At 69.2% G+C, this 57,671-nt stretch carries 45 protein-coding genes, 1 pseudogene and 3 CRISPR repeat arrays (1 of these 49 running past the window's edge); of the genes and pseudogenes, 29 read left to right on the top strand and 17 right to left on the bottom strand.

The window, feature by feature from the left end:
* The 3 genes in view from ACFYW7_RS37115 to ACFYW7_RS37105 are tightly spaced (at most 7 nt apart) and all read right to left on the bottom strand, a layout consistent with a single transcriptional unit that may run on beyond the window.
* Nucleotides 1-705, bottom strand: partial view of a helix-turn-helix domain-containing protein gene (locus ACFYW7_RS37115; protein ID WP_389510764.1) — the 5' portion only. The gene continues 150 nt to the left of window position 1, outside the view; the window shows 705 of its 855 coding nt (coding positions 1-705); it begins with the start codon at nucleotides 703-705; the stop codon falls past the left edge of the window.
* Nucleotides 706-712: 7 nt separating this feature from the next.
* Nucleotides 713-1,237, bottom strand: coding sequence for a DUF6879 family protein (locus tag ACFYW7_RS37110; RefSeq protein ID WP_389510762.1), 525 nt, complete (start codon nucleotides 1,235-1,237; stop codon nucleotides 713-715).
* Nucleotides 1,215-1,616 carry a hypothetical protein gene (locus ACFYW7_RS37105; protein ID WP_389510760.1) on the bottom strand — a complete coding sequence of 134 codons (402 nt, stop codon included), beginning with the start codon at nucleotides 1,614-1,616 and terminating at the stop codon, nucleotides 1,215-1,217. Before ACFYW7_RS37105 ends, ACFYW7_RS37110 begins: the two co-directional genes overlap by 23 nt.
* Before the next feature lie 653 nt (nucleotides 1,617-2,269).
* Between ACFYW7_RS37105 and ACFYW7_RS37100 the strand changes: the two genes are divergently transcribed.
* The 4 genes and pseudogenes from ACFYW7_RS37100 to ACFYW7_RS37085 all read left to right on the top strand — a co-directional run bounded on the left by ACFYW7_RS37100 (nucleotide 2,270) and on the right by ACFYW7_RS37085 (nucleotide 5,580).
* On the top strand, nucleotides 2,270-2,689 hold the full coding sequence (locus ACFYW7_RS37100) for an ATP-binding protein (protein WP_389510758.1): 420 nt from the start codon (nucleotides 2,270-2,272) through the stop codon (nucleotides 2,687-2,689).
* Nucleotides 2,690-2,964: 275 nt separating this feature from the next.
* Nucleotides 2,965-3,633 carry a hypothetical protein gene (locus tag ACFYW7_RS37095; protein WP_389510756.1) on the top strand — a complete coding sequence of 223 codons (669 nt, stop codon included), beginning with the start codon at nucleotides 2,965-2,967 and terminating at the stop codon, nucleotides 3,631-3,633.
* A gap of 354 nt (nucleotides 3,634-3,987) precedes the next feature.
* Nucleotides 3,988-4,743 (top strand): annotated as a pseudogene (locus tag ACFYW7_RS37090) (transposase family protein).
* 138 nt (nucleotides 4,744-4,881) lie between these two features.
* Nucleotides 4,882-5,580, top strand: a complete 699-nt coding sequence (locus ACFYW7_RS37085; protein ID WP_389510754.1) for a hypothetical protein — start codon at nucleotides 4,882-4,884, stop codon at nucleotides 5,578-5,580.
* Nucleotides 5,581-6,470: 890 nt separating this feature from the next.
* On the opposite strand, the gene ACFYW7_RS37080 is transcribed toward ACFYW7_RS37085, so the two are convergent.
* The 6 genes from ACFYW7_RS37080 to ACFYW7_RS37055 all read right to left on the bottom strand — a co-directional run bounded on the left by ACFYW7_RS37080 (nucleotide 6,471) and on the right by ACFYW7_RS37055 (nucleotide 13,816).
* Nucleotides 6,471-6,905, bottom strand: a complete 435-nt coding sequence (locus ACFYW7_RS37080) for an NUDIX domain-containing protein (RefSeq protein ID WP_389510752.1) — start codon at nucleotides 6,903-6,905, stop codon at nucleotides 6,471-6,473.
* A 67-nt stretch (nucleotides 6,906-6,972) separates the two neighbouring features.
* Nucleotides 6,973-7,473: direct repeats of the CRISPR family, unit length 30 nt; unit sequence GGGACCATCCCCGCGCGTGCGGGGAGCAGA.
* Between the two features lie 1,299 nt (nucleotides 7,474-8,772).
* Nucleotides 8,773-9,492 carry a type I-E CRISPR-associated protein Cas6/Cse3/CasE gene (locus ACFYW7_RS37075; RefSeq protein WP_389510750.1) on the bottom strand — a complete coding sequence of 240 codons (720 nt, stop codon included), beginning with the start codon at nucleotides 9,490-9,492 and terminating at the stop codon, nucleotides 8,773-8,775.
* Nucleotides 9,489-10,337: a type I-E CRISPR-associated protein Cas5/CasD gene (gene cas5e / locus ACFYW7_RS37070; protein ID WP_389510748.1), complete on the bottom strand. Its 849-nt coding sequence runs from the start codon at nucleotides 10,335-10,337 to the stop codon at nucleotides 9,489-9,491. The genes ACFYW7_RS37075 and cas5e overlap by 4 nt, the downstream gene beginning before the upstream one ends.
* Nucleotides 10,334-11,665 carry a type I-E CRISPR-associated protein Cas7/Cse4/CasC gene (locus ACFYW7_RS37065; RefSeq protein ID WP_389510746.1) on the bottom strand — a complete coding sequence of 444 codons (1,332 nt, stop codon included), beginning with the start codon at nucleotides 11,663-11,665 and terminating at the stop codon, nucleotides 10,334-10,336. The genes cas5e and ACFYW7_RS37065 overlap by 4 nt, the downstream gene beginning before the upstream one ends.
* Before the next feature lies 1 nt (nucleotide 11,666).
* Entirely contained in the window at nucleotides 11,667-12,263 is a 597-nt protein-coding gene (gene casB / locus ACFYW7_RS37060) for a type I-E CRISPR-associated protein Cse2/CasB (RefSeq protein ID WP_389510744.1), read from the bottom strand.
* Nucleotides 12,260-13,816, bottom strand: coding sequence for a type I-E CRISPR-associated protein Cse1/CasA (locus ACFYW7_RS37055; RefSeq protein WP_389510742.1), 1,557 nt, complete (start codon nucleotides 13,814-13,816; stop codon nucleotides 12,260-12,262). The genes casB and ACFYW7_RS37055 overlap by 4 nt, the downstream gene beginning before the upstream one ends.
* Nucleotides 13,817-13,901: 85 nt before the next feature.
* Between ACFYW7_RS37055 and ACFYW7_RS37050 the strand changes: the two genes are divergently transcribed.
* Nucleotides 13,902-14,783 (top strand): HD domain-containing protein, encoded by an 882-nt coding sequence (locus ACFYW7_RS37050; protein WP_389510740.1) that lies wholly within the window; start codon nucleotides 13,902-13,904, stop codon nucleotides 14,781-14,783.
* 166 nt (nucleotides 14,784-14,949) lie between these two features.
* On the opposite strand, the gene ACFYW7_RS37045 is transcribed toward ACFYW7_RS37050, so the two are convergent.
* Nucleotides 14,950-19,356, bottom strand: coding sequence for an AAA family ATPase (locus ACFYW7_RS37045; RefSeq protein WP_389510738.1), 4,407 nt, complete (start codon nucleotides 19,354-19,356; stop codon nucleotides 14,950-14,952).
* 20 nt (nucleotides 19,357-19,376) lie between these two features.
* Complete coding sequence (locus ACFYW7_RS37040; RefSeq protein ID WP_389510736.1) at nucleotides 19,377-20,024, bottom strand: hypothetical protein; 648 nt, start codon at nucleotides 20,022-20,024, stop codon at nucleotides 19,377-19,379.
* 953 nt (nucleotides 20,025-20,977) lie between these two features.
* A CRISPR array of direct repeats spans nucleotides 20,978-21,250; the repeat unit is 29 nt; unit sequence GGGACCATCCCCGCGGGCGCGGGGAGCAG.
* 106 nt (nucleotides 21,251-21,356) lie between these two features.
* Between ACFYW7_RS37040 and ACFYW7_RS37035 the strand changes: the two genes are divergently transcribed.
* Nucleotides 21,357-22,721 (top strand): glycosyltransferase, encoded by a 1,365-nt coding sequence (locus ACFYW7_RS37035; RefSeq protein WP_389510733.1) that lies wholly within the window; start codon nucleotides 21,357-21,359, stop codon nucleotides 22,719-22,721.
* Between the two features lie 16 nt (nucleotides 22,722-22,737).
* Here the strand turns inward: ACFYW7_RS37035 and ACFYW7_RS37030 are convergent, their stop codons facing one another.
* Genes ACFYW7_RS37030 through rfbB form a run of 4 tightly spaced genes read right to left on the bottom strand, consistent with a single transcriptional unit; the run spans nucleotide 22,738 to nucleotide 26,321 of the window.
* Nucleotides 22,738-23,169: a low molecular weight phosphotyrosine protein phosphatase gene (locus ACFYW7_RS37030; protein ID WP_389510731.1), complete on the bottom strand. Its 432-nt coding sequence runs from the start codon at nucleotides 23,167-23,169 to the stop codon at nucleotides 22,738-22,740.
* On the bottom strand, nucleotides 23,166-24,296 hold the full coding sequence (locus tag ACFYW7_RS37025; protein WP_389510729.1) for a DegT/DnrJ/EryC1/StrS family aminotransferase: 1,131 nt from the start codon (nucleotides 24,294-24,296) through the stop codon (nucleotides 23,166-23,168). The genes ACFYW7_RS37030 and ACFYW7_RS37025 overlap by 4 nt, the downstream gene beginning before the upstream one ends.
* A complete protein-coding gene (locus ACFYW7_RS37020; RefSeq protein ID WP_389510726.1) occupies nucleotides 24,293-25,306 on the bottom strand; it encodes an ATP-grasp domain-containing protein in 1,014 nt (337 codons plus the stop codon). The genes ACFYW7_RS37025 and ACFYW7_RS37020 overlap by 4 nt, the downstream gene beginning before the upstream one ends.
* Nucleotides 25,296-26,321, bottom strand: a complete 1,026-nt coding sequence (rfbB, locus tag ACFYW7_RS37015) for a dTDP-glucose 4,6-dehydratase (protein ID WP_389510723.1) — start codon at nucleotides 26,319-26,321, stop codon at nucleotides 25,296-25,298. Before rfbB ends, ACFYW7_RS37020 begins: the two co-directional genes overlap by 11 nt.
* Nucleotides 26,322-26,702: 381 nt before the next feature.
* On the opposite strand from rfbB, the gene ACFYW7_RS37010 reads away from it, so the two are divergent.
* A complete protein-coding gene (locus tag ACFYW7_RS37010; RefSeq protein ID WP_389510721.1) occupies nucleotides 26,703-27,956 on the top strand; it encodes an XRE family transcriptional regulator in 1,254 nt (417 codons plus the stop codon).
* 105 nt (nucleotides 27,957-28,061) lie between these two features.
* A CRISPR array of direct repeats spans nucleotides 28,062-29,188; the repeat unit is 29 nt; unit sequence GGGACCATCCCCGCGGGTGCGGGGAGCAG.
* Nucleotides 29,189-29,500: 312 nt separating this feature from the next.
* Here the strand turns inward: ACFYW7_RS37010 and ACFYW7_RS37005 are convergent.
* Nucleotides 29,501-30,994, bottom strand: coding sequence for a hypothetical protein (locus ACFYW7_RS37005; protein WP_389510719.1), 1,494 nt, complete (start codon nucleotides 30,992-30,994; stop codon nucleotides 29,501-29,503).
* Nucleotides 30,991-32,457, bottom strand: a complete 1,467-nt coding sequence (locus tag ACFYW7_RS37000) for a hypothetical protein (RefSeq protein ID WP_389510717.1) — start codon at nucleotides 32,455-32,457, stop codon at nucleotides 30,991-30,993. The genes ACFYW7_RS37005 and ACFYW7_RS37000 overlap by 4 nt, the downstream gene beginning before the upstream one ends.
* A gap of 697 nt (nucleotides 32,458-33,154) precedes the next feature.
* Between ACFYW7_RS37000 and ACFYW7_RS36995 the strand changes: the two genes are divergently transcribed.
* The 22 genes from ACFYW7_RS36995 (at nucleotide 33,155) to ACFYW7_RS36890 (ending at nucleotide 57,506) form a co-directional block, all read left to right on the top strand.
* Nucleotides 33,155-34,081, top strand: a complete 927-nt coding sequence (locus ACFYW7_RS36995) for a conjugal transfer protein (RefSeq protein ID WP_389510715.1) — start codon at nucleotides 33,155-33,157, stop codon at nucleotides 34,079-34,081.
* Entirely contained in the window at nucleotides 34,078-34,419 is a 342-nt protein-coding gene (locus ACFYW7_RS36990) for a hypothetical protein (protein ID WP_389510713.1), read from the top strand. The genes ACFYW7_RS36995 and ACFYW7_RS36990 overlap by 4 nt, the downstream gene beginning before the upstream one ends.
* Entirely contained in the window at nucleotides 34,416-34,991 is a 576-nt protein-coding gene (locus tag ACFYW7_RS36985) for a hypothetical protein (RefSeq protein WP_389510712.1), read from the top strand. The genes ACFYW7_RS36990 and ACFYW7_RS36985 overlap by 4 nt, the downstream gene beginning before the upstream one ends.
* Entirely contained in the window at nucleotides 34,988-37,657 is a 2,670-nt protein-coding gene (locus ACFYW7_RS36980) for an ATP-binding protein (RefSeq protein ID WP_389510710.1), read from the top strand. Before ACFYW7_RS36985 ends, ACFYW7_RS36980 begins: the two co-directional genes overlap by 4 nt.
* A 200-nt stretch (nucleotides 37,658-37,857) precedes the next feature.
* Nucleotides 37,858-38,022, top strand: coding sequence for a hypothetical protein (locus ACFYW7_RS36975; protein ID WP_389510708.1), 165 nt, complete (start codon nucleotides 37,858-37,860; stop codon nucleotides 38,020-38,022).
* Between the two features lie 25 nt (nucleotides 38,023-38,047).
* Nucleotides 38,048-40,792: a hypothetical protein gene (locus ACFYW7_RS36970; protein WP_389510707.1), complete on the top strand. Its 2,745-nt coding sequence runs from the start codon at nucleotides 38,048-38,050 to the stop codon at nucleotides 40,790-40,792.
* A gap of 179 nt (nucleotides 40,793-40,971) precedes the next feature.
* On the top strand, nucleotides 40,972-41,940 hold the full coding sequence (locus ACFYW7_RS36965) for an NlpC/P60 family protein (protein WP_389510705.1): 969 nt from the start codon (nucleotides 40,972-40,974) through the stop codon (nucleotides 41,938-41,940).
* Nucleotides 41,937-42,581: a hypothetical protein gene (locus ACFYW7_RS36960; RefSeq protein WP_389510703.1), complete on the top strand. Its 645-nt coding sequence runs from the start codon at nucleotides 41,937-41,939 to the stop codon at nucleotides 42,579-42,581. The genes ACFYW7_RS36965 and ACFYW7_RS36960 overlap by 4 nt, the downstream gene beginning before the upstream one ends.
* Nucleotides 42,557-45,193, top strand: a complete 2,637-nt coding sequence (locus ACFYW7_RS36955) for an ATP/GTP-binding protein (RefSeq protein WP_389510701.1) — start codon at nucleotides 42,557-42,559, stop codon at nucleotides 45,191-45,193. The genes ACFYW7_RS36960 and ACFYW7_RS36955 overlap by 25 nt, the downstream gene beginning before the upstream one ends.
* Nucleotides 45,190-46,134, top strand: a complete 945-nt coding sequence (locus ACFYW7_RS36950) for a replication-relaxation family protein (protein ID WP_389510699.1) — start codon at nucleotides 45,190-45,192, stop codon at nucleotides 46,132-46,134. The genes ACFYW7_RS36955 and ACFYW7_RS36950 overlap by 4 nt, the downstream gene beginning before the upstream one ends.
* 125 nt (nucleotides 46,135-46,259) lie before the next feature.
* The gene (locus ACFYW7_RS36945; protein ID WP_389510698.1) at nucleotides 46,260-46,949 is read left to right on the top strand and encodes a hypothetical protein; all 690 of its coding nucleotides are present in this window, start codon (nucleotides 46,260-46,262) and stop codon (nucleotides 46,947-46,949) included.
* A 467-nt stretch (nucleotides 46,950-47,416) separates the two neighbouring features.
* A complete protein-coding gene (locus ACFYW7_RS36940; RefSeq protein ID WP_389510695.1) occupies nucleotides 47,417-47,773 on the top strand; it encodes an ATP/GTP-binding protein in 357 nt (118 codons plus the stop codon).
* Nucleotides 47,774-47,911: 138 nt separating this feature from the next.
* The gene (locus ACFYW7_RS36935) at nucleotides 47,912-48,502 is read left to right on the top strand and encodes an SAF domain-containing protein (protein WP_389510692.1); all 591 of its coding nucleotides are present in this window, start codon (nucleotides 47,912-47,914) and stop codon (nucleotides 48,500-48,502) included.
* Nucleotides 48,502-49,323: a hypothetical protein gene (locus ACFYW7_RS36930; protein ID WP_389510690.1), complete on the top strand. Its 822-nt coding sequence runs from the start codon at nucleotides 48,502-48,504 to the stop codon at nucleotides 49,321-49,323. The genes ACFYW7_RS36935 and ACFYW7_RS36930 overlap by 1 nt, the downstream gene beginning before the upstream one ends.
* Nucleotides 49,313-50,773 (top strand): CpaF family protein, encoded by a 1,461-nt coding sequence (locus tag ACFYW7_RS36925; RefSeq protein ID WP_389510802.1) that lies wholly within the window; start codon nucleotides 49,313-49,315, stop codon nucleotides 50,771-50,773. The genes ACFYW7_RS36930 and ACFYW7_RS36925 overlap by 11 nt, the downstream gene beginning before the upstream one ends.
* A complete protein-coding gene (locus ACFYW7_RS36920) occupies nucleotides 50,773-51,726 on the top strand; it encodes a type II secretion system F family protein (RefSeq protein WP_389510688.1) in 954 nt (317 codons plus the stop codon). Before ACFYW7_RS36925 ends, ACFYW7_RS36920 begins: the two co-directional genes overlap by 1 nt.
* Nucleotides 51,723-52,607: a type II secretion system F family protein gene (locus tag ACFYW7_RS36915; RefSeq protein WP_389510686.1), complete on the top strand. Its 885-nt coding sequence runs from the start codon at nucleotides 51,723-51,725 to the stop codon at nucleotides 52,605-52,607. Before ACFYW7_RS36920 ends, ACFYW7_RS36915 begins: the two co-directional genes overlap by 4 nt.
* A 50-nt stretch (nucleotides 52,608-52,657) precedes the next feature.
* Nucleotides 52,658-52,873 carry a hypothetical protein gene (locus ACFYW7_RS36910; RefSeq protein WP_389510684.1) on the top strand — a complete coding sequence of 72 codons (216 nt, stop codon included), beginning with the start codon at nucleotides 52,658-52,660 and terminating at the stop codon, nucleotides 52,871-52,873.
* Nucleotides 52,873-53,301 (top strand): TadE family protein, encoded by a 429-nt coding sequence (locus tag ACFYW7_RS36905; RefSeq protein ID WP_389510682.1) that lies wholly within the window; start codon nucleotides 52,873-52,875, stop codon nucleotides 53,299-53,301. The genes ACFYW7_RS36910 and ACFYW7_RS36905 overlap by 1 nt, the downstream gene beginning before the upstream one ends.
* 1 nt (nucleotide 53,302) lies before the next feature.
* Nucleotides 53,303-53,749, top strand: a complete 447-nt coding sequence (locus ACFYW7_RS36900; protein WP_389510680.1) for a TadE/TadG family type IV pilus assembly protein — start codon at nucleotides 53,303-53,305, stop codon at nucleotides 53,747-53,749.
* Nucleotides 53,749-54,195 carry a TadE/TadG family type IV pilus assembly protein gene (locus ACFYW7_RS36895; RefSeq protein ID WP_389510678.1) on the top strand — a complete coding sequence of 149 codons (447 nt, stop codon included), beginning with the start codon at nucleotides 53,749-53,751 and terminating at the stop codon, nucleotides 54,193-54,195. The genes ACFYW7_RS36900 and ACFYW7_RS36895 overlap by 1 nt, the downstream gene beginning before the upstream one ends.
* A complete protein-coding gene (locus ACFYW7_RS36890; protein WP_389510676.1) occupies nucleotides 54,195-57,506 on the top strand; it encodes a LysM peptidoglycan-binding domain-containing protein in 3,312 nt (1,103 codons plus the stop codon). The genes ACFYW7_RS36895 and ACFYW7_RS36890 overlap by 1 nt, the downstream gene beginning before the upstream one ends.
* Nucleotides 57,507-57,671 lie beyond the last annotated feature (165 nt).

Here is a 57,671-nt window from a genome sequence, read left to right as displayed (position 1 = left end):
GTAGGTCTCCACGAGGACGAGTTTGTCGTCGAACATCGAAAACGAGTTGCCGGGCCAGATTGCGGCCGGTGCGGAGCGGGGCACGATGCCGAGACTGAGTCGGGGTAGCCGCATCACCGCCAGGAGTCGGTCGAGCTGTCCCTTCATCGTGTCGGGGCCACCGAAGTTGGTGTAGAGAGCCTGTTCTCCGAGTAGTACGTTGAAGATCCGCTCGCCCTGGTAGAGGTATTGCTGGCGTTGAAGGCGTTTGGCGACGGCGACCTCGGAGTCGTCGGGGATTTCGTAGTAGTTGACGACCTGTTCGAAGACATGGGCGGCGTAGTCGGTGGTCTGCAGGGTCCCCCAGACGACGGTGGGGTGCCAGATGCGGAACACTTTGGTCCTGGCATACACGGGGATGGCTTTGTGCTGCCGGCGTTCCGCTCCGGTCTGCAGCTGGCGGCGCCATTCGAGCCAGAGTTCATCGACGTGGCGGACGATCGCGATCAGGTCGCCCAGTTGGTCGGTTTGGCCGGTGATCTCGCACCAGGTGCGGATGTCGTCTTCGCTCGGGCGTTGTTTGCCGTGTTCGATGCGGGAGATCTTCGATTCGTGCCATGCAGTGGCATGCGCGAAGGCCCGGCCGCTGGTGAATCCGGCGTCCTTACGGAAGCCGCGCAGCCGGGCACCGAGCGCTTGCAGTGCCTCATCTACCTGTGTCGTCACGGATGGTTCAGGGTTTGTAGTTGATGTGAGGGATGGCGGCGGTCCAGAGCTGGTCCCGGAGGGCTGCGCACGCCATGGCTGTGTCCGGGTCCCCGATGAGCTGCGATCCGAGGACTCGGCCGTCCTCGTCGAAGTGGCCCACTGCGAGAAGTCGGTCGTCGAACAGCCACCAGTCCCTCCCGTCAAAAGGGAAGGCGACGGTCCGGGGCAGGAGGTGACGGGGAAGCCAGCGGATATCTTCGCCGGCCTCCTCGTTCAGCGGCGTGAGTGCATGCTCCCACTGGACATAGGAAGTCACCGGCTCGGTGACGACGCGGACCCGGCGGACCGTCATGCCCCGCCCGGTGCAGTGGCCCACGAGCTGCGTCCAGGAAGCGAGGTGGGAGTGGTCGATGTCGCGGCTGCTGAGCCAGTTGCGGAACGGCGCGTCTTCGCCGGGAACCGAATAGTCGTCCCGCAGCTCGAGGTGGAAGGCGTCGCGCTTGAAGCGCTCGAAGAGCAGATTGCGCTCAGCGCTGGAAATCAGTTGCACTCGGTTCCTCCGCCAGGGCGGCGATCTCCGCCTTTGTGACCTCGACACAGGTCTCGTAGTGCGGGATCGACATCTGCGACAGGGCTTCTGCGTCGGTCACCACTTTGCCCTGGACAACGCACGTGCCCTGCGGGGTGAGGATCATGACCGGGGCCTGGGGACACGTAATCGGGCTGGCCGGCAGTCCGTCCTCCTTCAGATGCTCGAACAGTTCGGTGGGCACCTCAACCGCGCTCTCGCCATCAAGGATGTCGAGCTGCATCAGCAGGTCGTTCGCGAACAGTTGCCAGCCCTGGACGATGTAGCTGTCCCGGTCGGTCGCATACAGCGTCGGGCAGTCTCCTCCTGTGGAGTTGCTGCCAAGGAAGCGTAGCTTCACGGTCTGTCTCCTGTCTTCATTCTTGCTCAGATTTGCTGGATACATCGATGGTCAGTGAGCCATACATACTCGTCAATCGGCATGCTGCAAACTCCTGCAAGTTCCTTGGGAGTTGAGCCACGGCAGTCCTACTGTCGTCCTCAGTCGCCATAGGCCCCCGGGCATCTGCACCGGAATCCAGGCCTGCCATCCGGCGACTTGGAGAGCCCCGGCCCTGTCTCCCCCTGGCAGGGCCGGGCGGCCCACGCCAAAGGGACGACCAACCATGACCGATCCACCCACGAACACTGCCGGCGCTGCTGCCCGTCTCCACGTCGGCGTTCCGGTCTCGCGCTACCGCTGCCGGCCCAAGCGCAGTCTCAGCCGCACCGCCTGCGTCGCGGTGCCCGCGCATCCGGGGCAAGACCGCCCTGGGCCGGCCGACACTCCGAGCGGTGCCACTCGTGTCAGTCAGCAGTCTGAAGAGTCAAGGCTGAACCCGGGGATCCATGCGAGCGCATATGCGCGCTGTCCCAGTGGAGTTGCCGATGCCCAGCTCTGACTCGCACGGACTGCGATACGCACCATGCCCGGAACCTTCTCGGGATCTCGTTTCAGGGTGCGGTTCTGCCGCAGGGTCCGTACCCAGTCGCCCGTCCCACGTCCAAGATCTAATGAGCGTGACGTTCAAGATCTCGTCCGGTGGCGCCGGCCGCGCTGTCTGCGACCGCGATGCCCAACGAGTGCAGGTGGCTCGCCGCCTGACGGCCGCCCGTCTGCAGTACTGCGCATTGGACGAACTGGTCGATGACGCAAGTCTCGTCGTCTCGGAACTGGTGACGAATGCCATCAAGCACAGCGGCGGAACCGAGATCACTTTCACGATGATCGTCGGGGACCGGCAGTTGCAACTTTTCGTCCACGACGAGATGCAGGGCTGCCCTCACCTGTGTACGAGCGGTGATGACGCCGAAAGCGGCCGTGGCCTCTTCCTGGTCGACTGCATCGCCCACGCCCGCGGCGGCCGGTGGGGGATCAGCGATGCGGGCGCAACGACATGGTGCTGGTTCTCGCTCACCAGGGCGCAGCCGTGACTGCGCTCGCCGCAGTTTCGTACAGGGTCAAACCCATCGCCGCGTGGGCTCCTTTGTTGGATCAGGCCACGTTGAAGCCGGTCCTGACCGAGGTTCGAGGGCGGGAGCCGTTCGATGGCGAGGCCCTGCTCGATGCTGTCGGCGCGGTGCTCAGCGACCGGACGGGCTGGATCGTCAATGAATTCTTCGAGCGCCCTGGGCTGTCTGAGGGAGGCTGCATGACCCGCTCATGCCTCGCCACGACCATCATCGCAAGCACGGAAGAAGGCAGCCGCGTGAGCACGCAGACCGGAGGGGACCTGATCCCCTTCATCATCCAGCGCCGCGGTGAGGAGGCCGCGCCGGCCGACTTCGTCTTCACGCGCTTCGGACCTGGTCGGTACCGGTTGCGCTACCTCGACGAGGACCCCCGCGACCGCGACCTGCACGGCGTGCTGTGGGGCCGCTGCTCCTTCAATCCTGTCGACGACGACGGCTGCCCTACGGGTAGACCCGAGTGGAAGATGATGCATCCCTTCCGCCAGCGCATCACCATGCAGTCCCTGCGCTGCCAGGTCTGCACCCGACCGGCCCGCACCCGTCTCGGCACCGTGTTCCTCGCCGGGATGCACGACCTCGACCCCGAGGCCGACACGGTGCTGACCAACCAGCCGCCCGTGTGCGCCCGCCACGTCCAAGCCTCCGCCCACCTCTGCCCTCACCTCGCAGACCAGCCACGGGTCTTCCTTGCCCGCAGTGCACCGCTGTACGGGGTCATCGGCGTCCTCTACGGCTACAGCCCCGAACACGGCGTCCACGTCGTCGCCCAGCCCGACATGCCCCTGCCCTACGGGCACCCCAACCTGACCACCTGCCTGGCCTCCCAACTCGTGCGCCGCCTGTCCTCGTTCACCGTCCTCACCGTGAACGAACTCATGGACGAACTCGACACGGCCGCCGCATAGAGACCCGCCTGGTGGCCCGGATGCTCCCCTCGGGCCCGCGGCCACCAGGCGGCACCAGCCCCCGGCGCGGGGAGACGTACCCGCCACTCCCCTGGGCGGCGTACACACCCCCGCTCCCCGCGCCGGGCTCCCGCCTACTTCTGGAGGCACCGTGCACACACTGATTGCCAGTCCGTTCCTGGGGCAGTACCTCGTCCTTCGGCCCGGTCACGCCCAAAGGGTGGGCATACCCGAGACACGGAGCCCTTTCCAACCTGATGGCGACATCGTTGAGTTGGACTGCTGTACGACGAGGTGAAGCTCCTGGTAGACGGGTTCTCGACCAAGATCACCCGTGTCTGTCAGGAGCTTCGCATGCTTGTCTATCCGTCGTCGATCGATCTGTCCAGCCACACCCTGCGGTACTTGACCGGGCAACTCCGCGCCCGGCAGCGTGAGATCGGGACGCGGTGGCGGCGGCTGCCCGTCGGCCGTCAGGCCCTACTCGCCCTGGCCCACCTGAGATGCGGCGACACCTATGCCCGGCTCGCGGCCGGGTTCCGCATCGGAGTCGCGACGGTCTACCGCTACATACGCGAGGCCATCGATGTCCTGGCTGTCCTGGCCCCGACCCTGGCCGAGGCGATGAAGACCATGCGGACGAAGGCGTACGTGGTCCTGGACGGCACCTTGCTGCCGATCGACCGGATCGCCGCCGACACTCCGTACTATTCCGGGAAGCACAAGCGCCACGGCATGAACGTCCAAGTCCTCACCGACCCGTTCGGACGTCTGCTGTGGGTCTCGCCCGCACTACCCGGCTCGACACACGACCTGACTGCCGCACGGACTCACGGCATCATCGATGCGCTCGCCGACGCGGACGTGAAGTGCTGGGCGGACAAGGCGTACCAGGGCGCCGGCCGACCGGTCCGGGTGCCCTTCCGTGGCCGTCGGCTCAAGCGATGGAAGCGACGGCACAACAGCACCCACGCCAAGATCCGCTGCCCCGGCGAGCGGGCTATGGCCACCCTGAAGGGCTGACGCCTCCTGCGGAAACTCCGCTGCAGCACCAACCGGATCACCGACATCGTGAAGGCCATCGTCGTCCTTCACCATGCCTCAACCTGAGGTTGGAAAAGGCTCAGTGGTACCGGAACTCCAACCTCAGCATTCGCTCAATTTTGCACACAGCATACTCGTTGATCCATAAGCTCATGATCGACGGTCTGACCAGCCGCTTTCATGTGTGGAAAACAAGGGGAGCAAGTGCGCCTACTCGCAGGCTCGATAATTTTCGCAAGTGCCATGGCCTTGGGGGCGTCGACCCCGGCGCTGGCTGCTGACCCAGCCGCCCCTCCCGCGACGGCCACAGCGGCACCTCAAGACGGCAATGACGACAGTGACGGCCTGCTCAACTCTGCGCCACCGGCCACTCCGACAGAGTCCCTGAGTGACGCCCCGACCGATCCCGCCCTTGATGATGATCCTGATATCCCCGGCGGCGCGTGTGAACCCGGGCACAAATGCCCCGCCGCTGGCGACTGCGACGAGAGACGGTGGTTCAAGCCCGCTTCTCTCAACGGCAAGTACCACAAAGGCGTAGGTCCAAGTCAGGCAAACTACAACGGCAGCCACGAAAAAGAAGACATGGTCTTCACCTCCGAGGTGTCTGGGACCGTCGGCGCTAGCTTCACAGGCCAGATCACGACGAAGGTCAGCAGTGTACTGGCCGAAGTCAGTACCCAATACAGCGTCACATTGCAGGCTTCGATGACCGCCAAACTCGGCAATGTTGTTCACGTCAAGGCCGTTCCTCCGCACAAGACTGTCTATGCTCAATACGGCGTGTGGCGCCGCAAGTTCACCGGAACTGCTTATTACCAGCATCACACTTGCTACCTGACGAAAACCCACGTGACGGGCTATGGACCCATGCATGTCGGGTGGTACACATGGGACGAATAGGGATAGTAATTCTGGCGGCCCTGCTCACGTTGACCGGGTGCACCAGTGCGGCGTCAACCGGGGGCCGATCCTCCGCGAGTGGGAAACCGGTTGACGCCGCGTCGTCCGAAGTCCCTTCCGTCACTCCTTCAGTCACCGCAGGCTCCCTCACTGCTCCTCGCCTTCCAGACGCACAGAAAACATTCATCGAAAGTGGTGGAAAGTCCGGGCCTCACTCGTTTCCTGAGATCCCTAAAGTTGGGCAGGGCACCCTGGAAGTCGCAGTAATCTGTTCGGGCTCCGGGGAGATCGACGTCAATGTTGGCTCTCTCGTGAGCTATACCGTCGTCTGCGCAAACGGTGACCCTGGACAATACAACGAAGTAGGCCTCAGCCGCAGCCACAAAAACATCGCCGTGTCGGTTACCAGCAGGACAAGCGGATCCTGGGGTCTATCGGTGGGATGGACCAAAACCATCGATTCTCCGAGATAGCTTCGGTCATTCGTGATGGCCCGTCGGATTTTCCGGCGGGCCGTTTCGGCTTGTTGGGCCGGTAGTGGGCAGAACGAGGGTCCACCTGGTGCGTCACGTTGATACCAGCCTTCCCGGCTCCAGTCAGAACGGGAGCTCGCCCGGCAACACCGCGTTCGATGGGCATGACCTGTTCGTGGAAGTCCCTTGTCAAGCAGGGCCTCGGCAAAGTGCGCGCCTGGGGCTGTAGGTGACGATGTGTCAGGTTGATGGATGTGGGTAGCGTACACGGAGAACGGTTCGCCCTTGAGATCAGGCTCCTGGACAACTCCAGCATCGGCACGCCCGGTAGTTGGATGTACCGAACTCACCCTGGCTACCGCGGGCCTTTCTGCCTGCCGCCGCGCCAATCTGCCCAGCAATCGCGAGAGCGGGTTGTCAGCCGTTCGAGGGGCGGTGATCTGCGAGGAGCAGTGCCAGCGGTCCGGCGGGGAGGAGGAACCGCCCGTCGTGCACGGCCTGAAGCGCATCAGCCATCGACCACCAGATCAGTTTGAAGTCCTTCCCTGTCTCGGTGAGTTCCTGGGCGCCAAGACTCAGATCGCGGGCCTCGTAGATGTGAACACACGCCGGGGAGCTCAGCGTGATGGCGTGTGAGCCCAGCTGCCGCCACCGCCCGGCGCTCACTCCGGCTTCCTCGCGCAGCTCGCGGCGGGCGCAGTCCAGCGCGGACTCCCCGTCTTCGCGGCGTCCGCCGGGCAAGAACAGGTACTCGCCTCCGTGGGCGGGAAAGTCGGCGCTCAGCAGTGCAACAAGGCCGTCTGCGTCGCGCGCCACGACCACGGAGGCGTCACGCATTGCTCCATCGCTCATACGGATCGAGCGTAGCGGTCAGTTATGCACCCATACGGCGAAAGGCACATTCCACACGGCATGGTGGGACCATCCCTACGCGTGCGGGGAGCAGGCTGGCCCGGTTGTGACGCCGGGGGCCATCCCCGCACGTGCAGGGAGCAGACGGCCAGTTCGCGGGCGTTGTGCGGGTCCTTGAGACCATCCCCGCGCGTGCGGGGAGCAGCCACCCTCGTCGTATCCGTCCACGGGAGGGTTGGGACCATCCCCGCGCGTGCGGGGAGCAGATCTTGCCCTCGCCTGCGGCCGTCTTGAGGCCGGGACCATCCCCGCGCGTGCGGGGAGCAGATCAGACCCGAACAGTCCCACGACGGGTTCCCGGGACCATCCCCGCGCGTGCGGGGAGCAGAGCGGGTTCGCCGTGGCGACGAACAGCGAGTGAGGACCATCCCACGTGCGGGGAGCAGTTGGCGTCGGTGACCGAGACGCGTTGGACCCCGGGACCATCCCCGCACATGCGGGGAGCAGAGCTGGGTGGGCCGCAGCAGGTCGAGCCGGTCGGGACCATCCCCGCACATGCGAGGTCGGCTGCATCGTGCGGGGCATCAGCATGGGACCATTCCTGCGCGTGCGGGAAGCGGTCCGCAGCCGTCGTCTCCCCCACCGACCGCGGGGACAGGGAGCCGGTACTGCGTGGCAGCCTCGAAGACGGGACCATCCCCCGCGCGGTCGGGGAGCAGAGCGTCAGCGCGTTCATCCCGATCGCCGGACTGGGGCCATCCCCTGGCATGCAGGGAGCAGACCAGGTAGCGCAACCACCAGCTGTAGCGCTCGGGACCACCCCTGCGGGTGCGGGGAGCAGCGCAGCAGGCTGGCCGGCATCGCGTTGCCCGTGGGACTGTCCCCGCGCGTGCGGGTAGCAGAGCTCGACGTCCCCGGTGACCGGGTCCTCGAAGGGACCATCCCCGAGGAGCAGAAGACCTGCGTCGTCTCGATCAATACCACGTCGGGACCATCCCCGCGCGTACGGGGAGCAGGTCGTCTCACCGTACAGCAGGATCGCGTCGTCGGGAGCATCCGCGCGTACAGGGAGCAGTTGTACGCGTTCACCGCGGCGGGCCCAGCGTGGGGGCCAACCTCGCGCCTGCGAGGAGCGGTGCGTGTGTCCTTGCCCGCCAGTCCGAACCGGTACAAGTTCCTGGGACAGCCCCCGCGAATGCAGGGAGCAGCCATCATGGCACGTGAGTGGCGGGAGTTGAACGGGACACTCCCCGCGCGCGGGGAGCAGCTTGGGCCGATGACCGGCTGGGAATTCGCCATGGGAGCATCCCCTCGTGTGCGGGGAGCAGTCCTGCGTCGCTCGGAGCGCGGTCATCATCCCCGGAGTGTGGGGAGCAGTGGAGGCTGTAGCCGTCCGGTCAGGTCGGCCCTGGACCATCCCCGTGTGCGTGGGGAGCAGCGCATCGGTCTCCTCCCCCGCGCGTGCGCGGAGCAGTCGCTGGCGTTCTACGCCCACTGGAGCTGGAAGGGATCATCCCTGCGCGTGCAGGGAGCAGGCGGAGACGTGCAGTACGCCACAGGACTGCCGGACCACGTTGCAGCGCCACGTCTCGGGACTATCCCCGCGCATGCGGGAAGCAGAACGGCCGTGACTATGGGACCTCACGTTCCCGGGACCATCCCCCGCGCGTGCGGGGAACAGAAGGTCTGCGGGTTCAAGCGGGGCTGCCCCACGGGACCATCCCCGCGTGTGCGGGGAGCGTGTCGGGAGCATCCGTGCGTACATTTTGACGATGGGACCATCCCCGTGAGTGCAGGGAGTGCGCCGGAGCGGACAGTAAGGCGCGCAAAAAGATCGCCTCCGTTGACTCGCCCTGGCACTGGACGCTCACCGGGCCAGCAGCAGTCCGCAGCCGTAAGCCCGCGCGTGCCCAATGCCCTGGGTCAACGCATCGACTAGGGCAGCGGGGTCCGTGACCGTGAGCGTGCCCCGTATTTCCGCGCGGGCGATGCGCAGGCCCTTGTGGGGGCCGGGGCTCGTGACCGTGGGAAGCATCCGGACGGACAGGGCCCCTTCTTCGGCGCTGGCACCGATGCGGTTGACGCCGTCGGGAGTCTTGCGCGGCTCGCCCGGCGGTTGGAGGCGCCGTATGAACCAGTTCCTCACGTGGTCGGGGCGGGTGTGAGCAATTCGCCGGCCGCGGGGGCGCTCCGGTGCTGGCGCCCCGGACGGGCGGCTGTGAGTGGGGTTGACGACCGTACGGAACGTGAAGGAGTCGCCGACGTGGAAAGTGCGGTCGACCGTGATCACGTGTGGTTTGTCGGTGAGCGCACCACGGGGCATGCCGGCCCAGTCCCCCGGGACTCTGGACTGCACGACCAGGACGAGTACGCCTGCCTTCAGGTCGACGGACCAGGTGGACAGCACCCCCATCTGAGCCCGGGCATCAGGGTCGCCGTCCGCGACCCAGCCGCGGAAGCCGCTCATGACGGTGCGGTGCATGTCGTGCGCGTCAACGAGGGACTTGGCGGTGTACGGATGCCGGGCGTCCATGGTCAGGACGCTGTGCGTGGCTACGAATCGGGCAGCGGTGCGGGGCTTGGTCACGGGATGACGTCCCATTCGGTGGCGTTCTCGGCGATCGTGACGCGGGTCCGTGTTTCCCATCGCATGGTGTGTGCGCGACGGTCTGGGTCGAAGGTCACGGGCTGGTCTTGCACGGGGGCAGCTGCTGCGGTGCCCGGGATCGCTTCGATCCAGGCCCACGGTCGGGGTGACGGCCGCGCCCCGATGCTCTGCGAGGGCAGCAGTGCGGTGGACCGGAAGGCCTCTTCAACTGTCCCGCTACTTAGCGGTCCGGTCAGCGTCCCGGACGGCGGGCAGGACTTGCGGCCCAACCACAGTAGTCGTTTCGGGCTTTCCAGCGCTGTGGCGATCGTTTCGAGGAAGGCATAGTCCGGGTGTTGCAGCGCTGCGACGAACGCGGCGTCGGCCAGGTACCAGCGTTCGGTGACAAGCGCGGCCCGGGAGAGCTGTTTCGATACCAGGGCACCGGAATCCGGTTCGGAGACGATGTACTTCGGTGCTCCGTACCAGTCGGCGAGCTCGTGGTGCCCGAAGGCAGTGCCTTCGGTCTTCGCCATGTCGGCGGACAGCGCTGCTGCCCTGCGGTGGTCGGTGATGACGTCTCGTGGGCGGATGGGGTACCGGCCGGCGCCGACGACGTGGTAGTCGCGCACCGGAGTGCCGGGGTGGTCGGCTCGGACGCCGAAGCGGACGGTCGTGAGTTCACCAAGTTCGTCGGCCCGGTCGTGCCCGAGGGCCGCCGCGCAGAGGCCGATGACTCCGGACTTTGTCGGGCGACTGTGGGTGTCGCGGCGGGAGAACCGGGACACCACCCCCCAGGACTGCAGGGGGGCGGCGAGTCTGATGAGCAGGACGTGTCCGCTCACGCCGTCAGCTCCTCGACGGACTCCACGTCCTTGACTCCCAGTTCCTGCAGGACGGTGTGTACGGCGGGTTCGAAGGTCAGGACGCGGCCTGCGGTGATGTCGTCGCGCCGCCGAAGGACGAAGTCGTGGTGCGCCAGGAGCCGGCGTACAGCGAGCTCGCCAGCTGGGCCTTGGTCGGCAACCTCGTCGATGGGCTTTTGGAAGGCGGCCGCGTAGTTGAACGGCCGAGCGCCGTCGAATGCGAGGACCAGGGCGGGCAGCGTCCCGGTCGAGGCCGTCGAGTTCTTCTTGGCCTGCGGGAAGGCGTTGACGAAGGCACTGACGAACTCTGCCTCAGCGCCGACGGCGGCGGATTCGGCTTCCTGTTCGGACATGCCCGCTGCGCGCAGGTTCTGCCGCAGCTTGCGACGGTCGAGCACGGCGTGCCGGTAGAACGTGCCGGAGATGAGGGACTGGTAGCCGGTCATGCCCGCACCGGAGTCGTCGGCGGCGTCGAGGAAGTCGAGGGCGTTGCTTTTGCGGGTGAGCTTGGCATCGTCTGCGGCGGCGTAGAAGTCGTCTGTGTGCTCAGCCTCGTGGACGGTGAAGGCGTGGCTGCTCTGGATCGCCCCGTCGACGTTCGGTGAGTCCGCGATTTCGGCGAGGAAGCGGCCGTAGAGTGCGATGTCGATTGCGTCGCGCGGTGCCAGCGCGGTGAGGACTGCGTCCCGGGTTGTCTTCGGTAGCGCGGGGAGCTTCGCCGCGCCGGTGTCCGCTACGTCCGTGCTCGCTTCCTCATCCTGCGGGCTGCTCTTGCGTCGCCCTTTCGGCTTCTTTCCGTCCGCTGCCGCCTCGGACATTGCAACATACTGCTCTGCCCAGGTGCCTATCGTTGCCCGTTCGATGTTGAGGTGATCGGCGATACGGTCACCTGCGTCAGCCGGTGCGAAGAGCAGTACCTTGGTCAGGTTGGCGACAGTCGGCTTCGCCGGGTCGCCGAACTTGAGGCCGATGGCCTGCAGGACGGCGCGTGCTGCTGGCAGGGATTGTTCTTTGGGCCAGCCGTGCCGGGTCTCCAGCGCGCGAGCGGTCGTCAGCGCCCATTCACGGGTGCGGACGCCCATGGTGTGTCCGGCGAGCGGACCCGCCTGTGCGTTGGCCCGGTCGCGCGAATACACGCGCTCGGCGCGGCGGCGCGCCTGGCTGGTAATCATGTGCCGTTCCACGCCGCCGTAGACGATGGACTTGGGGGCGCCGTTCTCGTCTCGGACGGGGAGGACCGCGACGAGCGTCTCCAGTAGGTGGAGGGAAAGGAACTGGTGCCCGGTCAGGGCGACTTGGGTGCTCATGTCACGTGTCCTTCGGCATGGTCGTCGCAGTAGTCCTGTTGTTCCTGGCGGTTCTCGGCGGCGGTGCGTGGAAGTCGACGGCCCAGTGGTAACTGATGCGGGCCGGACGGTCGCTCCAGCGGGCGAGGTCGTCCGCGAGCCGTGCCCAGGAGGGCGGCGGCTCGCTGCACGACCGCAGCCGGGTGATCGCGTGCTGAAGGTGTCGCAGAGGGGGCCGGCGGCTCGCGACGATGCGGTCCATCAGTCGGCTGGCGCCTGCGTCGTCGGGCCCGCGCCCGATGCTGGATCCGATCCGGCGGGCGGCATATCCGAGGCTTCCGAAGCCTTTCGACGGCTCGCCAGCTCCCCGGTGGTAGACGGCGAACAGGAACGCCACCTGCTCGAACGTCTCGCGACGTCTCTGATCGATCCAGCCCGCTTCGATATGGGCGTTCTGGCTGATACTCGGCCGCCGCAGTTCGGCGAGCCTGCCGTAGTCACGGCTGTTCACCAGGCCGACGAGCCACTGGGTGAGCTGCTGGCTGCGTGCGGCCTCGCGTGGTTCGGTGCCGTCGGCGGCTGCGTTGCGTTGCGCGGTGCCCGGCGCGTCGGCGATCACTTTCGGTCCCCTTTCAGTTCGTCCGGGGCCGTGGGCCCAGTGAGGTCGTTCTCAAGGCGGCGAGCCGCCTGTGCCTGCGCCTGGTAGCCGCGTGAATTGGCCGGCAGCGAGTCGAGCCGGTTGTGCAGGAAGCGGTGGGCGGCTTCCGAAAGCACGGCTGCGTACTCGACGAGTGCCGTCTCCACCTGATCCTCGCCCTCGGCCTTCGCCGTATCGTCCAGCAGCACGTGAAAGGGCTCCGCGGTGTGGGCCCAGTGTTCCGGCCCCGCGTCGAACCGGGCGATCTGGCTGCTCTTGTCGGCCGGTTTCGGGTTGGGGTACGTCACGGTCCACGCGACGTACGCCGCCCTGGACAGACTGGAGGCCACGTACTCGGCGATGAGGCAGCCCCGCTCGGCCGCGTACCTGAGGTCGCGCTCGCGGCCCGGCACGAAGGGGAACGTGTCCGAGACCCAGGTGACGGCCGTGGTCTGCTTGGCGATCAGCCCGACGGTCCAGAGGGTGAGCCGACGGCCGCTGAGCCGCGCGAGGCGGTCGTAGAGGTCGGGCCCGTGGTCCCGGTCGGCGACTGCCGCGTACAGGGCATGTGCCTCGCGCCAGAGGGCACGGGACGCAGAAGGGCGTATTGCCTTTGCCGGGCCGTTGGCCGTGTTCTCGTAGACGGCGTCCTGCATGTGGTGAGGAGCCAGTGGCTCGAGGAGCTCGCCGGCCGCCATCAGGATGCGGTCGACGGCCGGTTGTCCGTCCGGGGTGACGGCAGGCCGCATGAGGATCGATCGTCCGAGGACGGTGTGCAGGTCGGCGGGCCCGTCTACTCGCCGTCCCGACGGCTTGGTCTGAAATTCCCGACGGGGCTGGGGGGTTACCGTCCAGGTGCGGTTGAAGCGGCCGGGGGTTTCTTCGGTCGGCGTCAGGTTGAGCCGCAGGGTGTCGCCGAGTGTCTGCCCGAGCGCGATGACGCGGATCCGTGCGCCGAGGCGTCCGGTCGCCAGGTTGGTGAGCGTGGGGCCCAAGGTCTCCTTGCCCGAGATCCGGGCCCGGCCGCCGGGTCCGTAAGCGTGCTGGGTGAGCATCGCGCGGAAGGCCGTGGCGGCGGGCAGTGGCGCAGGGTGCTCGAGGTGGTGGTGGTCGAAGAACTGGTTGTAGTCCCCGGCGTGCTCGATCACCAGCTGGGCGGGCCCTGCTCCGTGTGTGTCGAGGTAGGGAGCCAGGAGAGCGTTTTGGCCCAGCGGCTCCAGGGGGTCGAAGAGATCCCAGTGCTCGTCGGGACGGTTCTCCAGCCAGTCGGCTGCGTCGGTCAGCGGGCTGCTGTCGTGAACTCGGTCGAGCCAATCGTCGACCGTTGCCGGGAAGGTCCCGGAGGCGTAGCAGACGGCGAGGAGGTACTCGAGCAGTGCGACGGTCTCCCCCGCGGTCGTGCCCGCAACGCCGAGCAGATCGTCCGCGTGGCGCAGGGCGTGGACCAGGGTGACTGAGGTGCTTTCCCCGGCGGATGTCAGTGCGGGGATGCATGCTTGTCGCCGCGGGTCCCAGTGGGGATGTAACTCTCCCACCGGAGACGGACCTATTTCGGTCAGGGGCACCTGATCCTTCCTCCAATCTCCACAGTTGTCTGACGAGATGCGGCAGGAACGTAGCATGCCGGATGAGGGCAATGTGAGTGAAACAGAAGAACTCAACAGCAGTGCATATAAGTGGTGTTGGGGGACGGTGAATCTCTCCAACGACTCGGAGGGCGGCCCCGTGTGGAATCCGCTCTTCGTCGAGATGGTCACCGCCGGTTCCGTCATGCTCGAACTGTGGGACCGAGTGGTGGGTCCACGGCAACGGGCCGATCTCGCTGAGGGCTTAGCGGCCGAGAGCGAGCAGAGCGCTCGCCTGGCGGCCGCGTTCCTGGCTGGAGTCGGCCGTATCGGCAGTGCCGGCCCGTCGCACATGGTCTCGTTCGGCGCGGGACAGCAGTCCTCCCCCACGCTCGAACAGGCCCGCTCCGACTGGCGAGACCGGGCATTGCGGGCGGGCCTTCCGCTGCCGCCCACTGGGGCCCGGGTCCGCACCGCGGATCCGGAGCACATCACGGCGGCGGTGCTGCCGCGGCTGACCGGCTGCGACTGCGCGGGATACGTCGACGGTGAGCGATGCCGCAACCGAGAACATCACGGCCTCTACGTGGCCGCGTACGCGCTCAACCGGCACGACGCAGACGTGCTGCACGCCGACACCGTCGCCAAGGCCTACCGGGCGACAGGTGGTCCCGCCTGGGATGCGGTCCGCGCCGCCCTGGTGAACGCCGTCGGCAACCAGGTCGGCATCGACGCAAGGAGCCTTCCCAACCTGATCCGGCCAACGGATCACACGCGCCTGACGGCCTTCAGCCGCCTGATCTCCCAGAGCAACGGCCTTTCACGTGGGAACGCCGCCCGCGGCTTCGCATCGCCTCACGAAACGTGGGAGGTGTTGTCGGACGGCGCACGACTGCACGCCCGAGAAGCGGTCTCGCGTATACGGGTGGCCGGGTAAGAGCCGCTGTCCCCGCTTTGCGGGGTCGTCTCCTCTTCAGTCGCCACAAGGGCCATCTCCGCGGGTGCGGACTGTTGGGCCGCTGCCTCGTTGCGGCAGGCCGATCGTAATGGGGTGTGCTGTTTGGTGGCTAGCGGTGCTCGGCCTGTCCTGCGGGCTGCTCGGGCTATGGAAGACGGAGCGTCACTGCGGCAAGTCCGGCGGGGCCGCTGAAAATAATCACGGGGTGCGGGGTCGCCGGGACACTGCGGGCCGGCAAGACGCCCAGGGATGTCAGGGGCGCCGCGGTGACCAGTCGCAGTACTTCTTCACCAGCACGGAAGTCCCAAACTCGCACAGTCGTGTCACTCAGGCCGGTGCTGACGATCAGAGGGCGGGATGCGGATGGCTGGACGACACCGAGGGCGGATACGGACCCGTCATGCCGGTCCGGCAGGGTGGTTGCCTCCTTCTCCGGAGCATCTGGTGCCCACAGACGTACCCTGCCGTCGGCTCCCCCGCTGACCAGGTACCACTCGTCCACCTCGTCCCCCGAGCAGACGGCAAGGGACTGCACTGCACCGATCCGGCCCGGCCATTGATCGTGCGGCTCGTGGAAGGGACGGCACAGCACTACACCCCGATCGGAGGCGACGGCAAGAACGCCGCCCGACGACAGGGGCAGGTACGCCAGCGCGTGCACGGGCCGACCGGTGTCCCCGGGACCGTGCAACCACCCCAGCACCTCGCCGGTCGAAAGATCGCAGTACGCAACCGCCCCGCGGCTCGTCCCCACGGCCAGGACGGTGCGTGCACCGTCAGCGAAAGCGGCGAGTGCGGTCGCATGGTCCCCTTCCGAGGTCCAGGCGTCCATCAGCCGCCAGTCCCCGCTCCAGCAACCGACCGTGCCGTCCGGCAGTCCGACGACGACCGTCACGGAGCCGTCCGACGCCGTGTGCGTGGCGAGGGCCCTCACCGGGCCGTCGACTCCTGTGTGGGGCAAGGCGATCGAACGCGTGACCTCGCCCGTGTCGGCCAGCCTCACGACCAAATTCCGGTCGGGGCCGACCGAAATCAGCTCGGCGGAACCGAAGCTTCCTGGCAGCACCGCAAACAGCGCTCCCTCGGACGACCGGGAGGGCCGCACCCTGCGGCGGGTCCGCTCCTGGAGGTTCCAGACACGGACGGTCCGGTCCAGTGAGCCGGAGACCAGGATGGGTACTCCGTCGAGACCGGGCACAACGGCGAGCGCGGTTAGAGCGCTCGTGTGGTCAGTGGGGAACCGGCAGATCTCCTCGCCTGTTTCGGGATCCCACAGCTGTACGGCACCGTCGTAGCCGCCGAGGGCGAGAAGGGTGCCCGAACTCGGATGGAGGTACGGCGTCAGCACAGCTGCGGATTGCCTGATCGTGTGGTGCCGCTGTTCCGTACCCGTCAGGGCGTCCCAGAATCTGATCCTTCCCGAAGCCGGCGTGGCCACGGCCAGCAGGGGACGGCCGTCCCGTCCTTCGAGCAAGGCGAGTGCGGAAACCTGCTCGCCCAGAACTGGCACAGTGCACACTGAATCGAAAGAGGTGCCCTCAAGGATCTCGACGGTGTCCGCTCGGTGAACGGCCAGAAGTGTGCGGTCACCGGGGAGGGGCAGGACGGCGAGTCTGTTCACCGGGCTCGCCGGGGCGTCTTCGTCTGCCGATCCATCGACCAGAACCGTTCCGATAAGCGGATCGCACAGGACGATACCGTCGGACGTGCCGACCGCCAGCCGTAGTGTCCCGTCCCGGTCGCTGAAGGACACCATGTCGTGCACGGACGCCGTGACCGGCAGCTGTGCGTCCTGGCCGCTCAGCGGGTCACACGTCCACGCGCCGCTGTCGCATCCGACGACCAGCAGGGGTTCTCCCCGCGGATCGGGCACAACGGCCAGCGCCCGCGCGAAGAGGCCGTGTCCCGGGATAGGTGGGCCGACCGGAGCCACGGTAGAGGGGTCCCACACCCGTACGGTGCCGTCTGCGCCGCCTACAGCAATCAGAGGCGTCCCGTCCGGCAGGATGAAGGACACGAGGGAGCAGACGCCCACGTCTTCCCGCGCCAGGACGTTACGCGGCACCGCGAGGTCCTTCCACATCGGCCTAAGGTGCCCGCCGGCCGGGCTGCCGCTACCTCGAGTGCCCGGGGAGGAGTCAACGTCCGGCTCCCAAAGGGAAAATCGCAGGCTTTCCGCACGCGCGAGGGGCGGCGCGTCGGCAAGAAAGGGCTCGATCCGCGTCCACGCGAACAGGCGCGTGGTGTCAGCGGCGTGCTCCGACAGAAGTCCGAGCGCACCCCGCACGTTCCCGCTCGTCTCGTAGGGCAGGAACTTCTCAGTGACGACCCGGTCGTTCAGCACGCCTCCGGCTGCCGCATGCTGGACCAGGTGGTGGCGCAGATACGGGTGCGGCGGCCCGTGCTTCGCCTCCTGCAGAGCGCTGAAAGCGACGGCTAGTTTTCGGTGGGCCTCCTTGATACCCGCCGTCGACGCCTCAGTTGTGCTGGGAGTCATTTCGTCGCCGAGAAGGACGTGGGGTGTCGCCCTCAGCACTTCGCTGATGCGCTCGTGAATCGGGCGATAGACGAGCCTGCCGTCCTCGACGCCCGTAGTCAGGTAGCCGGCGAGTCGGCTCTCTCGTACCCGGCGGATCACCGCCTCGGGAGCGGTGATGTCACCTTCCGCCAGCGCGTCCACCGCACACGGCCACACTTCGGCCCACGGAAGGCCGTTCCCCCGCGCAAGAGCTGTGGCCCGCAGGACCTGCACGACGTGCTCGGCTGGCAGGTCGGTGTTGGCCTGTATCCCGGCAACGTCCTGCCGCAGAAGCTCCTGTGTCCCCTGGCGCAGGGTGCGCCGCCACTCCGGGTCGTCCGGGTCGGGCAGTTGGCCCCGCGCGTGGAGCGCCTCGGCAGCCAGGCGGGCATCCAGGAACGACGGCGCCACCTCCTCGGCCACCGCGGTTGCGAGCTCGTCCAGTCTGCGGGGGTCCAGACGTGCCGGGGAGCCGGAACGGTCAAACAGGGTCCTCAGCAGCGTGCTCACGTACGCTGCGATGTCCTCCGTAGTGTCGGTGTCTGTCCGCAGAGGCTCGTCGGCGTCCGTGGAACGGACCAGGAGGTTCAGCAGATCGGACGCCCGGTCTTGCGACGGGCGAAGTCGGCCAACTGCGCCTGCATGCGCACTGCGGATGCCCAACAGCATCCGTACAGCGGGCTGTCCGTCGTCCGTCCACAGGTCGGTCAGCGGGCGGATGAGGTCAGTGACAATTCTTGCGGGGTTCCTGGCCTCGTCAATGCCGTCCACGACGATCGTCACAGGTTGGCCCTCTTGGCGAACGGTGGCCAGCACGTGGTCCAGCAGCTGATCGAGTGGGCTGATACCCAGGCTCGGGGCGGGCCGCTTGTCCACGAGCACCGTGTACAGTGCCGCGGCCAACTCGTCAGCGTCCGTGTTCCGAGCGAGCACCGCAGCATCGACGGCTCCCTCTGGCACAAGGAGATCGGGCGGTATGGCATCGACGAACGGCCGGTACGCCTCGTCTGCCCGGAACTTCGGGTCGCTGAGCGTGACGACGCGAGCGAGCAATGCGGACTTCCCCGAGCCTGCCTCCCCTGTGACTACGAGTGTGCCCCTCTCCTGTCGGAGGAACTCGACCATGTGCCGTGCATGACTAGCCCGGCCGGTGAAGTACCAGCCGGGGTCGCCAAGGGAAGGCCGGCCGGAGGCACGGGTAAGCCAATACGAGTCGAGGTCGGCGGGACTCCATGCCACGGCGCTGCGCGCCTTGTCGACGAGAACAGGCCGGGGTGTGTAGCCGGGATTGGGAAGACATGGACTGGGCTGCTGATGGTCTTGGTTCCGCAGCAGCGACTCCTGCGGCCACAAGGTCTGGACATCGGCTGTGACCGCCTCCTCGTGCAAGGCGGTCATCGACGTGAAGAACTCCTGGAAACTCAGATGAGGGCCTGCGAACCCGGACGCCTCGTCCCTGCAGCGATCGACAACTCGATCGAGGAGCCGTGAGAACTGCTCCAGGCGCGGTGATTCCTCCTCATTGGCAGACGAAATGACGACGAGGGATTTCAACTGGCGCCGGTCGTCGCTCAGCGCCTTGAGGCGTCGCAGAAGATCCTCGCGAAGGACACCGGAGAAACAGGAGTCAACCATCACCAGGACATGCTCGGCCCGGGAATCGAGCACCCGCGTGATCAGGTCGGCGGTCGGGAATGCCGTGCTCAGCACACGGTCCCTGTCAGAGTCCGGCAGGAGCAAGAAGTGGTCCCCTGAACTTCGGCTCAGTCCGTGGCCGGTGATGTAGACGACGAGCACGTCATCGTCCTCTGCATCCTCCAGTTCCTGCTCATCCAAGAAGCGGCGCAGGTCACGGTTGGTACGCAGTTCCTTCGGCGTCACAAGGCCGAAGCGGTACTCCTCATCTAGACGCTCATCGGCCCACCATCCCCTCACTACTGCGACCTGCGCATCAATGCCCCTCCTGAAAGTGGCGTCCGCTGCAGTGTCGCCGTAGTCCGAGACCGCAATCTCAACAAGCCGCCGCCTGCTCATCTCAGAAGCCGCGCCCCGGCTCACCGGCACTTGTCCGCGATGGCGTGCGCGACCGGCGTGGTCCGCAGGTAGCGCAACGCGCTGTGCGGATCAACGAAACCGTTGTCGACTTCCACGTCGGCGACCTCCGTCGAAACGACGTTCAGTCCCCCGCCTCCGGTCACGACATCCGCCGGATCGAAAACGTTGACCCAGACGATGCTCCCCGGCAGCTTCATCAATTCCCCGTCCGCCATATTCAACCCACGCCGCACGGACGGAATCCCCAACGGTGAACCACAAGTCACCAGCGTGCGCACGCCGGACAGCCGCTCCGGCGCAATCTCGCCCAGGCGCAGCAAGTCATAGACGATCACGCTCCCCAGTGAGTGCCCCACGACAACGGAGGTGCTCTCGTCAATGGCCTCACCGACCAATGATCGAACCCTCACGGCGAGGTGCGGCTCGTACAGATAGAACCGCACCTCCCGCATCGCACGTACGAACAGCTTCCCCCCGCCTCGGGGAAAACGCCGGTCGTACGCCATCACCAAGCGCGAAAGACGTGCTGGCCACAGCTGCGGCACACCAAGCGTCTGCGACTCCAGTTCCTCCGCACCGGCCAGATCCTCCTGGCCAACCACTTCCTCCAACGCCCCGGCGACGAACTCTGCCTCCTCGTCACTCAAAGGAACGTCGGTGCCGAAAGGATCCTCTTCAGGTCCGAGCCGGTCTGCCCCACGTGCCAAAAGCCCGGTCCAATGAGGCAGTTCCAAAGCATCTGCTGGTATGCCGGGCCGCTCCAACCCGCCTAGGCCACGGTTGATCGCCTTACACCACTCGACTGTCAGTCGTGACTTCGACGTCCTCGACTGTCGAATCCCATGAACCCCAACAATGCGCGCCACGCTCGTGTTTCCCCCGCCTGCATGCCGTTCTGCCAAGCAATGAGACTAGTGCGACAGCACAGGCAAGTAGGGCCATTCCCGACAACCCCGAAGCATCGATCAGCACGCGACAGAGCCATTCACGGGCTTCCCGACACAGCCGTCGGCCCTCCTCACCCCCACCGACCCACCCCTATACTGATAGGGATGGTGCCCTGCCCCACACCTGTGGAACTGCCCCTTGACCGTCGCCTGTACGGGCATGACGTCAGTCTGTTCCCCGTGCACGCAGGAATGGTCCCAAGATCTGGTACCGCACCGTGAAGCTGGACGGTCCCCGCGCACGCGGGGTGGTCCCGCGTAGTTCCTTACAGTAGCGCTGGAAGTTGTCTGCTCCCCGTGCATACGGAGATGGCCCCCAGGTGCAGCTCCAAGTCCTCGACGCGGACGGCTACTCCCCCCGCACAGGCGGGGATGTTCCCCATACCGAATGGCTGATCGACGACGACCTCGTCTGCTCCCGCACCTGCGGGGATGTCCCCTGGGACTATCCGAACGAACACGGCCAGTACGACTGCTCCCCGCGCACGCGGGGATGGTCCCCGGGCGACCGCCGGCATCACCCCGCTGACCCTCTGCTCCCCGCGCACGCGGGGATGGTCCCTGATCGAGAACCTGTACCTGGGGTGGAGCCCGCTGCTCCCCGCACACGTGGGGAGCAGTGCTTGGACGACCACGGGCGCGCCATGATTGAGGGGACCACCCCCGCGGGCGCGGGGAGCGGGGCGTGCCGAACATGGCGCTCGGGGTCCCGGTGGGACCATCCCCGCGGGCGCGGGGAGCAGATGTCCGGGATCGGGGATGCGTTCAAGCAGGCGGGACCATCCCCGCGGGCGCGGGGAGCAGCCGAGGTAGATGTTCTCCCAGAACTGGTTGACGGGACCATCCCCGCGGGCGCGGGGAGCAGTTGCCCGCGCCCTGGCCGACCAGCCGGACCTCGGGACCATCCCCGCGGGCGCGGGGAGCAGACTGCCTGACCTGCGACGCTACCGGCTCGGAGGTGCGTTTCCATCAACTTTCATTGATTCCGGCAAATAGGACACAATGCTCCGTAGGCAGAGGTGGTTGCCGTCTATGCAGCCTGCCGCCAAATCCAGGAGCCATGCCTCGGACCGGCCAGAAGCGCTGGCCAGGAGCTTCACGCTTCTACCGGATGAGATTTCGCGCCAGGCGCAGAAGCTCCAGCGACAAATGAACTGGTTGCGGATCGGTGCGCCCAACAGCCACCACAAACAGGCGAGCGAAGTCAGTAGGCTGCGCAGAGTGAACAATGCACCCCACTCTGCCAACGCCTTCCGCCTGATCGTCACGGGGGGAGGTACTGGGGGCCATACCTACCCAGCGCTCACCGCGATCCGCGCGCTCCAGGAGCGACTCGCGATCGCGGGAAGAACCCTCGATGTCCTGTGGATCGGTACGACTGACGGCCTGGAGGCGCGTATTGCCCCGGCCGAGGGGATCGCGTTCGCCGCTGTGGCCACGGGGAAGATCCGCCGGTCCAGCAACCCGCTCAAGATGATGTCCACCGCCAATATGAAGGACATGGCCAGGGTTCCGCTCGGCGTGGCACAGGCGAGGAAGCTGATCGCCGATTTCAGGCCGGATGTCGTGCTCGCCACGGGTGGGTATGTGGCCGTCCCCGCCGGTCTGGCAGCCCGTCTGTGCCGTCGTCCGTTGGTGCTGCATGAGCAGACGGTGCGTCTGGGGCTGGCGAACCGGAAGCTGGCAGGCTCGGCGACGCGCATCGCAGTGTCCTCGGAGTCGACGGTGGCGCTGCTGCCGGAGGCGGTACGCGGTCTTGCGGTGGTCACCGGGAACCCGGTGCGCCCGCAGGTGCTGACCGGGCATGCGGACAAGGCGGTCGAGGCGCTCGGGCTTCACGGTTTCGACCGGCAGCTGCCGACGGTGTATGTCACGGGCGGGGCTCAGGGTGCTCAGCAGATCAACGGGATCGTCCGGGATGCGTTGCCGTGGCTGCTGGGACGCGCGAACGTGATCCATCAGTGCGGCCCGGACAACGTCGCAGGCCTGCAGGCCCATGCGGCCACTCTCCCCGTGGAGTTGGCCGGCCGGTACTGCCTTACCGGATTCGTCGGTCCGGAGCTGCCGGATGTTCTCGCGCTCGCCGATGTCGTGGTCTCCCGTAGCGGCGCCGGCACGCTGGCGGAGCTGACTGCGCTGGGAAAGCCCGCGGTGTTCGTCCCACTCGCCACGTCCGCGGGCAACGAGCAGGCTCACAACGCCCGCCATCTGGAGGAGGCAGGGGCGGCTGTCGCTCTGCTCGGTGACGTGACCGCCGAGCGGCTCAAGGATGCTGTGGGGACACTGCTCACGGCCCCTGCGCGGCGCGCGGCGATGGCAGCGCGGTCACGGGAGCACGGGAGGCCTGATGCGGCGGACCGGCTTGTGGACGTCGTCCTGTCCGCCGCCTCCAGCTGAATCACGCCAGGGACAACTACGGGCGGTTGCCAATGTGCAGCGCTGTGCCTGCCTCGATCAGCACAGCGCACTCGTTGAAGGCCCCATCGCTGTGGCCCATCGGATCGGGGATGTCTCGGTCGCTGAGGTAGAGGCCGAGTTTGTGGGCGTTGTTCTCGCCGCAGACTGCTCGGAGCGCTGTGAGGACGGCGGTGTCCATCGCCAGGACGTCGTCCGCCCACTGCAGCAGGTCCAGGGTGATCTGCTGTCCGCGGTGGTGGGTGAGGTCGTGTCCCAGGCGGCGGGCGGCGTCGACCATGGACGGGTGGGCGGGGTGGTCCTGCCATTTGCCGATCAGGCCGGCGGAACGGACTGTCATGGCTGCGCCGCCCCTGCGGGTGAGGGCGACCTGGGCGAAGGGGCTGCGGCAGTAGTTTCCCAGGCACACGGTCAGCAGCTTGCGCATCATGAGCCTCCGGCGGACTGGATGGCGCGTCCGAGAACAGCAACCACCTGGCCGATGTCCGTCTCGGTGAGGTGCTGGTGGAAGGGCAGGCTCAGGATCTCCTCGCCTGCCTGCTCGGTCGCCGGGAGGGATCGCCGCCAGGGGGCGAAGGCGGGCTGGAGGTGGTTGGGCGGGTAGTGGACGCCCACGGCAATGTTCTGGGACTGCAGTTCGGCGAACACCTGGTCCCGGTGGGACACGCGGATCTGGCAGAGGTGAGGCACTGCGTGGCCGGCGTCGACGTCGACGAGTCTCACACCGTCCAGCGGGGCCAGGGCGTCGCGGTAGGTGTGCCACAGGGTGCGGCGGGTCTGTTCGGTGGTGGTGAAGTGATCGAGCTGGGCCAAACCGATGGCGGCGTTGATGCTCGAGAGCTGGTAGCGCAGGCCGAAGCCGTCCACTCGGTAGGTGGTGGTCGTGCGCTCGTTCTGGGACTGGGCGACGCCGAGGAGTCGTATGCGGCGGATCGTGTCGGCCTCCTGCGGCGTGCGGGGGATGACCATGCCGCCCTGGCCGCAGGTGAGGTTCTTGATGGGCCCGAAGGAGAAGCAGGTCAGGGCTCCGGTCGTCCCCACCAGGCGGGATCCGATGCGGGATCCGAAGGCGTGCGCGGCGTCCTCGACGACAGCGATTCCGCGGGCGTCCAGCTCGCCCTGGATGGTGGAGAGGTCGATGGCCCTGCCACCGAACAGGACGGGAATCACGGCGGCGGTGGCGGCGCTGAGTGCCTCCATGACGAGCTGGTCGCTCACGCACATGGTGGCGGGGTCGATGTCGGCGAACCGGGGGGTGGCACCGACGGCGAGGATCGCCTGGATCGTGGCGCAGAACGTCATGGACGGCACGACGACCTCGCTGCCGGGGCCGACTCCGGCAGCGAGCAGTGCGCTGTGGAGGGCTGCGGTGCCGGAGGCGACCGCGACGGTGTCGGGAACTCCGAGGAAGGCGGCGATCCCTCGTTCGAACTCCTCGGTTACGTCGGTGTGTCCGTACTGGCCGGACTCCAGGATCCGTGCGACCGCCACGGCCTCCTGCCCGTACAGATAGGGGCTGGCGTTGCGTGAGGCGTCCGGCCTCGGTAACAGGGTCACGACGGTCCTTCCTTGACGGCTGCGAACAGTGCGAGGTCGGCGGCGTCGCCGACAGCCAGGGTCTCGACGTAGTTGGTCAGGAACACGCCGCTGCGGTAGGCGAGGCGGCTGTGGTCGAGCGGGAGGCCGAACAGGCCGTTGACCATCTGGCCGACGAGGTCGGCTCCGGCGGCTTCTGCCAGCGGGAAGCCGCCGGCGATCCGGACGTTCAGTTCCGTGATGCTGATCGTGCCGTCGGCGCAGATGAAGCCCTGGACGCAGCAGATCCCCTGGGCGCGGACGGCGTCCAGCACTCTCTCAACCAGGTCGCGCACAGCCGGGGCGTCGAAGGTGGTGGAGACTACAGCGAGGCCTGCTTTCACCAGGTCCCGGCGGCGAAGGATCACCGAGGCACGCCCGTTGCGGTCCACCAGGCAGTCTGCGGTGAACTCGGTGCCGTGGACCCGCTCCTGCACCATGGGCTGAGGGACGAGCTCGCACAGGACGCGCGCATGCTCGCGCCTGTCGACGAAGTGGACATGCTGCGCCCCGTGGCCGCATCGGGGCTTGATGACCAGCTCTGCCCCGTCAGGGACCTGGCCGATCGCCTCGGGCAGCCAGATGCGCGGCGTTGTGATGCCGTGCTCGCTCAGCACATCGTGGAAGACCGCCTTGTCGATGCAGGCACGTACGGACCCTGTGTCCGGGAGCCACAGGCGCACACCAGCGGTGTCCAGCTGGGGTGCCATGTCCGCCAGCGGCGGGATGTCGTTCTCGATTCCGGCAACCACCGCGTCGACAGACAAGTCCCGGCACAGGGCGGCCATGACGCTGGAGTAGGCGGAATCGTTGGCGAAGGGGATGACCTGTGGCACGGTTCCGGGCAGCAGGAACCCGGGGGCGAGTGGGTTCGCGTCGGCGGCGATGACCGTGTGGCCCAGGCGGGTCAGGCTTCGGGTCAGCCCGAAGCCCGGGTTGGCTCCGACACCGGTAACCAGGATGCGGCGCGCAGCGTGGGGGTCAGTGAGCATGGGATTCCTCTCCGGCAGCTGCCGGTGCGGCAGCAGTGACACGGGCCGCGTGCGGGTTGCGCGTCAGCGGCGCCCACCGGTCCGGGCTGCGCCGGTACCAGTCGATGGTCTCGGCGAGACCGTCCTCGAAGTCGTGCTCCGGCCGGTAGCCGAGGCCGGCGAGTTTGGTCCAGGCCATGGAGTACCGCAGGTCGTTCGACCGCCGGTCGGGTACGTAGGTGACCGAGTCCCAGTCGGCGCCGCACAGGCGAAGGATGCGGTCGGTCAGCTCTTTGTTCGTGAAGTCGGTGCCGCCGCCGATGTTGTAGACGTCGCCGGGGACACCGGCGCGCAGGGCGAGTTCGATGCCGGCGCAGTTGTCCTCCACGTGCAGCCAGTTCCGCACGTGCTGGCCCTGGCCGTGGAGGGTGATCTGCTGGTTTCGAAGGAGCCGGGTGGCGAACAGCGGGATGATCTTCTCGGGGTGCTGGTGGGGCCCGTAGTTATTCGAACTGCGCGTCACGCACACCGGGACGCCGTAGGTGTGGAAGTAGCTCAGCGCGACCATGTCACTGGCGGCCTTCGACGCGGCGTACGGCACGGTCGGGCGCAGCGGGTCGGCCTCGGTCGCCGAGCCCTGTGGCAGCGGTCCGTAGACCTCGTCGGTCGAGACGTGCACGAACTTGCTGATGCCGTGTCGCATGGCCGCGTCCACAAGAGTCTGGGTGCCCAGCACGTTCGTGGACAGGAAGGTGCCCGCGGCGAAGAACGAGCGGTCCACGTGGGACTCCGCGGCGAAGTGGACGATCGCCGTGTGCTCTCGCACGAGGGCCTCGACGAGGCCGGCGTCGAGGATGTTGCCGTGGATGAACGCCAGCTTCGGGCTGAGGAACGCCTCTCCCAGGTTCTCGATGTGCCCCGCGTAGGTGAGGGCGTCGAGGACGGTCACCTGGGCGATGTCATCGGCCCGCAGGATGCGCTTGACGAAGTGCGAGCCGATGAACCCGGCTCCGCCCGTCACGAGCACTCTTTCCATGGATACCTCCGCTGAGGTGTGAGGGTTGTCGGTCACGAGGTCCTCCCCGTTGCGCTGAGTGATGTACGGGGTGGGCTGCGGTGCGAAGTCCAGGCGATCTGTCGCGTATGGCCTCATTGGGCAAAAGGCGGGACAGACGGTTCTGCCTGGCGCACCCGGGTCTGCGATGGCCTCGCGGCGGTCGGTCACCCGGCCCGGTAGCAGCGCCCGGTCACGAGGATGGGCTCAACCGTTCGACGGAGTCGACCAGTTGGAGGGGGTCCCCGAGAGGTCCCCCTCGCCGAGGAGTAACCACCCTTGTGCGCCGAGTGATTGACTGAAGGAGTGGAAGCAACGCCCCAGCACCCGCTCACAGTTGCGCGCCATGCAGCCGGCCAGACGATGGACGCGTTCGTCACCGGCATCCATGACGCCGCCGCCCGGCGCGGTCTGCGCTCAGGCACGGACGAAGCACGAGTGCGTAAATGGCAGCGTGGTGTCAGACCCAGCGAGGAATCCCAGATCTACATCGCCGAAGCGCTCGGCTGGCCCCCAGACATCGTCCGTGCCGACGACTGGCCGAACTGGCTACCGAACTGGCTGGTCCCCCTCGGACCCCACAGCTCCGTGCCCGCTCTTCGAGAGGCCTTGCGATCAGCAATGGAACGCCGAACCTTCTTAACGATCAGCGGCGCCGCCGTCTCCGCGCTGGCAGCGGACTGGGCCACCGGCTCTCCCGATGCTCTCGCCCAGGCTGCCCACGAGGGCAAACCGGTCAGCGAGGACTTCGTCGCCTACCTGGAAACCTCCGCCACACGCCTGACGGGCCTTCCAACCGAGCAACGGCAGCACACGCCCGCCCTGCTGGACGCCCATCTGGCAACCGTGACCGACCTGCTCGAACACGGACGCTACACACCCGGCATCGCACTGCGGCTGCACACCCTCGCGGCATCCCTGTCACAGACAGTCGCCTGGCACCGCTTCGACCAGGGCCGCCACACCCACGCCGGCCAGCACTGGATCGCCGGCCTCCACAACGCCCACGCCGCAGGCGACCACGACATGGGCGCAGGCCTCCTGAGCGACCTCGCCTACCAGGCCACCTGGCGCAACGACCACACCACCGCGGCCCACATCCTCGGCCACGCCCTCACCCGCGCCCAGAACCCCGCCGCCCGCTGCCTCCTCCAACTGCGGCTCGCCCGCACCCTCGCAGCACGCCACAGCCGCAGCGAACGAAACGCCGCACTCCGCGCCCTGGCCGCGGCCGAACAACACCTCAGCGACGCCGGAACCGACCGGCCCGCATGGTGCGCCTGGGTATCCGAAGCCGACCTCGCCGTCGACTCCGGCCAAACCCTCCTCGACCTCGGCGACACACGCCGCGCCCACCAGCTCATCACCGAAGGCGAGCAACTCCTGCCCGCCGCCCGAGATAAAACCCGCGGCGTCTTCCTCACCTACCGGGCTGCGAGTTACCTCGACCAGAAGGAACCCGAACCGGCCGCAGCCGCCGCCACCCAAGCCCTCCTCCTGGCCCGCCGCATCGGAGCCCCTCGCTGCATCACGCTCGTCGACAACCTCCTGCCGCGATTCCAGCCCTACTCCCACGCCCCTGGCGTTCCCGAACTCCTCCACCTCGCCGCTGCGTGACGACCTCATACACGTAACCGCACCGCCTCGAGATGCGCGGCGCCTACGGATCAGCCGCTAACACAGCCAAAAACCCCTCCCCAGCAGCCCACCGAAGACAATCCTGGAACCATCCCCGCGGGTGCGGGGAGCAGCGGGCCAGGCGCAGTGTCCCGGGCATCCCCAGGGGACCATCCCCGCGGGTGCGAGGAGGAGCCGGGGCCTGAGCCGCGCGGGTCTGCTTGGACGGGACCATCCCCGCGGGTGCGGGGAGCAGTCGAGGGGCGGGCCGTGCCCGGCCTGCTCGGTGGGACCATCCCCGCGGGTACGGGGAGCAGGTGACGGCGTCGAACGCGTTCTTCGCCATCGTGGGACCATCCCCGCGGGTGCGGGGAGCAGATGCCCGGCGACCGAGGCCCACTCCAGCGCGAGGGACCATCCCCGCGGGTGCGGGGAGCAGGCCTTACGGGTGTAGGTGTTCAGGACGTTGGCGGGACCATCCCCGCGAGTGCGGGGAGCAGTGGAGCAACAGCCGCGCGTTCGGGCCGGTGCGGGGACCATCCCCGCGGGTGCGGGGAGCAGAGGCAGCCGTAGGTGCGGAACTGCGTGACGTCGGGACCATCCCCGCGGGTGCGGGGAGCAGTCAGCCGGTGCCCGCGGCGGCCTGACCATGGAGGGACCATCCCCGCGGGTGCGGGGAGCAGTGGACCCGTGGGACGAGTGGGAGATCCCGGCCGGGACCATCCCCGCGGGTGCGGGGAGCAGACGATGGCCCGCGCGGAGCGCTGCCGTCAGCGGGGACCATCCCCGCGGGTGCGGGGAGCAGCTCAGCATGTGGGAGCGGGTCGGGACGGTCGGGGGACCATCCCCGCGGGTGCGGGGAGCAGGGCGTCGCCCAAGCACAGCCGGTAGAGGTCGAGGGACCATCCCCGCGGGTGCGGGGAGCAGAGGCCGCTGACGTTGATCAGGTTCGAGCTGCCGGGACCATCCCCGCGGGTGCGGGGAGCAGGACACAGGCTCGCCCACCTACTGGGGCGGCCCGGGACCATCCCCGCGGGTGCGGGGAGCAGCTGCACCTCGGAGACGAGCGTGCGGGGCGGCAGGGACCATCCCCGCGGGTGTGGGGAGCAGCTCGTCCACGGCGGCATGCTCGCCGTCACGCCGGGACCATCCCCGCGGGTGCGGGGAGCAGTCGACACCCCCGTCGGGGCGGATCGTCACCAGGGGACCATCCCCGCGGGTGCGGGGAGCAGACTGCGTGACCTGCGGCTCAACCGGGCTGACAGAGCTTTTTCATTGACTTTCACCGATCCCGGCAAGTAAGACGAATATCCCCATATGGGGTCTGGCTCGTCAACCTATGTCCATCACCAAGTCTACGAGGTGACGCCCCTACCGCCAGCGGCACTTCAACAGCCTGCAACAGCAACGAGCAGTCACGGGTTGCACATCAACCCAGCCTCTGGATAGTCGGCGCACATGCCGCTGCGGCCTTCCGTCGCGTTTCCAGAACAGCCCACATCGACGGCATCCGCCACCCCCACAGCAACTCAATCAGCAACAAGTCAAGGCTCCCTCGGAACTCGTGGTTCACGTTGGCTGCGGACCAATCCTTGAGGGAGAACGCATCTTGCCTCGTCTTCACCGTCGAACATCAGCGAGCGCCATCGATCGGGGGCAGCAGGTCGGCGCCCGGCCTCCGCCACGGCCAGTTGCCGGCCTACCTCGACCAGGACCTCGATCCGATCGGCGGGCCCCCACGTCCGATACCGCCCGGCCGCGGGGTCGTATGCCCGGACCCGGCTGTGGGGACCGGAGCACACCAGAGCGCGGGCGAGGTGGGACAGGCCCAGGCTGAGGGCATCGCATGCACGGTCCTGGATGAGGTGGAGCAGATCTGCGGTGACCTTCTCCCAGTCGCCGACCTCCGGCCAACGCGCGCCGCCGTCGAGTTCGTGGGTGAGGGTGGACAGCGGCACGATCTCTCCCTGCCGTCGGCCGCGGATCAGGTGGTCGTGGATGCGGGCGCCGTCGGGTTGCCGTACGCGCGGGTGGAGCAGGGATGCTGCGGCCACCAGCGAGGTGTTGAACTCGTGGGCGGTGGCCGGGTGGTAGGCCTCGTGGGCGAAGAGCAGGTACACCTGGCGGGCTGGCTCTGGGGGGCCGTCCTGGGGCATGGGCGTTTCCTCCTTCATCGGCGCGAGGGGCGTCGAGTGGCAGGTCGAGGGGTGGGGCCTGGGCGGGTAAGGGCCCAGCGGCTGCGGTACGTCGGCCCGGTCGTGCTGGACGGGCGGTGCGCCTTTTTGTGTGGGTGTGACGATGTGGCGGGTCTGGACGGCGAGTTGCAGCATCAGCTGTTCCCGGACGATGAGCTCGCCGGAGGCTGAGCGGGTGTCGTGGCGCTGGAGCAGGTCCGCTGCATCGAACAGCTGGTGGTGGCCGATCTCGACGGCGCGCCGCACCTCGGGGCAGTCGCTGCCGGCGGCGGCTCGGACGAGGCCGGCGTGCAGGGCGGCGAGGCGCTGCAGGTAGCGGCAGGCGGCTTCGGCCTTGACGATGCGGACGTTCTCACCGAGGCGGGCTTCGAGCGGATCGCTCAGGTATTCCACCAGGAGCGGGGCCAGTGCGGCTGCCGGCAGCACGATCCCGAGAGGGACGCCGTGAAGAGCCGCAAGAGCCGCCGCCAGTACAGCGAGGACCACGACAGCAGCTGTTGCCGTCCGTACGGCCGTCGGCCCGAGGCGGATCCGGTGTGCGGGACTCCTAGCCAGCAGGCGCAGGCAAAGCCGCTGGGTAGGGGTTGTGGTCGGGGTGAACACGGCGATCCGGTGCGGCTGTTCGGGCAGGCTGCCGTCAGCCGGGACGCTCCAGTCGGTCCACCCCCATCCGGTCTGTTCGCGGATCAGAACGGGCTCGCAACTGGCTGCGCAGTGGGAACCGGAGCAGGCGTGGCCGCCGCGCATCGCGCGGGACTGCTTCTTCTGCCATTGCTTGAGCTGCTGCCCGAATGGGCTCAGCCGCTGATCGGTCCCGGACTTTAGGGACTTGGGGGTGGTCATGGGGTGCTCCCTTGCAGCAAGTTGGTCGATGCGGTGGCGCAGGCGGTACAGCGGCCGTCGCCCTGGGGGTGGGCGCGTCGGGGTGTCGGCCCTGAGCAGGTTCGGCACGGCGGCCAGCCCAGGCAGGCCGGGCAGAGGTCTTCGCCGGGGACGGTTCCGGGCGCTCCGCAGCCAGCGCACTCGACGAGCGCCCGGTAGGTCAGGGCCTCGGTCACCGTGCGGGCCGCGGACGCCATCGCCCGCACAGGGGCCGGCCGTGCGGGCGGCTCGTCCTGCAGGACGTCACCGCGGTGGTGCTTGCTGTCCGGCGAAGGAGGAGGCGGGTAGGCCTGGGCGGCCCGCAGGCGGGCGGCGATGATCGCACCGACCGTGGTGTGCACCGGGTTCGGCAGGGGGCGGTCGGTGATGACGTGGCGCAGTTGCTCGCTGCTCCAGCCGGCCTCCATCATCACGGTGACCACGCGGCCTTGGTCGGTCAGCGCCTTTCCGGTCAGCAGGAGTTGCGGACGGCTGCCGGCGATCTCCAGCAGCAGCCGGATTCCGGGATGCATCTCGTGCACCGGGAGGGCTGACGGCAAAGACGTTGCAACGTCCTGCTCGCCCCTTCCTGCAGACTGCCTTCGCGTGCTGTCACTGCACTCGCGCGGACGGAGGGTTCTGGTCTTCTGCCGCTTGGTGTTCTTTCTGCTGGTGTTCTTAGCGGGGCGATTGACCGACGTCGGGTCATCCACCGGTGGAAAACCCGACATCGGTTCGGACCTGCTGTTGTGCAGCGCGGGCACGTCGGTGATGGCGTAAGCGGTCGCGCCGAGGGTGCCGTCGGGGTGGCGCTCACGCTCCCGGTGCAGGAAGCCGTACTGCTCCAGTTCCTTGAGCCCGCTCTTGATGGCCGCTTCGCCCTCGCGACCGCGGCGCGCCAGGTCGGGGATGCTCATCCGCCAGCCGTTGCGATGCGTGCTGATGAGCCCGAACAGGCCCTGGGCTTTGAACGACAGCCGTCGGTCGCGGAAGAGGCCGTTGGCGATCTGCGTGAACCGGTCCCCCGCCATCACCCCGCGGCGGATACCCGCCCCGAAGCCAGCCCCGGTCCCGCCTGCCGTGCCCGGGTCGAAGGCCGCGGCGGGCATCTGCGCAAGCGCGGCGTCGGAGTCGGCGGGGCGGTCCGTGATCGAGTAGACGATCTCGCCGAGCGTCCCGTCGTCGTGCCTGAGCTGTTCGCGGGCGAGGTAGCGGTGCCTCTGCAGTTCGCTCAGGCCGGCGCGCACGGCGTCCCGCCCGTCGGGTCCGGCGCGCACGAGGTCACAGACTGTGACGTGCCAGCCGGTGGCGTGGGTGCTGATGAAGCCGAAGATGCCCTTCGCTTTGAAGGAGAGCCTGCTGTCGCGGAAGAGGCCGTTGGCGATCTGGGTGAACTGGTCCGCCGCCATCGCTCCACGGCGGACCTGTGCCCCGGAGCGGGTCATCGTGCGCCCTCACACGCCATGGGCATGCATCGGCTGGTGCCCTTGAGCGGGGGTGCGGGCGCGAGGTGGCCGGGGCCGCTGAGCGCGAGATCCATGCCGTCAGCTCACCCGGCGCCCCCGACCATGCGGGCGGCCATCACCCCCGACCGCCAGACACGATCCGGCAACACGCGCATCAAGTTGTCGTGGTCGCGCTCGTGGTCGGGCCACCCGCATCCCCTTCCACAGCATGACCAGCACCTCGCCGAAGGCACCTTGATGCTGCCCCGGCACGAACCTGCGCACCTCCCGATCTCTTCGACACCATCCATCTGCAGGACCAGACATCTCTCCAACTCATCGGCAGGTGCCTTCACTGCCACTCGATAAAGCCAGGCGTGGTCTGCGCACCTGGCCCCGTCGTTCGCAACCGGGCTGCCCCTGGCCCCTCCCGCAGGTCGGTGCGCCCGGCCTCTCGGGGGTCTCTGCCTTGTCTGCTGGGTCCGCCGGTCAGGTTCTCCGTCCCACGGCCTTCAGCCGTGCCCGGTCCCCCGTTCGGGGCCACGGTCGGGCCTGTGGTCGGGGCGACCATGACGCCGACCACGGGCTTCGTATCCCCATCGTGACTGTGGTCGGCCTGTGGTGGTTGGTGGTCGGGTCGGGGGCGGGAGCTTTTCTCGAGGTCGGCAAGTACACGTTCTGACCTGGGAGTTCGACCATGTCTGTTGGCAAGCAAGCCTCGGGTGGCGAGGCCGCTGCTCCGATGGCGGCGGGGGCCCGGCTGGAGGCGATGCGACGCCGTGTCCGGCTTTCCCGCCTGGTTCTTTGGACCGTCATCGCGACCGGCCCCGTGGCCCTGGGTATCGCCATCGCCTCGACCCCGGCCACGGTCGAGGCGGCCACGCCCGCCAAGCCCGCCGCCGTGCGCAGCGCGGCGGCCGCGGACCCGGGCGGCTATGCGCAGTTGTTTGTCGGCGCCTGGTTGCGCAGCCGTGCGGATGACACCACGAGTGCGCAGTCCCGGTTTGCGCAGTCGATGGGGCCGGACATCGAACTGCCCGATCCGGCCCCCGGTGCGCAGGCGGAGCCGGTCTCGGTGACGGCGGTGCGCAGTGTGCGGCGGGCTGGCGATGCGTGGTCGGTGACGGTGGCTGCGCAGTACGGCGGCGGATCGGTGCGCTACTTCGCCGTCCCCGTTGCCGTGGACCGTGCGGGCACGGGGTTCACGGTGATGGCGGAGCCCGGTGTGGTGGCCGGCCCTGTCCTGATCGACGCGGCGTCGTCGCCGTACAGGGTGAGCGTGCCTGAGGGGGATCTGTCGGCTGCTGTCGGGGAGTTCCTTGCTGCGTATCTGACGGGCAGTGGTGAGGTGGGCCGCTATCTCGCGCCCGGTGTGGAGCTGCTCGCTGTCTCCCCCGCCCCGTACACGGCGGTCGTGGTCCAGGGGGTGTCGGCGGTCGAAGAGGCGGCGGGCGGGTGGGTGCCGGGCGAGGGCAGCCGGGTGCGTGTCCTTGCCCGGGTGGAGGCCCGGGATGCGGGAGGGCGGTGGCCGCTGGCCTACGAGGTCGCGTTGAGGGCCCGCTCGGGCCGGTGGGAGGTCGCCGGGCTGGAGTCCGGCGGTGTCCGGGTGGGGGGTGCCCGGTGAGTGCGGTGCACACGCTGGTGCTCGCCGGGGAGCTGAACGACCTCGGCAACAGCTGGATCAGCATGTTCAGGCAGTGGGCGACCAAGGGCCTGCAGGCCGGTCTGGTCGTGCTCGTGGTCGTGGTCATGATCCAGAAGTTCAGTCTCAAGGCGGGGATCGGCGCCCTGATGCTGATGATCGTTGCGTTGGGGTTGTACAACTCCCGCGAGGACCTTGCCGGCATGTTCGAGGACGAGGTCAAGAACCCGGTCAAGGGTGCGCCCGTGGTCCCCGGCATCGTCGCCGGCGGCGATTCCCTGATGCGGGAGCCTTCCGCGGGTGCGGGGGTCCGGCTGTGAGCGCGGCCGCCGGGCGGGTGGGGCGCTTCTACACTTCGGCCCGCCGGCATCCGTGGGTGCTGGGGAAGGTCGCGGACTGGAGTATCCCGCTCGGTCCGTACACGCCGGCGCAGATCGCGGTCGCTGTGGGCGGCTGCTTCCTGCTCGTCAAGACCATCGGCTGGTGGTCGTGGATGGGGCCCGTCCCGATCGCGGCGTGGCTGCTGGCGGTCTGGGCGGTGCGCCGTCCGAAAGTCGCGGGCCGTGCACCGGTGCAGGCGGCGCTGGGCTGGATGCTGCTGGGCCGGCAGCCTCGCGGCGGCCGGATCGGTGGCCACGCCGCCCGCGACCGTGCTCCCCGCCCGCTCCTGGGCGGCTTCACCATCGAGGACGCCTCCCCTCGCACCGGGGCGGGCACCTGCGCTGGTGGCGTTCGCCGTCTTGCCGGCCAGGCTCCGCGCCTGAGTGCTGCCTCGGTTCACCGGTCGGCAGAGCGGCGTCCGCCGTCAGCAGTTCCTGCGGCACCGGGGCGGCCGGTGTCGGGTGTGCAGCAGCTGCTCACCCTCGCCGAGCAGGCAGGAGGCGTGCGGTGAGGATCCCGATCCGGCACATCGCCGGGCACCTGGTCTGGTCGGCGCACGGCAGCGTGTGGGCTCTGTACCGGCTGCATCCCGGCCCGGACGCCCGCGGCCGGAGCGAGGAGGCCGTGCAGGGCACCTATGTGCCGGCCGCCGTGCGTGAGGAACAGCTCGCCCAGATCACCCACCTGGTGCGCTCCTTGTCCGGTGCGCCGCGCCTGTACGGGTTGTGCGCGCAGGTCGATCCGGGCGAGGTCGCCCTGCGCATGATCGAGGGCATCGAAGCGGCCGGCGCCTCGCCGGATGAGGGTCCGCATCCGTGGGTGGAGAACGTCGAAGCCGCGGTGGACCTGCTGGACGGGCAGGAGATGCATCGCCGCACCCTGTGGCTCGCCGTACCGCTGCAGACCCGGACGGCTGCCCTGCAGGTGTCGGCGTCACTGGGCGCTCTGTGGGCCGAACTCGGCCCGGTGCTGGGCATCCGGCCCGCGCCGGTGGCACGGCGTGAGGTGAGCGCCTACCGCGAGCTGGCCTCCCGCGTGGAAGCCGCCCTCGTCGGCGGCGTCGCCTTCCGTCCGGCCCGTCCGGCGGAGATCGTATGGATGGTCCAGCACGCCCTGCACCGTGGCCTGCCGGAGCCGCTGCTGGCCGAGGCCGAAGTGAGCGAGCTGTACGGCGGTCGGGTCCGCGGGGGCGTGCTGCGCTGCCCCAGCTATGCCGACCTCGGCCAGGTACGCCTGCAGGAAGGCGGCATCGACCCCTCCGTCGACGACATCGACGGCCTCAGGAGGGCGGGCCGGATCACGCGGTCGGGCCGCAGCGCCTGGTGGCGGCTGAACGCCTCCTCGCCGCTCAGGCGGCGCTGGCTGCAGGTCGAATCCGATGCCGGCGTGGGCTATCAGGCGCAGTTGGCGCTGGCCGAGTGCCCGCCCGTGGTCAGCCAGGATGCCGCCGACCTGTTCGCCCAGCTGGAGAGCCTGGACTTTCCCGTCGACTACACCGTCGATCTCACCCTGGTGCCCGCGGACAAGGCCCGCGACCAAGTGCGGCGCAAGAAGACCGAGTTGATCGACCAGGCCGACCAGTACGACGCCCGGCCCACCGGGATGCCGGCCTCTCTGACCGAGGCGGCCCGCGATCTGGGCGAGCTGGATGCCCGCCTGTCGCGCACCTCGGTCGAGGTCGAGGTGCAGTCGGTGACCGTGCTGAGCGTGTGGGGGCCCAGTGCGGCCGTCTGCGATGCGCGGGCCCGGGCTATGGCAGCGCTGCTCGGCGGCGCCGACTACCGGGCGGTGCGCCCGGCCGGCCTGCAGGAGGCCCTGTTCACCCTCGGCCTTCCCGCAACGGTGCGGCCCGCCGTCGTGCGGGAGTTCACCCAGCACCAGGTCTCCGAGGACTGGGCGCTGGGCGGTGCCTTCACGGTCGGCGAGGTCGGCGACCCGAACGGCATGTTCCTCGGCATCGACCTGGACAGCGGCACCACCCGCCCCGTGATGATCAACGTTGCCGATGCCCCCAAGCAGGATGCGTCCGCGTCCATGGGCATCGTCGGCGACCTCGGTGCGGGCAAGAGCGTCCTGGAAAAGCTGATCGCCGAGGCGGTGTGGGCCCGCGGGGGCTGCGCGATCTGTATCGACCGCACTCCCGTGCGCGAATGGGCGGCCTTCGCCCGGACGGCCGCGCAGGGCCGGGTCCAGATCATCGACGCCGCCCAGGCCGAGGTGTCCATCGATCCGCTGCGCATGTTCGAGGGACCCGAGGGCCGCCACTACGCCCTGTCCTACCTCACCCTGCAGCTCGGAATCGCCCCGATGAGCACCAGCGGCGAGGTCCTGCACCACGCCGTCGAACAGGCCGCGGCAAGCAATGCCCCCTCCATGCACCGCGTTCTGGAGGTCCTCGAGGAGATGGCCGCGCGGGAGGCGGGCAAGCGGCAGGACGCGGCCGCCACCCTCGCCGGCCTCATCCGGGTGGTAGCTACCAGCTCACTGGCCCGGATGGTGTTCGACCCGGCGCTGGCGCCGGTGCGGCTGGACGCCTCCAGCGCCTCCGACATGATCGTCATCACCACGACGGGGCTGACGCTGCCGCCGAAGGCCGCGTTCGACAAGCCCGAAGTCCTGCACCAGCAGCCGCTGGAAGCCCTGATCGGCCGCGCGGTGCTCTACCTGATCGCCGCGATCGCCCGGCAGACCGCATTCGAGGACCCCGGTCGGTTCACCGCGGTGGTCCTGGACGAGCTGTACTGGCTCACCTCGTCCGCCGAGGGCACCGCCCTGGTGCACGAGATCCTCCATGACGGCCGCAAGCACGGCGCCGGACTGCTCGCCGCGTCCCACGACGCCGCCGAGCTCGGCCCCGACCGCGGTCTGATGGCCTACCGGGCACTCGCCCGCACCGCCGACCGTGAACGGGCCCGCCGTGGCCTGGAGTTCGTCGGGCTCGACTCCGATGATCCTGACCTGCTGCGACTGGTGACCACCGGCCTGTCCCCCGTCGGCCAGCGCGGTCGCGAAGGCGAGTTCCTGCTGACCTGCCCGCGGCAGAACACCGGCCGGATCAAGGCCGTCATCCCCCGCATCAGGCGCATCACGTCGTCCATCACCACCACCCCGGGACGCAGCGGTCAGCCACCGGCCGCAGGAACCTGCGGTGCCGGGCCGAAGGAGGACGTCCGGTGACCTCTTCGTCCTGGGACCGCGCCCGGCACCTGCGTGCGACCGCCCGCATCCTCGCTGTGCCGTCTGCTGCCGCCTGCCTGGTCGTCCTGTGCGTCGGCTTAAGTCTGCAAAAGACATGGCGGCCGCCCACCGGGCAGGCCCTTGCCGCCGACGCCGGTTCGGCAACCGGTCCACCACGCGAGGACCCCTGCAGTCTCATCGTGGGGCCCGCCACGACGTACTGCGAGCGCGACGCTGGGAACTCCGCCTCCCTCGCACCCCATGACGCCGCCGCAGCAGCCTGGCGGCTGGTGCCGGCCGGGGCGGGCCTGACCGTGCTGGTGATGTGGCGGCGCCGCAGCGCTGCCGGGCGGGGGCGGCGCTGAGATGGTCCGTCCAGAGCGTGGCACCTTGCGCCGTGCCGGATTCGTTCTGCTGCTCACCGGTGTGTTCGTCCTGGTGAACAGCCAGGTCGTCCACGCAGCAAGCAGCAGCGGCAGCGAAAGCGGGGATCTGCTGTCCCCGCTGAACATCACCTCCTCCGAGGGGGTGGCGATCAACGGGTACGAGCTGAACGCTTCCGGTGGCTCCATCGTCGCGTTCAAGACGCAGGCCCTGGCCTTCGCTCTGTCCGGTCTGTTCACGCTGATCCGGCTGCTGGTCGGGCTGGCAGGCTGGGCGATCGAGCTGGCGTTCCGGTTCCCGCTGCTGAAGATCCTTATCCGTCCGGCGCAGAGGGTCGCCGACACCTACAACGAGGTGGTCGTCGACACGCTCGGGCTGAAGGGGCTGCTGCTGGCCTGGGCGTTCGTGTTCGCCGGATTCATGATCGTGCGCGGCAGGGTGGGCCGCGGCCTGGGCGAGATCTTTCTGACCCTGCTGATCGGGGCGTTCGCCGCCTCCACGTTCGTGCGCCCCGACTACCTGCTCACCCAGGACGGACCGCTGGGACAGTCCCAGCAGGTGGCCGCCGAGGTCGCCGAGCAGTCCGTCAACTCCTATGACTGGGGCGGCAAGCTCGCCAGTACGGGGCCGTGCGACGGCCTGGCCGGAAGAGCCGAGTTCTCATGCCTGGAGCGGGAGGGCGAGAGCCCGGTCTCTGCCGCCGAGGTCGCCCGCCCGATCCAGGACTCGATCACGAACGCGCTGATCGTCAAGCCGTACATGCTGCTGCAGTACGGACGCGTCCTCGATCCGGCCAAGACGGCCGACCGCAAGGCCTACGCCGTCCATCTGAAGTGGGTCACCGGCGGCTACAGAGCCGACGCAGCCAAGGACGACAAGGACGATCCCTGCCGCCTGGTCAAGGGCCCGGGCAAACGGTGGTGCCAGCGCGAACACACCGACCAGCCCGCCGGCAGCCGACTGCCCGAACTGACGCCGGGCGGACAGCTGCTGGACACCGCGAGCCCGGTCGTCAGCGAGGAGGACCAGGAGTTCGCCGCCTTCCTCGCCGACATGAAGAAGGCCGGGCCCGTCGGCACGTCGTGCGCCGCCTACGCCGCAAAGCCCACCTGGTGGCGGGTCGGCGGCGCCGCACTCCTGCTGGTCGCTGCCCTGTTCATCTGCGGCATGCTGCTGTCCAGCGCGATCGTGCTGCTCGGCACCCAGGGCATCTGCGCGGCCGCCGCGGCCGCGGGCGGGGTCACGTTCATCGCGGGCATGCTGCCCGGCCCTGCCCGCCAGAGCGTGTGGAAGTGGCTGTCCCTGTGGGGCATTGCCGTGCTGACACTCGTAGGAGTCTGTGCCTTCGTCCCGTTCTTCGGTATCGCCGTGGACGCCACCATCACCGACGGGCCCGACCTGATGGTGGAGCGGATCCTGCTGATCGATGTGCTGGCCGTCGCCGGCGCGGCCGGGCACCGCAGGCTGCTGACCGGCATCACCTCCTTCGGCCGGCGCATGGCGATGCGGATGCGCTACGCCAAGGTCGGCGGCACGCACCTGCCCGGCGACACCTCCGAACTCGGCGCCGCTCTCGCATTGAACTCGCCCGCCGCGCTGGGTGGTTACGGCGGGGGCCTGCGTGCCTTCACCGGTGGCGGGGGCGGCCGTTTCGGGCTGCTGGGCACCCGGCAGCGGCTGATGGGCGCGCTGACGTCGCTGGTCGACGGCAGCGGTATGCCGGTGGACACCGGCCGCCTGTTCGCCGACGCCAGCGCCGAAGCCGGGCGTGGGCTGGCCCCGCTCACCGCGGCGGCCGCCGTGAGCACAGCGGGAGCGCGGCTCGGCATAAGGGGCGCCCACTGGCTGCTGATCGGCCGGCGGCCCGACCGGGATCAGCTGGCCACCTGGCGCAAGCCCACGGCTGACGGCGACCCGAACACCCCGGGCCCCGGCGGACCGGACGGCGGTTCAGGCGGCGGCCCGGGCGGCTCAGGCCCGCGCCGTCCCGGCGGTCCGCCCGACCGCTACCGCAACAAGGACGGCCAGATCCTCGACGCACGCTCCGGTCGTCCCATGCACGACCAGGACACCGACCGCACCCTGCTCTCCACTCGCGCCCACAACCGGCTGGTGCGCTTTCGCGGCTATCGCATCCTGCACCGGGGCGGCCGCACCGCCTACGGGGCAACGCTCGGTCTCCCCGCCAACATCCGCCGGACACGCTCAGGCGGATCGCGGTACGCCAACGACGCCCGCCAGCAGGTACGGGTGTGGGGCAACACCGTCCGCGAGGACGGCCGCGCCTGGGCGGACACCGGCCGGCACGTCTCCCGGGTCCTGCGGGAACACACCGATGACAGCGGCGGGCCCGGCCCGTTCGCCGGCCGTCGCCTGCCGGCCGCACCGTCGCCTGCCGCGGCCGCCCGCCCGCCCGCGCCGGCACGGCCTGCCAACTCCGGCGGATCCGCCGGCGCCTCCGTCCCGCCCTCCGCACCGGCCGGTCCTCCAGGCGCCGGAGCAGGCAGCACCCCGGGGGTGCCGCCTGCCCCCGCGCCGCCGCTGCGTGCAGGCGGCGCACCGCGGCCCGCCGTGGGCGGCCGGCCGCAGGGGTCGGCTCTTCCCGGCGTCAAAAACGCACGCGACAGGACGCGCGAGGAGGCGCAGGCCCGGATGCAGGAGCTGTTGCGGCGCACCGCGCCCGAGGCACACCGGCTGCGGCAGAAGCGGGAGCGGGCCCAGCGGCGCACCGAGGACGGTGAGGACACGTGAGGCTGCCCGGGCGCCGGGTGCGGCGGTGGGGCTGTGGGGTGGCTCTGCTGCTGTTCGCCGCCGTGTGCTGTGCCGCGCCGGCAGGAAATGCGATCAGTGCGTACGTCGCGCTGACGACGGGTGCACAAGGGGACGGCGCAACGGCCGGGGGCGGCAGTGCCGCCGACATTCCTGCCCGGATGCTGGCCGCCTATAAGAAGGCGGTCCAGCAGGTCGGGAAGTACGTGCCGAAGTGCCGGGGCATGCGCTGGCCGGTCCTGGCCGGGATCGCCAAGGTGGAGTCCAACCACGCCGTGGGCCGCAGCATCGCCGCAAGCGGCGACATCCGCCCGCGTATCTACGGGGTGCTCCTCAACGGCTCCGGGGCGGGCGGCAACACCACCACGTTTCCGGACACCGATGGCGGCAGGTGGGACGGCACCGCGAGCGGCGAGCGTGCCGTCGGCCCGTTCCAGTTCCTGCCCTCCACCTGGCGAAGCGTCGGCAGGGACGCGAACGGCGACAGGAGAGCCGACCCGCACAACGCCGACGACGCCGCCCTCGGCGCAGCCCTCTACCTGTGCGCAGGCGGCCGTGACCTGGCCCGGCGCACGCAGCTCAAGGCCGCGATCCTGCAGTACAACCACTCACACGCATACGTCGCCGACGTGCTGGGATGGATCGACCAGTACACGGCAGCCGCCAGGGACCCGGACCTGAAGAACCTCACGGGCAAGGTCCGCACCGCGATCGAGGCGGCGCTCTCCCAGCGGGGCGTTCCCTACGCATGGGGCGGCGGCAACAGCGCGGGCAAATCCTACGGACTGTGCTGCTCACCGAGCGGGAAGAGCGGCGCGCACATCAAAGGCTTCGACTGCTCGGGACTGACCGTGTACGCGTACGCCCAGGCCGGCATCCGCCTGCCGCGCACCGCCGCCGCCCAGGCCGGGGCAGGCCGGCGGATCCGGGCCGCTCTGGGCACCGGCGCACTCAAGCCCGGCGACCTCGTTTTCTTTGCCGACGCCCCCGGACGCGACGCGACGATCTACCACGTCGGGATCTACCTGGGCGGCGGACAGATGGTCAACGCCGCCCGCCCGGGCACCGTTGTCCGCCTGGACGCGGTCAACGCGATGCCGGGATACGCGGGAGGGGCCCGGCTACTGTGACGCCTTCCCCGGCGCGCTCGCCGCGCCTGCTGCTGATCGCCACCGCGGTCCTGGTCCTGGCCGGGGTGGTCCTGCTGACGGTGCCGCCTGCACCGAGCAGCCACGCGCCCGCGACACCGCGGGCGGCTGCCTCCGCGTCGGCTGCCCCGGCAACCACTCCCGGCCGCCGTGGTGTGCAGAGCGGGGCGCACGCGTCGGCCACAGCCTCCGCCACGCCGGCAAAAACGGCCGACGTGTTGGTGCTGCCGCCGCACGGCGAGGGCATAGCCGGCGATGCGGCCGTACAGAAGTCGCTGAAGGACGCCTGGCCCGCCGACCTTTCCGGCATCGACGAGCACACGTTGCTCGCGGCCGGCCGCGGCCTGCTGCGCGCCGACGCCACCGGTATCGGCCGCGCCCGGTGGCCGGCGCTCTTCGGCGGCCCGGATCAGGCGATCGCACCGGCGTTCGCCACCGCCGGCTTCCGCATCCAGGCCGCGATCGCCCGCAGCGACGGCAGCCCGGACAAGGCGGTGGTGCACCTGGTGTGGGCGGGCACGGACCGCGGCGGCACCTACACCGACCGGCGCATCACCGACTGGCACTTCACCCGCACCACCCTCAAGGGAGGGTCCACATGGACTCCGCAGCGCCGCCTCTGAGCAGCTCGGCACACCCAACCGCCGCTGGCGGTCACATCATCAGCCTGTTCGCCACCGCCACGGGCGCCGCTCTGTGGGCGGCGCAGCACTGGTATCTGCTCCTGCCTGCCGCCGGTGTGCTCTGGGGCGTGGGTGAAGCCGTCGTGCGGCGCCTTGCGGTGAAGGCCTCCGCAGAGCGCATGGCGCTCGAATGCGAGGCGGCCCCGCACTTCGACCCGGGCCTGGAGGAGATCTTCCGTCGCGGAGTCCAGCTCGCCCGCGCCTCCACGAGCATGCCCTGGTGGGCGCCCCGCCGCACCAAGGCCGTGCAGATCCGGCTGCGTGCCGACGGCTCCAGTCCGCTGCGCTACCGCATCGAGGGACCGGTCGGCGGCGAACGGCTGCTGTCCATCACTCCGTTCGGCCCCGACGTCACCGTCACCCGAGCCCGCCCGATCACCGACAAGCCGCGCAAGCACACCGTGCGAGCCGAGTTCATCCTGCGCGGCAAACCGGTCGCCCCGCTGCGGGAGGTTCCCCTGGAACCCGACCCGCTGCAGCCGCTCATAGACGCCGTCTGCGATCTGCGCGCCGACCTCGGCGACCTCGCCGAAATCCGCCTGGACATCCAGCGCGCACCGAAATGGGCGCTGCGGACACGACGGATGCACCTGCTGCAGGCCGCACGCCGCTCCGAGCGCCGTGAAGCACAGCGCGCCGTGCGCTGGATGCGCCGGGACACCGCAGGCATCGAAGACTCCCTCAGCAACCAGATCCGGCAGCTTCTCAGCAGCCGGCACCAGCCGGCACCACCGGGGCGCCGACTGGTGATGCCGCCGGTGCCGCGCCGCATCGACCCCGCCGAGGCACTGGGCAAACTCGCCCACGACGACCAGCTGGTCCGGGTACAGCTCCTCGTCACCTGCGCCTCCCACATCGACGGGCGGGCCGAAGCCCGGCTCGGACAACTCCAGGCCGCACTCGATGTGTTCGGCGGCCATTCCCGCTGGGCGATGCGCGGCCTGCTCATCGGCCCCTGGCGGCTGGGCGCCGACCGCTGGCCCAGCCGCCAGGCCTTCGAACGCCGCTGGAGGCACGGGCACTGCCGGCCGCCCCGCCCCAACTGGGTAAGGCTGGAGGAACTCACCGGACTCCTCAAACCCCCCACCCGGCACTGCCGACTGCCGCTGCTCGCCCCCGAGCTGCCGACCTTCGAATTCGCCAACCCCGACCTGCTGCTGCAGGGCATCCACCGTGCACCGGACGGCCGCCGCCGGCTCGTCGCCACCTACGCCGCGGAAACCCTCTTCGAATGCGCGGTCGGCAAGGCAGGCGGCGGCAAGACCGAACGCGCCCTTGCACAGGCGATCGGCTGGGCCCACGCCGGCGGCGGCCTGATGTTCCTCGACCCGCACCGCGACTCCTGGCCCCGCGCCGCCCCGTTCCTCGCCCACACCCCCCTCATGGACCGCATCGCACTGATCGACCTCAACACCGTCGGCCCCACACCCCAGATCAGTTCCTGGAACCCGCTCGCCATGCACCACAGCCCGGCCGCCCACGAAGTCGTCGAAGCGGTCACCGACGCCTTCGCCGCCGCGTTGGGCTGGGAGGACGCCAGCGCACCCCGCGCCCTGACCCTCCTGACCGCGGCACTGTCCGTCCTGACCGCCGTCAACCAGGCCGCCTGCGGAGCCGGCCGCCCCGAGGACCAGGCCACCCTCTTCCAGGTGCGGCCCCTGCTCACCGACGCCGCCTTCCGCACCGCCGCCCTGGCCGCCACCGCCGACCGGCTCGATGCGGAGACCCGCTCCTGGTGGCAGAACGTCTTCCCCGCCCTCCCCGCCGACGCTTTCGCCGTCGTCCTCAACCCGCTGACCCGCCTCGCCGCCAACCCCGTCACCCGCGCCTTCCTCGGCCAGCCCCACGGCATCTACAACATCCGCGCAGCCATGGACCACCGCATGATCGTGTGGGTGTGCCCGGCCGGCAACGGACCCACCGACCGGCTCCTGACCGCCCTGCTCGCCCGCGACCTGCTGCGCGCCGTGCGCTCGCGCCGCGACACCCCCGAAGACCAACGGGTTCCCTTCCGCCCCTACTTCGACGAGCTGATCACCCTCACCGGCGCTGCCCCCGAGACCATCGCCGCCATGTTCGAGGACTTCCGCAAATACAAAGCGCACGTCCACGGCATGACCCAGCTGCTGGCCCGGCTGCCCGGCCCCGTGCGGATGTCCCTGACACAGAACGCCTCCACCCTCGCCACCACCGCCGGCTCCCGCAGCGCCATCTCTGCGATCACCTCCGAATGGGGCGACAACCCCAGCCCTGACCAGGTCTCCGCCCTGCCCCGCTACGAGCACTACGCCACGCTGACCGTCCACGGCCGCCGCCTGGGCCCGCTGCGCCTGCAGGGCCCCCACCTCGACGACGTCTTCGCCGCCCTCGCCCGCCCCGGCCACGTCGCCGCCCTCGAGCACGCCGCCCGCACCACCGCCGGCACCCGCCCCCTGCACCAGCTCACCACCCGCGCAGCCGGCCAACTCGACCGCGTCACCGCCTTCCTCGCCCAGCACACCCCCGCACCAGCACCCTCCTCCCGCCCGAACACCACCAAGGGATACCAATGACCATCGCCCCACACCCACCCACACCCCCGGACCGGCCCGAGCCGTCCGTCTTCACTCCCAGCCCCCGCGAACCGCTGCCCCACCAGCTGCTCGCCGCACTCGCCCAGCACCGCATGGCCACCACCGGCCAACTCCGCCTCCTGCTGCGCCCCCACGCGACCCGGCAGGCCATCTCCCAACCGCTCAACAGACTGCGCACGCACGGCCTGCTCGACTACACGGTGCTGCCCGGCTCCAACCGCACCCGCGCCTGGTACCTCACCCCCGACGGCGCCCGCCTGACCCGCAACTGGCCCGCCCTGCGCGGCCGGCCGCCCTACCCCATCACCTCGGCCACCGCCGCATCGCTGAAGACCCCGCACACCCTCACCGCCGTCCGCGCCCACCTCACCTTCGTCCGCGACGCCCGCCGACGCGGCGACGAACACGGCCACCTCGACTGGACCCCCGAGGTGAGCCACCCCCTCAGCGAGCGCGAACGCGTCATCACCGACGCCGTCATGCACTACACCCTCAACGACGGCCAACAACGCCGAAAACTACGCGCGTTCATCGAAATCGACCGCACCACCATGAGCAGCGAGCGCCTCGCAGCAAAGCTGATCGACTACGCCCGGCTCTGGTCCCACCAGCCCCAGGCCGCCGGCCGCCGACGCCCCGGCCAGCCCGCCGAGAGCGGCCCCCTATGGCAGCGCTGGTATCCGGTCTACCCCCGCGTCCTGTTCATCCTCACCGGTGCCTCCCCCAACCGGCTCGCCAACCGGATCAAAGACCTGCAGGACATGACCGCCCAACACCCCCTCGTCGCCGCCCTCGCCCGCGACGTACCTCTCGGCGCGGCCGTCCTCAACGACCTCGAGACCCACAGCCCGAGCCAGGACGTGTGGGTCCCCCTCGCCGGCACCCCGGAACGCCGCCCCTGGCACAACCTCCATCCATGACTTCGCTCACGCAAAGACAATTTGCGACCAGATTCAAGCCAAGTAACGCCTGTGGCAGACCAGTCCGGCCAAAAGGAGACCGGCATATGCGTAGTCTTTCAATAACGCAAACGGATCAGCAGCGTGTGACCGGCAACGCCACACCGCCTTCCGCAGGCGGCGGCATCGACAGCGTCCCGACTCGCACCATGCCGTACGGGGGAGACACCGTGACACCAGTCCGGCATCAAATGGGGAACTGCAGCGTCCGAAAGGCGGCACTCACCTCTCTCATCGGCTGCCTCACCGTCGCTCTTGCGGCGTGTAGCGGCAACGACGCCAAGGACGGGAGCACCAAAAGGACAGCATCCTCGGCAGCTCCTTCCCCGTCGACATCAGCCGAGACCATCGCGCCACCCAACACAGATGCCGAAGGCCCCATCGAAAGGGCCTACCGGAGGTACTGGGACGAGAAGGTCGCGGCTTACGCGAAGGCCAGTGTCAAAGGAACGAGCTTGAAGACGTACGCCGTCGCCGAGGCCTACGCCGCTACTGAGACTGAGGTCAACGCTCTCAAGGCCAAGGGGCTCATTGCCATCGGCAAACCGACGCTGACCCCCAAGGTCACCTCTGTCAACACAAAGCGTCAGGTGCCTCAGGGCTTGCTCACCGATTGCACGGATGTCTCGCAGTGGAAACTCATCAGGCAGTCCAGCGGTGAAGAAGTCACCCTTCCCAAGGGCCGGTTGACCCAATATGTCACCAAGGTCGTTGCGGAGAAGTGGTACGGCCACTGGGTGATCGTCAAAGTCACCCCGGAGGAGAAGCCGTGCTGAGCCTTCGTGCCCACGCGCTAACGTTGGCTTCCGCGTTAGTCGTCGCAGGCGCCGCCCCAGCCTACGCAGGCGACGACCCGGACATCAGCAAGGGCAACTGCGATCTGATGTCGTTCTGCGTGGGCGTCGGAACCCATGGGAGCCAAGGCAGCCACGGCCGGGGATCCGGACAAGGACAGCAAGCCTCCCGTGGGGGCCAAGGGTCTAGATGCACGGTACGCAAGGCAGATCCTCAGCCGCCTCTCGGCAGCCTCTTCTATGGGGGCAAAGGAAAGATCGTCTACGAGCAGACTTGCGGCGATGGATTGACGACGTTATTCGCCGCCGCTCCTGGGGCGAACGTCCCAACGGTTGATCCAGCGGTGCTAGCTCAACAAGCCGTCGACAGCATGCAGTTACTGGGTCCCGATGTGGCCAGCCCAAGGGCTGCTGGGATGTACACGGTCGGCGTCCCAATGTGGATGTGGGTGAACCAGAGCGCCACAACCTTCGGGCCCAACACGGCCTCGGCATCGGCGGGCGGAATCACCGTCACCGCGACCGCGAAGGTATCCAAAATCGTGTGGCGGATGGGTGACGGCATCAGCGTGACGTGTAGCGGCCCTGGTACGCCCTACCTGGCCTCTGAGGGCATGGCCCAGTCACCCACCTGCGGACACGTCTACTCAAAGACCTCGACTGATGCTCAGAGCCACAAGTACCAGCTCACCGCGACCTCGACGTGGGCGATCGACTGGCAGGGCGGTGGAGCAGCCGGCCAGCTCACCGAAGTCCGGCAGACCAACGTGCAGGTAGCGATAGGCGAAGTGCAGGTAGTCAGGTGAAGCCGCCGGAAGGACAGAACGGTGCGTAGAACCCAGGAGCACGTAGACACAACCAGCCCGAAGAAAATACCCGAACAGGGACGCGTAGCAGCACCTGTTGCTCCTCCAAGAGTGTCAGCCCGCCGTCGCCGGCCGGGCGTGATCGCCTTGTCGCTGGGGCTAATCGCCTCCGGGGGCGCTGGAGTTGTCGTCCTGCTGCTCCAGGTCGGAGACCGCACCCAGGTCGTCACTGTGGTCCGCAATGTGCAGGTCGGCCAGGTCCTCACCGAGCAGGATTTAGGCAAGGCTTCTATAGCTCTGGACCCGGCGGTGAAGGCCGTACATGCCAGCGACCTCGATCAGGTGGTGGGCAAACGGGCTGCCGTGGAGCTGCGGCCCGGCTCGCTCCTTGCCCCGTCCCAGGTGACCAAGGACAGTCTCATGAAGCCCGGCGAGCAACTGGTGCCGATCGGGCTGAAGCCGGAGCAAATCCCCGCCACGGCGCTGGTGCCGGGCCAGAAGGTCGGGCTCGTCCACGTGCCCGCGCAGGGCGAGGTCGAGACGGACAAGTCGTCGGACGACCCGCCGCGGACGCTGTCCGGCCGGGTGGTGAAGGCTTCCGATGCGGCACCGGGCTCCGGAATCGTGGTCGTCGATGTGGCTACGTCGGCCGATGACGGTCCGACCGTCGCGGCGTGGGTGTCGGCAGGCAAGTTACGCCTGGTTCTCTCTGCTCCGGACGGCCGCTGATGGCGGTGATCGCGCTGGCAGGGTGTAGCGGTGCGCCCGGTGTGACGACGAGCGCGCTCGCGCTGTTGCTGGCCTGGCCGCTAGAGCCGGGGCGGCGGATGATTCTGGCCGAGTGCGACCCGGACGGCGGGGCCGTGTTGCACGGACTGCTGCAGGGCACGCTCGGTGACCGGTACGGGCTGCACAATCTGTCGGTCGCGGCCCGCAAGGGCGAGTTCGGTGAGGCGTTCTGGCGCCAGCTAATCGACCTGAGCGGCGAGGACGGCCAGCAGGACTCACGGCCCGACCGGCTGCTGCTGCCCGGCGTCACCGATTCCGCCCAGGCGGCAAGTCTGAGTCCGGTGTGGAAGTCCCTGTCGCGGATGTTCCGCGGCATCGAGACGGACCACGGCCACGACGTCCTGCTCGATCTGGGGCGGCGCGGGGCGTTCGGCCCTTCCGGTGTCCTGGCTGAGCAGGCCGACGCCGTGCTGGTAGTGGTGCGCAACACGCTTCGCTGTCTGCAGGCGGCGCAGGGCCGGGTGCGGCAGCTGGAGGAGCAGGTCGGGGACGTCGGGCTGCTGGTCATCGACGAGGGTCCCTACCCTGCGGGTGAGGTTCAGCGGGTGCTGCAGGCTCCGGTGGTCGCGACGCTGCCCTACGCCCCATCAGATGCCCAGGTGCTGTCCGACGGTGCTGAGCAGCCGCGGCACTTTCTTCAGTCGAAGCTGATGAGGGCGGCGCGTACGGTCGGTGTCCTGCTGGTGCAGCGGGCTGCTGTCCGCCGTGCCCGTCTGGATCCACGCGGTGCGTTCGCTTCGGGGGTGCCTGGTGCGCGGTAGGCCGCTGCACGCCGACCCGACCGTGGTCCCGCCGCCTCGCCCGGCCGAGGCAGCGGGGGCTGCGTCCGCTCCGCATGCGTTGGGGAGTTCGGCGCCGCAGGTAACAGTCGATTACCGGGTTGCCCGGCATATCGCCGCCCAGGTGGCCAAGCAGCGTGAGGAGCTGCTGAAGAGCACGCCGGATATGGACCGGGCGAGCGAGGAGCAGCGCTGTCTGGACTGGATCAATGAGGCGGTCGCCTTGTGGTCGGACGCCCAGGCGATGGCACCACAGCAGGACGAGGCGCTGCGCCGGGGCGTGTATGACCTGCTGTTCCGGGCGGGCCGCTTGCAGCCGTACCTGGACGATGAGCGGGTGGAGGACATCATCATCCAGGGGCCCGGGGAGGTGTGGTTGGACTACGGCGACGGTGAGCGTCGCATGGTCGGGCCGATCGCCGACTCGGAAGAGGAACTCCTGGAGCTGCTGAGGGAATTGGCCCGGGGTTCGGGGCACAACGAGCGGACCATCTCTACCGCGAGTCCCACTCTTGCTCTGTCTTTGCAGGACGGTTCGCGGCTTCAGGCGATCACGGGGCTGGGGCCGATGACGTATGCGGTCATCCGCCGGCACCGTGTCTCCCATGCCGGCCTGGACGACCTGGTGCGTCTTGGCACGATCGACCCGGTCCTGCGGGAGTTTCTCGGCGCGTGTGTACGTGCGGAGAAGAACATCATGATCGCGGGTAAGCAGAAGGCGGGGAAGACGACTCTGCTGCGGGCGATGCTCCGCGACTTCGACCCGGAGTGCCGGTTCGCCACGGTCCAGAGCGAGGACGAGTTGTTCGCTCACGCCAACGGCTACCACCGTCAGGTCGTCTCGTTGATCGGCCGCGAGTCCAACGGTGAGAAGGACGTCACCGGGCGCGGCGCCGGTGAGGTGACGCTGCTGGATTTGATGCAGCCGGCGTTGCGGATGTCGTTGGAGCGGATTGTGGTCGGCGAGGTCCGCGGACCTGAGGTCGTGGCCATGATGCAGGCGTTGACGAACGGATCGGGTGGCAACTTGTGCACGATCCATGCGCGGCGGGCGGACATTGTCTTCGACCGGATCGCGGAGCTGTACGCGCTCGCCCAGGACAACTTGTCCGAGGCGCTCGCCTACCGGCAGACCGCGAACGGTCTGGACTTCGTCGTCTACGTCGACATGACGGATGAGACGCAGATCGGGGGGCGCCGTCACCGCTACGTCTCGCACGTCCTGGAGCTGACCGGGATCGGTGAGAACGGCCGCCCCGCCACCAATGAAGTCTTCTCCCCCGGTACGGAGTTCGGTGAGTTGCGGGCGGTTCCGCGGATGGATCCGGGCTGCGTCGATGATCTGCGCCGCGTCGGCTTCGACTCTGGTCTGCTGCAGCAGCCGTACGGGGCCTGGCCGGGACCGCTGGCGCTCAAGGTGGTGGCGGGGTGATGACGCTGCTGTGGGCCTTGCTGAGCGGTATGACCCTGGTCGCCGGGCTGATCGGCGTCGTGGCCGGGTCGGTGGGCACAGCTGCTCCGCGCCGGGCTGCGTGGCGCAGGCGATGGCAGGCCCGGCGGGGTGGGGCGGCGCAGAGCGGGAACGCCCGGCTGCGCCGCAGGACCTTGGCTGCTGCGGCGGTCGTGGTGTTCGTTGCGGTGTGGCTGGTCTCGGGGAACTTCGTGGGCGGCGCGCTGCTCGGTGCGGCGGTGGCCGGCGTGCCCTGGCTGATCGCTCCAACGCAGTTGGCGCAGGAACGTATCGGTGAGCTGGAGGGCCTCTCGGAGTGGACTCAGCGGCTGGCCGGGCTGCTTCGTCTGGGCATGGGCCTGGAGCAGGCGATGATCACCAGCCGTCAGGGGGCGCCGGAGGAGCTGGCCGAGCAGATCACCGACCTGTCCGATCGGCTGCGGCTGGGCTGGCGGCCACAAGAAGCGCTCCGCGCGTTCGCCGGGGAACTCGACGACGTCACCGCCGACAAGGTGGTCGCCGCGCTCATCCTGTCCGTCAACGACCGCGGCCCGGGCCTGGCCCAGGCGTTGGAGGATCTGGCGGGCACGGTGCGTGAGGAGGTCGCCAAGAAGCGGGCCATCGAAGCCGACCGGGCGAAGCCGCGGACCACGGTGCGATGGATGACGGTCATCACCGTCGGTGTGGTGGTGGCCGGGTTCTTCGTGCCGTCCTACACCCGGCCCTACTCCACCCTGCTCGGACAGCTCGTCCTCGCCTTCCTGACAGCCGGATTCGTCGGTGTCCTCGCTCTGATGCGGCAGCTGGGCACCTTCCGCCGCATCCCCCGTTTTCTGGTCACCGACCCGGCCAGCGCCGTCCGGCTGCCCGTCCCCGTGCCGCAGCCAGCCCTGCTGCAGGAGGCCGGCCGGCTGTCCGAAGGAGCCACACCGTGAACCTGCTTCCCGTCGTGGTGTCCGGCGGCACGGTCGGTGCCGGCCTGGCCCTGCTGGTACGTGAACTGCTGCGCCCGCAGCCCGCCCTGGCGGCCGCGCTCGCCCGCAGCGCACCGGCCACGCTGGCCATGCCCGAGCCGGACCTGGACCGTAACGAGGTGTGGGGGCGGTGGCTGCTGGCCCGCATGGAGCGCCTGCCCGGCGTGCGGATCCCGACGAAGAACCTGGCGCTGCTCGGGCAGGGGCCCGGGCAGTTCCTGCTGAAGAAGACCGCACTGGCCGTGCTGGGCCTGCTCTGCCCGGTGATCGCGACGGCTCCGTGGATCATCGCGGGGATCGGTGTGCCGTTCTATGTGCCCGCCGCCGTCGGCCTGCTCGTGGCGGGTCTGTTGTTCATCACCCCCGACCTGGCGGTGCGCGACCAGGCCGGGCGAGCCCGCGAGGAATTCGCCCACGCCCTGTCCGCCTATCTGGACCTGGTCGCGCTCAAGCGCGCCGCCGACGCCGGCCCTGCCGAGGCGCTGGAGAAGGCCGCCGAGGTCGGCCGGGGCTGGCCCTTCCTGTATCTGCAGGGCGCGCTGCGCCGGGCCAGGTTGGAGAAGATCCCGCCGTACCAGGCGCTCCGGGAGCTCGCCGCCGAGTATGACCTGCCCGCTCTGGGCGACGTCGCCGACATCATGCGCGGCTCCGCCACCGACGGCGCCGCCGTCTACAAGGCACTACGCGCCCGCACCGGCGCGCTCAACGCCGAACTCCTGGCCAACCAGGCTGCGGAAGCGAACACCGCCAGCGAGAAGATGACCGCTCCCGGCGCCCTCCTGGCCGTCCTGGTCATGCTCCTGATGGCTTTCCCCGCAGTGATCCGCATGCTCACTGTCTGAGAAACCGGCTCCGCCCCACTCACGCATCCAAGAGGCAAAGGAAGAGGGACATGAAGGACACCGCAGCCCGCACCTACCGTGCCGTGTACCAGTTGACCAGCCGCCTGCAGGACGGCCTGGAGCAGGCCAGGCGCCAGCCGGATCGCGGTGACATCAGCACGACCACCGTCATCATCTGGGTCGCGGCCGTCACCGGGGCCGTGCTCATCGCGGGAAGCATCGCTGTCGTGATCTCCAAGTACAACGGCAAGCTCTCCGGCCTGTGATGTCCCGTCCCGAGCGGCTGGGCAGCTGGTGGCAGGGGCGGCGCTGGGGTGATGACCGGGGGGATGCATCCATCCAGATGGCGATCGTCTTCCCGTTCGTGCTGCTCGCCACCATCGCCGTGATCCAGGCGTCCCTGTGGTATTACGCCCGGCAGATCGCTCTGACCGCTGCCCGTGAGGGTGCCGGCGCCGCCCGCGCCTACCAGGCCGGGCCGGGTGAGGGGGCGGCCCGGGCGCGCGAAGTGCTCGACAGGACCGCTGGCGACAGCCTGCTCGGCTCCACCGTGGCGGCGAGCAGCGACGGGCAGCGGATTCGGGTGCAGGTGAGCGGAAGGGCCCAGTCCATGATTCCTGGTGTTTCCGGGCTTCACGTCACCCAGTCCGCGTCCGGAGTGATCGAAGCGTGGTCCGTTGCGGGAAGTGATTAGCGTGCACCCGAAGTGGCCGGTCCGGCCGGGTGGCGACGTCGGCAGTGTTGCGATCGAGGCTGCCGTCGTCCTCCCGGCATTGATCATGTTCCTGTGTCTGGCCCTCGCCGGCGGACGCATCGTCGTCTCCGGGGCGAAGATCGATGCGGCGGCGGAGGATGCAGCCAGGGAGGCGTCCATCCACCGCACCGCGGCGGCCGCACAACGTGCTGCCCGGACGGCGGCCGCCGAGTCGCTCAGCGATCAGGGCATCGCGTGCAGGTCGACGTCCGTCAGCGTCGACGTCGGCGGCGTGATGGTGCCGGTCGGGCAGGTCGGCACCGTCACCGTGACTGTGACGTGCACCGTGGAGCTCTCCGACCTCTTGCTCCCGGGGGCCCCTGGAGCCCGCACGCTCAGCGCCACCGCAACGTCGGTTGTGGATGCCTTCAGGCAGAGGGCGGCGTGATGACCGGGTGGCAAGTGCGGCGCTCACGGGCCGACACGGGGGGTGTGACGGTGTTCGTCGCCGTGTGCGTCCTCGTGCTGATCGGCATCATCGGCATCGCCGTCGACGGCGGCGGCACGATGGCTGCCACCGAGCGCGCCGACTATGTGGCGGGTGAGGCCGCCCGGGCCGGCGGGCAGGCCATCGACCCCGCCCAAGCAGTCACCGGCCGCGCGATTGCCGTCGACCCTCAGGATGCTCAGGCAGCCGCGCAGGCGTACCTGCGCTCGGTCGGCTCCGTCGGCGCGGTCAGCGTGTCCGGCGACGGCAAGACGCTCACCGTGACCGTCACCGGCACGTACGACACCGCGTTCCTGTCGGCCGTGGGGATCGGCTCGCTCCAGGTGAGCGGCCGCGGCACAGCAACCCTCCTGCACGGCGTTACCGCACCGGACGAAGGGCCCTGATGCGCGCCACCCGCTCCCCCACCGCGGCCCGCCGCACGGCCGGCCGTGTTCTGAGCGCGGTGCTGAGTCTGCTCACGCTGGTCGGCGCGGTCCTCGGGCTGCCCCTGCTGCTGGGCTGGGCCACCCCGGTCATCTGGGCATCCGGCCACGACGACCTGGCGCACCTGCTGGACCGTCAGGACACCGGCTCCGTGTGCCTGCTCGTGCTGGTTGCGGCCGGTTGGATCGGGTGGGCGCAGTTCACGTTCTGCACCCTGCGGGAGCTGGCCGCGCAGCTGCGCGGCCGCCGCTGGCACGCCCCGCGCGGTCTGGGCACCTCCCAGCGTGCCGCGGCTCTGCTGGTCGGCAGCATCCTGGTCCTGTTGCCCACCGGCTCAGCCCTCGCCTCGGACGCGCAGGCCGCAACGGCCATCGCAGCCGGCCGCATCCCCGGCCACGCCACCTCGATACCGAGGGCCTCGCCCGCAGGTCATCATCCGCCGCGTTTCGTCGCGAGCACCTCCGCGTCCAGTCCGTCGTACACGGTGCGCGAGGCACGTCCCGCGGAGAGCCTGTGGAGCATCGCGGAACGGGAGTTGGGCGCCGGGGAGCGGTGGCGGGAGATCGCCGACCTCAACGAGGGACACACCATGGCGGGCGGGCACGTCTTCACCTCCAGCAGCTTCCTGCAGCCGGGCTGGACGCTGGCCATGCCGGAGCAGTCGGGGCGTCAGGGGCTGCGGACGCAGACTGAGGGACGCGGGGCCGTGAGTGTCGAGAAGGGCGAGCGCCTCGTGACGGTCCGCTCCGGCGACTCCCTCTCGGCGATCGCCGAGGACCAGCTCGGCGACGCCACCGCATGGCCCCGCCTGTTCGAGGCCAGCCGCGGCACATCGCAGCCAAAAGGACTGCCGGCCATCACGGATCCCGACCTGATTCATCCAGGGCAGCAGGTCACCGTGCCCGGTACCCGCCCTCGCCCCGGCGGCCCGCCCTCGGACCGCCCGGGCAGCGATCACGACGGCAGCAAGGCGCCCGCCGGCGCAGGCCGGGACGGCGACGATGCTCCCTCCGCGACACCGGGCCACAGCGCCCCACCCACCACGGCGCCCGCACCCGACGCGTCCGCCCCGAGCACTCCGCCGACCGGCAGCGCCGTCCCTGAGCAGCCAAAACCGTCCTCCGCCTCGCCCGGCACCCTCCAACCGGCCCCGGACAGTGGTGTGTTGAGTCTGCGTACCGTTGCGGGGGCCGGTGCGCTGCTGGCGGCCGCCATCACCGCGGCCCTCGCGCTGCGCAGGACGCTGCAGCGCAGGCGCCGCACACCGGGCGAGACCATCGCCATCGCGCAGGAGACCGCTGCGGCCGAGGCGCAGCTTGCTGCGGCTGGAGAACCGTTGGGCACGGTCCGCCTGGACGTGGTGCTACGCACCATGGCCCGCCGTGCGGATCGAGATGGCCGGGAGGTGCCTGCGTTGCGGGGAGCACGGCTCGATGCCCGCACGGTGCACGTGCTGCCCGAGGGCCCCGCAGCTGTGCCACAGGCTCCGTTCGCTGCGGGAGCAGCCGGATGGTGGCAGCTCGATCCGGACGCCGCGCTCCTGGCCGAGGACCAGGCCCGTACGGTTCCCGCTCCGTGCCCGGCCCTGGTCACCGTGGGCAGCACCGATTCCGGTGACCTCGTCCTCGCCGATCTCGCCCGGCTGCCCGCCCTGCTGCTGGACGGCAACCCGGTGCACGTCACTGAGGTGTGCACGTCGCTGGCCCTCGAGCTGGGCATGAGCCCGTGGGCGCAGGATGTCGAGATCGTCGCCGTCGGATTCGGCGAGGACCTGCCGACCCTGCTGCCGAACTCCCGGATCGCGCACATGCGCCAACCCGCGCACGCCCTGCGCGATCTGACCGAGCGGCTGCTGGAGGTCCACCAGATGCCCGAAACCGCCCACCACCCGTATGTGGTGCTGTGCGCGAGCGCCCTGGACGACGACACCGCCTGGCAGTTCGCCGACGTCCTCGGCAAGAACCTGCCGATCCCGGTCTCACTGATCGCCCCGGCCGTCGGCACCACCGCAGGCCACTTTCCCGAGGCGGACATCCTCGCCGTCTCCGCGCCAACACCACAGCGCTTCGACCCGCTCGGCACCGATATCCTGGTACAGCGCCTGGAACACGCCGCCTACCAGCAGATCGTCACCGCACTCGCCGTCTCCGGTCAGCCCGCCCACCCCGCGCAGGGAGCCTGGCAGCACATTCCCGGCGAGCCCGCCCCCAAGGAGCAGGCCGTCGGTAGGCATCAAGAGCCAGCCGTCGACGCCCACACGACTCCTGCGCCCAGCCGCAGCAGCTCGGCACCGGCTGGTACGGACGCGGACAGCAACGATGCTGTGTTCCCGGCGTTGCTGCAGGCCTCCGTGGATCCCACCGCACTGCCACCGCTGTCCATGGGGGCATCCTCGTCTGCCAGCACCGGCGTCCTGCAGGCCAGTGGGCATACCGGCGGGGCAGACACCGCCGAGCCACCTGCAACACAGCCCGCCTCGGGGCCTGTCGAGGACGCCGAGAGCGAAGAAGCCGTGCAGAGTCGGCTCGGGCCGGAGATCCGGGTGCTGGGGCCGGTGGAGGTGGACGGGGTTGCCCATACCGGCCACGGGCCGCGCTCCGGCCAGCTCGCCGCCCTGCTCTACTTCCGCCCGGCCCACACAGCCGACGTGCTCTGCGCCGCCATGGACCCCATCAGCCCCTGGTCACCCGCCACCCTCAACGCCCGACTTCAAGGACTGCGCCGCGCTCTGGGCAACGACGAGGACGGCAACCCGTACGTGCCACGCCGCCACGATGGCAACACCCCCTACCGACTGGCCGACGGCGTGCGCTGCGACTGGACGCGCTTCGTCCAGCTCGCCGAAGGCGCCCTCCCCCACGGCCAGGACGGGCTGCCCGACCTGGAGCAGGCCCTGTCCCTGGTACGCGGCCGGCCCTTCGGCACACGGCCCCCCGCATGGGCGGAGCCGCACCAGCAGGAAATGATCACCCGGATCATCGATGTCGCCCACACCGTGGCGACCCTGCGCACGCCCAAGGGCCCACAGCAGAACCTCGGCGCCGCGCGAAGGGCCATCACCACGGGGCTCGACGTCGACGAGGCGGCAGAGCTGCTCTACCGGGACCTGCTCGTCCTGGAATCGACAGCCGGAAACCGAATCGGCCTACACACCGCCATCTCCCGCATCCAGCAGATCAACGCCGCTCTCGACTGCTCCCTGGAAACCGAAACGGAACAGCTCATCGACGAGCTCCTGCACAGCAGACGAAGACAGGAGCCGATCCTATGAGCACAGCCGCCCGAAAGGCCCGGCAGCACAACACCGTTGGAACGGTGCTCCCTGCCAGGCTCGGCCGCCCGCACAAGATTCTCATCGGCGTGGTCGTCGCCGGTGCGGTCGTCATCGCCGGGATCGGCTTCGCCGGTTCGTACGCGGCAGTCCGTGAGCTGGCGA

This window comes from Streptomyces sp. NPDC002580, assembly GCF_042889485.1.
In the GTDB taxonomy this organism is placed as follows: Bacteria; Actinomycetota; Actinomycetes; order Streptomycetales; family Streptomycetaceae; genus Streptomyces.
Note: the sequence above shows the minus strand (reverse complement) of the source record. Positions and strands in the feature narration are given on the sequence as shown.

Excerpts from the sequence above, each read along its gene's own strand:
- ACFYW7_RS36965 (WP_389510705.1), top strand. The coding sequence starts at position 40,972 with ATGCTGGCCGCCTATAAGAAGGCGGTCCAGCAGGTCGGGAAGTACGTG.
- ACFYW7_RS36955 (WP_389510701.1), top strand. The coding sequence starts at position 42,557 with ATGGACTCCGCAGCGCCGCCTCTGAGCAGCTCGGCACACCCAACCGCC.
- ACFYW7_RS36950 (WP_389510699.1), top strand. The coding sequence starts at position 45,190 with ATGACCATCGCCCCACACCCACCCACACCCCCGGACCGGCCCGAGCCG.
- ACFYW7_RS36995 (WP_389510715.1), top strand. The coding sequence starts at position 33,155 with ATGTCTGTTGGCAAGCAAGCCTCGGGTGGCGAGGCCGCTGCTCCGATG.
- ACFYW7_RS37065 (WP_389510746.1), bottom strand. The coding sequence starts at position 11,665 with ATGAGCACCCAAGTCGCCCTGACCGGGCACCAGTTCCTTTCCCTCCAC.
- ACFYW7_RS37010 (WP_389510721.1), top strand. The coding sequence starts at position 26,703 with ATGGACGCGTTCGTCACCGGCATCCATGACGCCGCCGCCCGGCGCGGT.
- ACFYW7_RS37035 (WP_389510733.1), top strand. The coding sequence starts at position 21,357 with ATGCAGCCTGCCGCCAAATCCAGGAGCCATGCCTCGGACCGGCCAGAA.
- ACFYW7_RS36910 (WP_389510684.1), top strand. The coding sequence starts at position 52,658 with ATGAAGGACACCGCAGCCCGCACCTACCGTGCCGTGTACCAGTTGACC.
- ACFYW7_RS37050 (WP_389510740.1), top strand. The coding sequence starts at position 13,902 with ATGCCGGATGAGGGCAATGTGAGTGAAACAGAAGAACTCAACAGCAGT.
- ACFYW7_RS36890 (WP_389510676.1), top strand. The coding sequence starts at position 54,195 with ATGCGCGCCACCCGCTCCCCCACCGCGGCCCGCCGCACGGCCGGCCGT.
- rfbB (WP_389510723.1), bottom strand. The coding sequence starts at position 26,321 with ATGGAAAGAGTGCTCGTGACGGGCGGAGCCGGGTTCATCGGCTCGCAC.
- ACFYW7_RS36930 (WP_389510690.1), top strand. The coding sequence starts at position 48,502 with ATGGCGGTGATCGCGCTGGCAGGGTGTAGCGGTGCGCCCGGTGTGACG.
- ACFYW7_RS36895 (WP_389510678.1), top strand. The coding sequence starts at position 53,749 with ATGACCGGGTGGCAAGTGCGGCGCTCACGGGCCGACACGGGGGGTGTG.
- ACFYW7_RS37080 (WP_389510752.1), bottom strand. The coding sequence starts at position 6,905 with ATGAGCGATGGAGCAATGCGTGACGCCTCCGTGGTCGTGGCGCGCGAC.
- ACFYW7_RS36905 (WP_389510682.1), top strand. The coding sequence starts at position 52,873 with ATGTCCCGTCCCGAGCGGCTGGGCAGCTGGTGGCAGGGGCGGCGCTGG.
- ACFYW7_RS37005 (WP_389510719.1), bottom strand. The coding sequence starts at position 30,994 with ATGACCACCCCCAAGTCCCTAAAGTCCGGGACCGATCAGCGGCTGAGC.
- ACFYW7_RS36920 (WP_389510688.1), top strand. The coding sequence starts at position 50,773 with ATGACGCTGCTGTGGGCCTTGCTGAGCGGTATGACCCTGGTCGCCGGG.
- ACFYW7_RS37045 (WP_389510738.1), bottom strand. The coding sequence starts at position 19,356 with ATGAGCAGGCGGCGGCTTGTTGAGATTGCGGTCTCGGACTACGGCGAC.
- ACFYW7_RS37020 (WP_389510726.1), bottom strand. The coding sequence starts at position 25,306 with ATGCTCACTGACCCCCACGCTGCGCGCCGCATCCTGGTTACCGGTGTC.
- ACFYW7_RS37000 (WP_389510717.1), bottom strand. The coding sequence starts at position 32,457 with ATGACCCGCTCCGGGGCACAGGTCCGCCGTGGAGCGATGGCGGCGGAC.
- ACFYW7_RS37100 (WP_389510758.1), top strand. The coding sequence starts at position 2,270 with ATGAGCGTGACGTTCAAGATCTCGTCCGGTGGCGCCGGCCGCGCTGTC.
- ACFYW7_RS37030 (WP_389510731.1), bottom strand. The coding sequence starts at position 23,169 with ATGATGCGCAAGCTGCTGACCGTGTGCCTGGGAAACTACTGCCGCAGC.